This window comes from Paenibacillus sp. JT31N11, from assembly GCF_056269285.1.
On record NZ_JBWDNQ010000010.1, the window covers coordinates 173,014 to 229,060 of the forward strand.

The following is a 56,047-nucleotide window of genomic DNA, read 5'->3' on the forward strand; positions in this document are numbered from 1 at the left end:
CGCCTGCCATGCCATATCACAGTCACCGCGGCTTCGGGATATTCCGATTATTATGGTAACGGCGATCGGCGATTCCAAGAAACTGGCGGAGGCGCTTGATGCCGGAGCCATTGATTATGTCACCAAACCAATCAACAGGATTGAACTGCTCGCCCGTATCCGGGTAGCGCTCAGGCTCAAGGAGCAGAAGGATTGGCATAAAGAGCGCGATCGCAGAGTCAGGGAAGAGTTGCAGCTGGCGAGAGAGGTTCAGAGCGCTGCGCTGCCCCAGCGGGTAGAGGATGACCGCATTGCCATCAACGCCATTTTCAGGCCTTCCGAGGAGCTTTCCGGCGATTTGTATGCATGGAACCGGATTGATGACAAAAGGTATGGCATCGTTGTCATCGACGCCATGGGTCACGGCATTTCCTCATCCCTTGTATGCATGTTCATTGCTTCCGTCATGCAGGAGGCGATGACGAAGCTCGTAGAGCCGGAGCAAGTCATTCAGGAGCTGAACCGGCGGTCGCAGCAGCTACAGTTTGCCGACCAGCTGATCCAGTATTATTTTACCGCGCTGTACGCGCTGGTTGATTTGGAGAAGGGAACCATTGAATATGTGAACGCCGGCCATCCGCCGGGTATGATCGTTCGCGGCGGCGGACAGGTCGAAGCCTTCCGGCAGGGAGGTCTGGCAATCGGATTATTCGATGAAATTGAGGTTACGAAGCATGTTCTGGACATCACGGCGGGTGACCGGATGATTTTGTATACCGACGGCATGCTGGATCTGGTCGGAGAGGAAGATGACGACCAGATGGGACGTCTGAAGGAGGCTCTCCAACCCTTCGGAAGTACGGTGCCGTTGGAGAAAGTGGAAGAGATTCTCTTCCAGCGGGATAATGACTTCAACCGGTCCGATGACCGCTGCCTTGTTCTGGTTGATATCAAATAAGAGGTTTCCGCCAATCCTATAATCATCAGGAGTGAACAAACAAACCCGGTTAGCGTAACCGGGTTTGTTTGTTTTGCCTATAGGATATACACAAGGATCTTAATTCTTTGTCCGATGGGAGGATCTGGAAGGTGTTGAACTGCGCCGCAGCGTTTCTGTTCCTCCCTGGCTCCCGCTTCTCGTTTCCGTCAAGGTTCCGCCGGAGGATTTGATAATCTGCCTGGGCTTGCGGGCATACAGAAGATCGCCGGTCCAGCCCTTATGCCACAGCCACCAGTAAACCAGCAGAGTCATAATGGCAATCAGGAGGCTGGCTCCAATGAATCCCCAGGTATGATGGGCGTAGGGTATGATATCGAAATTCATCCCCCAGATCGCCCCGATTACAGTGGCAGGGGCGAACAGCGTGGTAAAGATCGTCAAGGTTTTCATAATATCATTGCCGCGGAAGGTCGAGATAGAATCATCCATCATGAGCAGCGTGTCGATTTCAACGGCGTAATGCTCAAGCAGCTGGCGAATCCGCAGCACCTTGAATTCAAAACGCTTGAATTCTTCCTTCTCCATGACCTCATCGAGGAAAGCCTCTTTGGCAGCGCCATAAATTTCTTCAATCGGGATGAATAAATGGCTCCAGTGGAGGAGATCAAAGCGCCGCTCAAAGATTGAATTCATCAGTCCTGTCCGGTTGTTGTGGCGCATCGTCTGCTCGAGCTCCCCCAAACGGGTTTCGAAGGTATCGAGTCCCCTGTGAAGGATCTCGCCAATATATGTAAGCATCACGAAGAAGGCTTCGGGGGCGGATTGGCAGCGTTCAAGCTTCTCCGACCACGGCTCCAGCTGCATCCGGATGGCCAAGCGGTAATCGCCGTGCAGGGTAACCAGCTTCTGATTCGTCATCCAGAAGTGAAGAGGCTTAATATCTTCATAATCCTCTGTAATCTGAAACATCAAAGTCCCGCAGAGAATCGGCCTGCCATCCTCGAGTTCAGAAACCATCACATGGTTATGATCGGAACGCTGCAATGTCTCATTGACCCAATTCCCCATCTCGGGATGAGCCTGCTTGAATTCCCTAAGGAGTTGTTCATCCTCCTGGGCATTTGAATTCTGATTGCTGAAAAAGGAATTTTCTATGGAAATGGAGCTGCTGCCATCTGCTTGCGGCTCGGAATTCGTTCTGTGATGGGAGGGGGACTTGCTGCCTCTTCGGCCGAGACCGGCCGCTCCGTCCGGTCGCTGTTTGTGAAGCACGTGCCATTCCCAATTGGCTGGAAACTGGAGCATCCGATGCATCATCATATACGAGCCTCCTGCTGATCCGTTCATGCATTTTATTGTTACCATCATAACGTGAACGAGCTGCATGCACAACTGCGGAAGGATAAGATAGTAACCGGACAATGCTGGAAAAAGGCTAAAAAGCCAATAAAATGCCGCCGCGCGGATTACCCGGTTGCGGCGGCATCATTGTTTTATTTTCGGAAGAAATCTATTCATCTGTCTGATCCGAGTCATTCTCATTGAGATATTGTTTGAGCTTCTCGATGGCGCGCCGTTGAATACGTGAAATGCTCATCTGTGAAACCCCAAGCTTATCCGCGATGTTCCGCTGCGGCAGCCCTTCCTGATAGACAAGCAGCAGCACCTGCTGCTCCTGAGGCTTCAGCCGGGACATCGCTGACTGAAGATCCAGCTTCTTGTCAACGGAATCGAAGTCATCCGCAGGCGACCCGATCAAATCTCCCAGCGTCGTTGTATTCTCTTCCTCCGAAATCGGAGTATCCAGTGAAACATAGTGATACAATTCCCGTCCGGCCAGAATTTCGGTCGTTTCCTCGACGGAAAGCTCCATATATTGGGCGATTTCCTCGATGCGTGGCGAGCGTTCCAGCGACACGGTGAGATTATCGACTGCCTGCTGAACCGCGATTCCTTTTTCCTTGATTCTGCGGGGGACCTGCACATACCAGGATTTATCACGCAAATAGTTCTTCATATGGCCGATGATGCTCTTCATCGCATAAGGCTCGAATTGAACGCCAAGTGACACATCAAATTGCTTGAATAAACGAAGCAAAGCGATTTGCCCTACTTGCATCAAATCTTCATACAAATCGGGCCGATTACGCGAAATCTTACCGGCCGCCATTCGAACCATCGGCTCATATTGGACAATAAGCGTCGTTGCCGTCTCATTGTCCGGGTTATCCTGGTAGCTCAGAATGAGTTCCGCATTGGATAACTGTGGCTGCTTGGCCGGTTGCAGATTCATACCATTTCACCACTTTTAACAAGTCGTTTCGTCAGAACCACTTCGGTTCCGGTTTCACTATTTACTTCTACCTGATCCATAAGGGCCTGCATCAGATAAAGCCCCAATCCTCCAGCCTGCAGCTCTTCAACCGATTTTCCGTGCATGGGCTCAGCCCGTCTGGCTGCGGAAGCGGCGTCAAAGCTGCGTCCGTCATCCTTGACAATGATGGAAAGAGCATCAGGCTTCTTTACAAAACGGACCTCTATATGAGGGCCTCCGTTTTGTGGCAGGGAAGTAGAGCCATGAGGCAAATCGCCGTAGGCATACAGCACGGCATTGTTGCAGGCTTCCGAAACGGCAACCTTCATATCTTCGATTTCCTCGTAGGAAAATCCGATCTTGACCGCAAGACCGTATAGAGTCAAACGGACCAGGTCAATGTATTCCGCAGAAGCCGGCACTTGTAAAGTTACAATCTCTTCATTCGCTTTCATGGCGTGTTCTCGTTCCTTTCCTAATAACAATCATGCTTGCCCGGTCTGTTTAAGGAGAAAAGGTGTTATTCCCGTCATATCAAACAATTTGCGGATATTTGGCGGTATGGCTTCCACCGCGAAAGGCGCATTATTCGCGTGGCGCGCCTTCAGGACGGAGACCAGTATGCCGATTCCTGTACTGTCCACATAACGAAGCTCTCTGAGATTCAGGATAAGCTCGCGATCCGACAGTTCAACGAGTGGAGACATGGCTGCCCGCATCTGGGCAGCGGATTCGAGATCAAGCTCGCCTCCGACATAAACGATACATTTGCCTTCTTTATTTTCGGTACGTAAAAACAGCTTGTCGATTTGCTTCATATAACCTCTCCTGTACCCAAAATAGAACCTGCCGTCCTTTCATCATACCACAGGCCCAAACCCCTAAATAACTTCATTCATTATTAATTCTTCTCTATTTATACCCCTGCCCATTGCGCTTGAAACAAAAAAGCGGAGGAGGAAAAATCTGCTTGCCGCCGCCGATTGAATTTGACCAAAAGAGGGTAAAACAAACCTGTAAAGACAGGTAACACAGGTTAAGGAAAGAATCAACGGGAATTGACGAATTACATCATAATAGGAGGCGTTATTAATGGCCATAAAAATCGGAATCTTCAAAATGCAGCAGCAGGCGCTGGATGCGGTAAAGGGCTTGGAGCAGGAGGGTTTTTCCAAAACCGAGCTTAAGGTGATAGCCAAGGACCGGGAGCATTCCCGCCGGCTGGAGTCGGAGACGGACGTGCATACGGATGAAATACAGGAGCTTGCCGATACGCGCGAGCATATGGAGGATGGTCTTGGTATTCCCGCCATCGGCGTGATCGGGGCTGGAGTGGGGTCGGCAGGCGGTGTCGGAATCAATTCCGGAGGAGCAGCCGCTCCGTACGGGGCGGGTATTCTGGTGGGCGGCGGCTTTCTTGATAATGATACAGATATGGAAGATGCTCTGCACGCGCTTGGCATCGAGGGAAGCGACGCGGAAAAATGCCGCGATGCGATTGCCGAAGGCGCTATCGTCGTAACGGCCGAGACGGACGGAGACAAGCCCTCCGACGGCGGACCGGATCTCGCCCGCGGAGGAATTGCGGAAGCCGTGTTCCGCAGATCAGGTGCGGAAACAATTCTGTAAGCCCAATTAAATCCGGTTATTGGACGACGGGCTATAGGAATACAAGCAAAAGGACGGGGGCCGAATTTCATCGGCGCCGTCCTTTTTACTTTCGGGCAGAGCCGATAAAGCTGAGGATCGGACGCAGGGATTGAGCAGGGACCCGATCAAGCAGATCCCCTTCCTGACGCAATCGGCTCTCAATATTCAGCAGGTTATAGTCAAGAATTGAAGCGTTGCGCCGCACTTCAGTCCAATGAAGAGGGGTAGAAACGGTTGCCCCCAATCTTGCGCGCGGGGAATAAGGCGCAATGATGGTCTTTCCCCTATAATGCTGCAGATAGTCGATATAGATAAGATCGCCGCGATTTTTTTTCATCCGTTCAACCGTAAACAATCCTGGATGCTTATCGGATAGATAGCTGCCTACAAACTCTCCAATTTTGCGCAGCTCGTCAAAGGTCAAATCGGGAATAACGGGAGTAATGATTTGGACGCCTGTGGCTCCCGAAGTTTTGGGCGTGGATTGGATGCCAAGCGATTGCAGCAGATCCCCTGTCAATGCGGCGGCCTCCATAATCCTCGGCTCTTCCTCCAGGGATGGATCCAGATCAAGCACCCACTCTGTAGGCTGCAGGGGATTGCTGATCCGGTCGAAGGAAGCATGAAACTCCAGGCAGGCCAGATTGCCAAGCCACAGCAGTACGGGCAATGAATCCAGCACAACATATTGAATGTTCTCATGCTCGCGGGTCCGGACAAAGTCAGGAGCAGGCGTAGGACTATTTTTCTGATAAAATGATTTTCCGCTTACTCCGTTAGGGAACCGGATCGTGGTCAAATGCCGGTCAGCGCAGTGCTTGATCAGCCATGGAGACAAAGCAGCCAGGCGCTGCAAATAGACCGCCTTCGTAATACCCATCTCGGGCCAAAGCAGCTTGTCGGGATTGCTGACGGACAGCTCAACACCCTCTACGACAATCGTCCCTTTCACTGTACGGCTCATGCTGAAGGCTCCTTCGGCAGAAAAGTTACCAGCTTGGGATGGCGGAGCTGGCCGGCCGATGTGATCTCAAGACCGGTAACGCGGCATCGGAATGGATTCGGCAGCCACTGTACCTGCTCATGCCTGAGATCCTCCGGCATCGCGGGAAAAGGACATGACGATGCAGCAAAATGGGCGGGAACTCCATGAAAGGCAGCAGCCAGGGTACTTCTCAGAGCGTCATTCAAACCAAGCGACACGGAACCGATGTAGGTGTTCTCCTGTGACATGACCAGGCTGGCCAGGACCCCGCTGCGCCATTTCAGACCGACAATATCGACATCAAGCAGCAGGGAGGTTTTCTTCTTAAGCCAGTCCCTGTGTTTTTTGCCTTCCCCATAAGCGCTCGACCAGCGTTTGCTTACAACGCCCTCCCAATGGTTCGTCTCCACCCAATTCCACAGCGCATCCCCATCGGAAAACACATCGGCCACGAGAAGGCCCGGATTGAGGCCATGACATAACCGCTGCAGCCGAAGGTATCTCTCTTTGCAGGGCAAATGGCGAAGATCGCCGCTTTCGTCCGCAAGCAGGTCAAACAGCACATAAATAAGCGCCCCGTCGCCGGACTTGGCGAAGGCGGGCATTGCTGTGTCATCGGCGGCGGCTGAGCGTTTGCCGCCCGTGCCGGAGGCCGAACTGCGTTCCCTCTGCAGCACCTTTTGAAAATGGGGGCGTACGCCGTCCCACCAAATCACTTCCCCGTCTAGAAGGCAGCTTCCGAGCTTTTCTCTTAGTCCTTCCAGTAAAGCGGCTATCTCCGGGTATGCGGCATTTTTATTCAGCAGATTGCGGGAAAAAAGCTCAACGCCGCGGCTGTCGCTCAGACGTGCAAGCATGCGCACGCCGTCCCATTTCAACTGGTACCGCCACTCATCTCCAACAGGGAGCCTGGGCTCTGTAATGGGGGCCATCGGCTGTTGGGGGAGAACCGGCAGCGAAGGACCGGCAGTGTTTTCACGTTTCAACAGGCTCTTCAGTTCGTCCCTATGCTGGTCTGCCATTGAATGATCCATTTCGCTGCTCCTCCCCTCCTTCATTAGCTAATGCTGATTTTTGCTAAGATACAGTCTCCTTCGATGAGGAGTCCTTGCCTTTTGCTTTGCGCGGTCTTGGTGTCTTCCCGGCTTTGTCATCTTTGGCTGCTTCATCTGATCCGGTATCGGAATCATCGGCCTTGGCCGCGCCTGATGCCGGATTGCTGTCCAGGCTGCCCGGAGCGTCAGGCGGCAGCTTCACGGCTTCAAGACTGGCCTGCAGGGCCGCCATCAGATCGATCACGTTCGTCCGCTGCTGCTCAGGAGCCACACGCACTTCCTCGCCGGCGATTTTATGCTGAATTGCGTCCATCAACCGTGCGCGGTATTCGTCCGTGTATTTCTCCGGTTCGAATGGCGTGGAGAGCTGCTCGATCAGCATCCGCGCCATCGTCAGCTCTTTTTCGTTGACGTTGACCGATTCGGGCAAACCGGGCACCTGCGAAACCGAGCGGATTTCATCGGGATAGAAAATCGTCTCCATCGCCAGACAGTCATCGATGACGCGAATAGCGGCAAGCGAGCTTTTGGACCGGATGGAGATGTTGGCGATGCCGATCCGCCCCGACTGCCTCATCGCTTCCAGCAGCAGATTATAGGCGTTTCCTCCGGCCTGGTCGGGAGACAGGTAATAGGTTTTTTGAAAATAAATCGGATCGATCTCTTCCAGCGCAACGAAATCCAGAATGTGGATCGTCTTGGTGGCATCGTCGCTTAGCTGTTCAAGCTCCTCCTTCTCAAACAACACAAAGCGGCCCTTCTCATATTCGTAGCCCTTCACAATGGCATTCCAGTCCACTTCAATTTCGCAGGTCGGACATTTGCGGATATAGGACACCGTGCTGCCGCAATCGCGGTGAATGAGCCGCATGGAGATATCCTTGTCTTCGGTGGCAGAGAACATTTTGACCGGAACATGAACCAGACCGAAGCTGATCGCGCCTTTCCAGACGGTATGCAAGATTAGACAACCTCCCTAAAATGACGAATTTTAAAGCCTTTATTTTATGGCTCCAAACCGCAAACATGTGCTTTTAAAGCGTATGACTTCAGTATTGCCCGAATGCATGAAAGACAATCGAACCGGGCATATTTTCATCATGCACTTATTCTCTAGCAGGAAAAGAGGGATTGGCATGGCCAAAATCAATAATAGCCAGGAAGAGGATCCATTGACGGACAAATTATGCGAAGGCCGGGAAGATTACTTTATGGATATCGACCGGATGGTCAATGAAGGTCTTGGCGGAGGGCAGGTTACCCTGCATAACGGCAAGATCGAGGAATCGACAACGGATACGATGGAACCGGAGACCAAGGATTAACAAACGTTTTTACGGGATATGAATCTCCGGTCCGTTTGGATATGTGTTTGGTGCCTGTGCAATTCTGGGTATAAAGAACATATCGACAACGATCAGGAGATGATAAAAATGGTGGATCGCAACGTGGATATTGAAGAGCGTCATGTGGAAAAGAAATCCGATTCCAGCCTTGTCGCCGCTACATTTATTAAATATGCAGCTTACATCATTATCTTCTTTGGAGCACTATACTTCCTTGTTCAATATGTGTTTCCCAAGCTTTAAGCTTTTTATCGGAAGGAGCAGCCCCGGCTTATGCCGGGGCTGTTTTTTAATATCAGAAACGTATAGAAATCGGAAACGGAATTATAATAATGGCAGAAAAACGACGATAATGAGCGAAAAGGTTTTGAATTCGGTCAAAATTCAGGTATAATGAAGGAACAAGGGGAAATTTGAAGAATCAAATTAAATCTTGGGGCATGGGGTTGGACATCATCATAAGGGGGTAAGGCATGGGCAAACAGCATTATAAGTCAACGAAGCTCGAAATTCTGATACGGATTATCTTCATCACGATCGGTGCCGGACTCGTATCGGTGGCACTTGAAATTTTTCTGGTTCCGAACAATATTATTGACGGGGGCATTGTGGGCATATCCATCATGGTTGCCCATTTGACAGGACTGCCGCTCGGACTGTTTCTATTCTTGCTTAACGTACCTTTTCTTATCCTTGGCTATAAGCAAATCGGCAAGACCTTCGCTTTGTCAACCTTGTACGGCGTTGCTGTCATGTCTATCGGCACGCAGCTGCTGCATCCTGTCAATCCGCTAACCTACAGCACATTTCTTGCGCCGGTGGTCGGCGGCGTTATTCTCGGGATTGGCGTGGGACTCGTCATCCGGTTCGGGGGATCGCTCGACGGTACGGAAATCGTCGCGATTGTGTTTAATAAGCGGGTTCCATTCTCTGTTGGCGAAGTGGTTATGTTCCTCAATCTGTTTATTCTCGGCAGTGCGGGTTTCGTATTCTCATGGGACAGCGCGATGTACTCATTAATTGCTTACTATATCGCCTTCAAGATGATTGATATTACGATTGAGGGCTTCGACGAGTCCAAATCGGTCTGGATTATCAGCGAAGAGGCCAAAGAAGTCGGCGAAGCGATCATGAGCCGTCTGGGCCGCGGAGTTACGTACCTGAATGGCGAAGGAGGCTTCACCGGCGGCTCCAAGCGCGTGATCTTCTGCGTTATCACCCGCCTCGAGGAAGCCAAGATGAAATCGATTGTCCAGGAGCTTGATCCTTCGGCTTTCCTGGCTGTCGGCAACATTCACGATGTCAAGGGCGGGCGCTTCAAGAAGCGGGATATCCATTAGACTCATCCCCATTATGTTTGAGATCATAATTTAACAGAAGACCTACAGTCAGCAGTGTCTGCTGTCCGGATTCAACGGGCAGGCGGATGCTGTTTTTTTGTTATAGTCAAGAAGGTTTAAAATGCGGCCTGTTCTTTGCTTCTACTTCTGGGGAAAGAACCTGTCTAAGCCGTCAAAGAGCGGCTGCAGACGTTTTCTCCTGGAATAAAAGCTCCCCGCCGTTGTTGCGGGCTGGAGAATGGACCGATATAATAAGGTCATTGACGGGCGGACAGCCCGGGTAAACGTTATGACATCGCTGTCAGCGGCTGACTGCAGCGATATATGAGGGAAAGCGACGGGAGGCGGCCTGGCTGGATGAGTTCATGAGTATCCGCCACTGGACGGATGGCCGCCAAACCATGGAGCGGCTGAAGGAGCAGGGCGTCGTCCTGGGCATTGGCGACGACGCTGCTGTGGTGGAAGCGCCGCCGGGATCAGGCGGCGCTCTGCAGTGGCTGCTGGCGGTCGACACGATGGTGGAGACCGTCCATTTCAATGGGGCGACGATGGCGGAAGCCGATGTCGGCTGGAAGGCGCTGGCCGCGAATATAAGCGATATCGCGGCCATGGGCGGCGAGCCCCGGCATGCGCTCATCTCGGTGAGCGCGCCAAGGGCCTGGGAGCCGGCGCGGGTACGCCGGCTCTATGATGGGCTGTACGCGTGCGCCGAGCATTACGGCGTCGCGGTGGTTGGCGGCGACACGACTTCGTCGCCGGGGCAGCTTGTTGTGGCGGTGACGGTGGTGGGCACCGTCGAGGCCGGCAAGGCTATCCGCCGGTCCGGGGCGCAGCCCGGCGATGCCGTGTTTGTGACCGGCCCGGTCGGCATGGCCGCGGCCGGTCTTCATTATTTGCTCGCCGCAGCCGAGGCGGGCGGCGGGCAGTTCGTGCCGCTGGCCGCGGCAGAGGCCGCCGGCACGGCGGCGCTTGTGCAGGCGCACCGCCGGCCGGCGCCCTCGGTGCGCGCGGCGCGGATGCTTGCCGCGCGCGGAACGGTATCGTCGCTGAATGATATCAGCGACGGTCTCGCCAGCGAGGCCTGGGAAATCGCCGAGGCCTCCGGGGTCAAGATCCTGCTGCGCGAAGGGCAGCTGCCAGTCAGCGGCAGCATGGCCTCGTATGCCAGCGGTGCGGGCATACGACCGCTGGAGTGGATCTTGAATGGCGGCGAGGATTATGTGCTCTTAGGCACCATTTCGGGAAGCGATGCGGCTGCGGCCAAAGCTGAGCTTATGGAAGCGGGGCTTCCGCTGTACCTCATCGGAGAGGTGGAAGCAGGGCAATCGAGTGTGGAAATGATTACAGAGGGCAAAGCTGGTATTGACCCAAACCGCCAGTATCCCAAGCAGCGGACACGGATCGATAAGCGGGGATACAATCATTTTACAGACTGACAATCACAAGAAAAAATATAGTCTATGTTTCCCAGGGAAGTATTTCAAAGAAGTCTCACAGAAAACTTAAGTCTATGTGTTTTCTGTTCCCCAAGGAAGTATAACAAGAAGTTTCACAGAAAACTTTAGGTCTATGCTTCCGAAGTGTTTTCTGTTCCAAGGAAGTATAGCAAGAAGTTTCACAGAAAACTTTAGGTCTATGCTTCCGAAGTGTTTTCTGTTCCAAGGAAGTATAACAAGAAGTTTCACAGAAAACTTTAGGTCTATGCTTCCGAAGTGTTTTCTGTTCCAAGGAAGTATAGCAAGAAGTTTCACAGAAAACTTTAGGTGGAATCAAAATGAGTGTGAGTGAAACGCAGCAAACCGATTGGATAGCCGAAAGCGAGCAGGATACCGTTGCTCTTGCAGAGCAGTTGGCTGCCTGGGCGGTGCCGGGAACGGTGCTGGCGCTTGACGGCGATCTCGGAGCGGGCAAAACGCGCTTCTCGCAGGCTTTTGCCAAATCGATCGGCATCAAGGGGATTGTGAACAGCCCTACGTTTACCATTATCAAAGAATATGAAGGCACGAAGCTGCCTCTTTATCATATGGATGTCTATCGCTTGTCCCTGGAGGAAGCGGATGAGCTGGGGCTCGATGATTATTTTTACGGAGACGGCGTCACGATTGTGGAATGGGCCAGCTTAATTACGGATTTGCTTCCGCCTGAGCGGATGCAGCTGTATATCGAGCATCTCGGTGGAGAGAAGCGCCGGATTTCTTTGAGCGGAATTGGCGCCCCTTATGCCGGGTGGTGCTCGCAACTTGAAGCGATGGGAGCAAGCGGCACATGAAGGAACAGATAGAGGAAAACGGTGCGGCGGACATGCTGGTGGTGCTTGCCCTTGACACGTCAACGGCATCGCTGGCAGCGGCGCTGACAAGAGGCGGCGAAATTCTTGCCTCGGTCCAGTCACTCGCGGAACGCAATCATTCGCTGGCAACCGTGTCGCAGCTGAAGGCTCTGCTGGATGAGACCGGCATCAAGCCGGACGAGCTGGACGGAATCGCAATCGGCCGGGGGCCAGGCTCCTATACGGGAATGCGTATTGCCGTATCGGTGGGCAAGACGCTTGCGTGGGTATGGAACAAACCCCTTGTGGGCATTTCAAGCCTGGAAGCGCTGGCCTATGGGGCATGGCATACTCGCATCGCAGACGATAATTCTCCTCCACTTAATCGCCCTGAATGGTTTATTCCGATCATGGATGCCAGGCGCGGGCAGGTGTATACATCCGCTTTTGAAGCTTCTGCGGGCGGCAGCTGGAACCGGCAGGCCGAGGATGGCGTTCGGCTTATGGAGGAGTGGGTTTCGGAGCTCGACAAGAGGCTCCGCAGCCTGCCTCAGGAAGCAGCTCCTGTGCGGATCTGGTTTGTTGGCGATCTGACCATGCATGAAGCGCAGTGCGAGCGCCTTCGCGCGCTTTGCTCCGGGAGCGGGTCTGAATGCGAAGTCCGGATGTATCCTTTTACGATGGAAGGCGCTTCGGTAGCAGCTCTGGGCGCTGTCCGCCTTGCAGCGGGGGAGCGGGATGATGTGCACGCTTTTGTGCCCAACTATACACAGCTGACAGAGGCGGAAGTGAAGCTGAAGGAGTCCAGGGAGAAAGGGGCTGGTGCTTAATGACGGAGATTGATGCAGATCGTCTTGTTTTTCGCGTTATGACGCTTTCCGACATTCCGGATATTGTTGAAATCGAGCAGGAGGCTTTCACCTGTCCATGGTCGAAAGAGGCTTTTGTGAACGAGATTACGAACAATCACTTTGCGCGGTACATGGTCATGGTCTATGAGCAGAAGATCATCGGCTACGGCGGCATGTGGACCATTATGGATGAGGCGCATGTGACGAATATTGCTGTCCGTGAGGGCTACCGCGGATTGGGTCTTGGCGAGCGGCTGCTGCGGGAGATCATGAAGACGGCAGTCTTTTTCGGGACGAACAGGATGACACTGGAGGTGCGTGTGAGCAATGAGATCGCCCAGCGGCTGTACAGCAAGCTCGGCTTCGAGCCCTCCGGCCTCCGGCCGAATTATTATTCGGACAATATGGAAGATGCGCTCATCATGTGGGCGGAGCTTAAGCAGGGAAGTGAAACATGACAACCAATGAATTGCTGCTTGCCATTGAGACGAGCTGCGATGAAACAGCGGTCGCCGTCGTGCGCGGAGGCCGCGAAATTATATCCAGCGTCATAGCAAGCCAGATTCAAACGCATGAGCAGTTTGGCGGCGTCGTTCCGGAAATCGCTTCGCGCCAGCATGTGGAATCCATCACGCTGATTATGGAACAGGCGCTCTCCGAAGCGGGTGCGACGTTCCGGGATATATCGGCCATTGCAGTCACGCAGGGGCCAGGGCTTGTCGGGGCGCTCCTGGTCGGCATCGTGGCGGCCAAAAGTCTGTCCATGGCTCTGGATTTGCCGCTCATTGCCACCCATCATATCGCGGGCCATATCTATGCCAACCAGTTGGTGCATGATATCGTGTATCCGTCGGTTGCGCTTGTAGTCTCCGGCGGGCACACGGAGCTGGTCGTGCTGGAGCGCGAGGGGGAGTTTCGCATTATCGGCCAGACGCGGGATGATGCCGTAGGAGAAGCCTATGACAAAGTCGCGCGCGCGCTCCAGTTTCCTTATCCGGGCGGCCCCCATATCGACCGCCTGGCGCTTGAAGCGGAGGAGGAAATCGATCTGCCCCGCTCCTGGCTGGAGCCGGATTCCTATGATTTCAGCTTCAGCGGGTTGAAGTCGGCGGTGCTTGCCGTGATCAACCAAACCAAAATGAAGGGCGAGGTGCTGAACCGCGGAGCATTGGCGAGAGGCTTCCAGTCCTCGGTCATTCATGTGCTGGTGGAAAAAGCGCTCCGCGCCGTTCGTGAGCAGGGTGCCAGACAGCTCTTGTTATGCGGCGGCGTTGCGGCTAATAAAGGCCTGCGGGCGGCTCTTACAGCCCGCTGCGAGGCAGAGGGAGTCCCGCTGCTCATACCGCCGCTTGCGCTATGTACGGATAATGCCGCCATGATAGGCGCTGCGGCTCATCTCAAATGGAAAAGCGGCGAATTCACTCCGCTTGACATGAAGGCAGAGCCGGGTCTTTCACTGGAAAATTGGTCAGTTCGCCATTAATTATTAATTTGGAATTGACAGACGATTCCAAGGGAATTATAATAAGCAGCAATACTTCACACTGCCGTGCAGGCAGTCATACTTCTTAAACGCGAAGAACAGGAGCAGTAAGGCAATGCCGGGTTTAGAGAGCTGCGGATTTGGTGTAACGCAGTCGAAGGCAGGCCAGAAACTCGCCTGGGAGCGGAGCATCGGAAACCTCAGGGTGGTTACGGCCGAAGGCCAAGGCTGACCTGCCGAGGGCGTACGTTGTAACGGCTAACCCCCGTAATCGGGTGTACGGCCTTCGATTTCTAGAGTCGGGGGACGTGCATAAGTGGGCGTTCCGGCAATTTCCTTTTGGGAGACGAGGGCGTCAACAAGGGTGGTACCGCGCGGACTGTTCATAACAGCCTGTCGTCTCTTGCAATAGAGACGGCAGGCTTTTTCTGTTGTTTAGCGGTATGTGCGCGGTTGAGATGTGAAGTAAGTCCATCCCAAGCAATAAGCAACGTACTTAGGAACCTGTCCCTTGAAATCCAATCAATCGATGAGAATAACATAACCGACATAACACAAACGCAATGAACAGGAGTAGTAGGAATCAGTATCCGGGAACACGTTGCCCCAAGTCATGCACTCGTCTTAACGGGTGCGGCTGGAGGCGACGGCAGAGAGCTGCTTGATTGGTGCGAGGCAGCCGATGGATATCCGAACTCGCCTGGAAGCGGACCGGCGGAAAATAATGGAGCTCACGCTTGACTATTACGGTCAGGCGCAGGAGCCAAGTATCGTACGCCGGCACAGCTGACCCCTGTCATCGGGTGCAACCTTTAGGAGAGCAATCACGTACAGTCTGCTGCTATATTCAGCTGCTGACTGCATGATGGATGTTTTCTCATTGAGGGAAGAAGCCAGCTTTGCCGACTGAAAAAACGGCGAAGCCGATTTCTTCCTTGAAGGTTGCATAAGCGGGTTCGGACCAAGGTCCGGACAACTGGAGTGGTACCGCGGCAAGCTGCACAAACAGCCTGTCGTCTCTTGATCAACAAGAGACGACAGGCTGTTTTTTTTGAAAAATAAGAAAGTATACCACTCCATTATGCTTTGCTTCCAGTCCGGAGGGAAGAAACTTGGCTAGCAGTCAGAGGACAGCGACAGCCGTTTCTTAACAGTTCATTACCAAAAATAATGCGTTAAACATTTAAGGAGGCTAATCCTATGACAAATCAACCGGTCAACCCCAATCAGCAAACGTCTGAATCCGTTATGAAACGTATCCGCATATTCGATACGACGCTGCGTGACGGGGAGCAGTCCCCTGGAGCATCCCTTGCGCCGGAGCAAAAAATCATCCTCGCCCGCCAGTTGGCGAAGCTTGGCATCGACGTGATTGAACCGGGCTTCCCGATTTCCAGCCCTGGCGACTTCGCCGCGGTCCAGCAGGTATCCCGCGAGCTGCAAAATGTCGAAATTGTCGGCTTCGCCCGTGCGGTGAAAGCCGATATCGATTCTGCAGTCCGCGCTACCCAGGATGCCGCAAGGCGCCGGCTTCATCTGTTCCTGTCCTCTTCAGACATTCATCTTGCCTACCAGCTGCGCAAATCGAAGGAAGAGGTCGTACAAATCGCCCGGGAAATGGTCGCTTACGGCAAGCAGTTTGTGAACGAGATTGAATTTTCCTGCATGGATGCCAGCCGGTCGGACCGGGATTTTGTCATTGAGATGGTGGAGGCTGTTATTTCGGAGGGCGCGACGATTATTAATTTGCCCGACACGCTTGGCTATGCGATGCCGGAGGAATACGGCGAGCTGTTCCGCAGTGTCCGCAATCAGGCGCGCGGCGGCGAAAATGTGAGCTACAGCGCGCATTGCCACAATGATTTGGGTCTCGCGGTCGCCAACAGCCTGGCAGCCATCCAGGCGGGGGCAACGCAGATCGAGGTTACGGTCAACGGAATCGGCGAGCGCGCCGGCAACTGTTCGCTGGAGGAGCTTGTGATGGCGATTGAGACGCGCAAATCTGTTATCGGCGCTGAGACGGGCATTGTACAAGGCGAGATTTTTGAAACCTCGCGGATGGTCAGCCGGGCGATGAATTTTCCGATTGCCTACAATAAGCCGATTGTCGGCCGCAACGCTTTTCAGCACGAGTCGGGGATTCATCAGGACGGCCTGCTCAAAAACCGCAATACCTATGAAATTATGGATCCGGAAGCTATGGGCATTCCGCGCAGCATGATTGTGCTGGGCAAGCATTCCGGACGCCATGCCCTGAAGCACCGTTTGGCTGAATACGGCATCACATTGAATGAAACGGAGCTGCTGGAGCTGTATAACCGCTTTGTCGAAAAAGCGGACGAAATCAAGCTGGTTCCCGATGATGTCCTGATCCGCCTGGCCAGCGAAACGACGGATATCCAGCATGATCCTTTTGTGCTGGTGGATCTGCAGGTGCTGGCAGGCACCCAGCGTTCCCGCATCGCTTCGGTTACGATTCGCGAGCGCGATTCGCAGGAGGAGCGGACGTATACCGGAACGGGAACCGGTCCGCTCGAAGCGGTTATCCACTGCATTCAGCAGGCGATCCCGGTCGCAGGCGAGTTCGAGGATCTGGAGCTGCATTCCTTATCCACAGGTGAGGACGCACGCGGAGAAGCGATTGTGAGCATGCTGCATAACAATCGCCGTTATCGCGGAACCGCGGTTCATAACGACATCATTCTTGCTGCAGCCCAGGCCTATGTGGCGGCATGCAACCAGCAGCTGCTTGGCGGTCAATCGAATCCGGAGCTGCGTACAAAAGCGGAGTAATCGGGAGGTGAGGACGGGTGGATCCGGTGATCAGCTATTACAGCTCGTTTGATGAGTGGGGAAGGCTTGACCGCGAGCCTGGTGATGAAGCCTGCCGTCAATTGAACCGCATGCTTCTGGAAGCGGCAGAGGATCCTTCTATTCTGGGTTCGTCGTCTCACCTCTTATATATAGGAAGACGAACATGATTTGGGGACGTTACGGGGATAAACAAAGCGTTAATTCAGGCTGTTTTTGGTTATACACATTGTTATCCACAGAAAATGTGCATAGATGTGAATAAACAGCGCAAAGCGGCATTTACAGGGCGTTTACAATGTGCACAAAAGCGGGATAAGTTTTTCACAACCCGATTGTGGATAATGTGGATAATGTGTGTAAAAGTTTCAGTTTTCTATCCACATGTGGGCAGATAAAGAAAAATAGCGGGTTTATTGCTTGTAGTTAACATCATTAATGGCAGAATTGCTGAACAATTCTTCAGCAGCTGTGGATAAACCTGTGGAATAAGTGGATAGATCAAAATCTAACAGAATATCCTGATGTGGCCACAAGCTGCGCTACAGCCGCAGATTACAGGTGTGCGCCATGCAAATAAACGAAAACCCCCGCTTCGCTTTGCCGGCGCTGCGGGGGCTTCATTATGTTAGCTGCCTGTTCATTAACCAAGCAGTTCCTCCCATGCATCATAGGCTGCCTGAAGCTTTTCTCTTCTGCTGTCCATGTCGGACTGAATGCTCTGAACCTTCACATAATCATTGAATATGGCGGGATCGACAAGCTGCTGCTCCAGCTCTGTGATTTCCCCCTCCAGCCTTGCGATATCCTGCTCCAGCTGCTCCTGCTTTCTTTGTCGGCTCCGCTCCTCGCGTTTTGCTTGTTTGTCGGTTTCGTAGGAGGTAGGCGCCGATATTTCATGAGCTTCAGACGCTTTTCCGACTTTTCCCTGTGAAAATGATAGCGATTCCATGAGCAGTTCACTGGTTTCCTGTTTTTTCTCAATCATTTCGTCGTAATTTCCCAGGAAATGTTGGGTGCCGCCTGGGGTCAGTTCGACAATGCGCTCCGCCATCTTGTTAAGGAAATACCGGTCATGGGAAATGAACAGCAAGGTACCGTCATAATCGAGCAGCGCAGACTCCAAAACCTCTTTGCTGTACAGGTCAAGATGGTTCGTGGGCTCGTCCAGAATAAGCATATTGGCTCGTGCCAGCATAAGCTTGGACAGCGATACGCGCGCTCTTTCGCCACCGCTGAGAGAACCGACGCGTTTCTTGACATCATCCCCGCTAAAGAGGAAATTGCCCAGCACTGTGCGTATGCGGGCTTCCTCAATGCCCGGATATGCATTCCAAAGCTCCTCCAGCACCGTGTTGGCAGGATTAAGCTCCTTATGCTCCTGATCGTAATAGCCGATTTTGATATTGGTGCCCCAGCGGATTGAGCCTCCGGCAATAGGCTGTTGATCGACAAGCGCCTTCAGCAGTGTCGATTTGCCGATACCGTTCGGACCGATCAGAGCGACATTTTCTCCCCGCTCCAAGCGGAATGTGACATGCTGGAAAAGCGGCTGGTCCCGTTCGGTGAAACGTATTGCAAGATCCGTCACATCAAGCACGTCATTGCCGCTATGGCGGTCGATTTCAAAAGAAAAATGAGCCTTCTTCAGGTCTCCGAGCGGCTTGTCGAGACGTTCCATCTTGTCGAGCGCTTTACGCCGGCTTTGCGCCCGTTTGGTTGTCGAAGCACGCACAATATTGCGCTGGACAAAATCCTCAAGACGCGAAATTTCATCCTGCTGCTTGTCGAACTGCTTCATCTGAGCTTCATACTCTGCAGCCTTGATATCAATATAGCGGCTGTAATTGCCTGTATACCGCTTTGCTGTGTGGCGCTCAATTTCCACGATGGTCTGTACCACTGCGTCCAGGAAGTAGCGGTCATGGGAAACAACGAGAATTCCGCCGTCATAACCGCGCAAGTAATCCTCAAGCCATGTCAATGTTTCAATATCCAGATAATTGGTTGGCTCGTCCAGCATGAGCAGGTCAGGGGCCTGCAATAAAATGCGGGCCAGTGCCAGCCTTGTTTTCTGCCCGCCGCTTAATGTCGAAATAACCGTATCCGGTGGAAACTGGCTGAAGCCCATGCCGTACAATATGCTGCGGATTCGGGTCTCCATCACAAACCCGCCCTGTTCCCGGAACCAATCCGACAATTTGGAGTAGCGTTCAAGCGTCTGTTCATACAACTTGGGATTCGATTGAAGCTCCGGATCCGCGATCTGCAGCTCCAAGGAACGGAGCTCCCGCTCCGCATCAGTCAAATGGGCAAAAACGGCGCGCATTTCCGCTTCGATGGTACGTTCGGACTTAAGTCCGCTGGATTGGGCGAGATAGCCGATGGTTGTCTCCTTCGCTTTGTAGACGGAGCCGGAATCGGCTGAGATCTCCCCGGCAATGATACGCAGCAGCGTCGACTTGCCTGCGCCATTGACTCCTACCAGCCCAACCCGCTCGCGTGGAAGGACCTGGAAGGTGATTTGGGAGAGGATGCTGGTTACCCCGTAACTTTTGGAAATATCCGATATTTGAAGAAGCATAAATGAATAAACCTCCAGAATCGTAAACTTGCTGTTTCTACATTGTTAGTTTACATGAAAATTGCTGCCGACGCGACATATTCGGGTCATGTTGGCTTGAGTAAAAGCAGCTCTTCTGACCATTGGCGAAAACTGGTCAACAGTGGTAAACTAAGAAACAACTATGACATCAAGAAATGGCCTTTGAGTGAAGAAGCTAAACTCTGCCACCTTAGATGTGTGCAGCCGATTCTTCTTACATAATCAGCTCTTCAGGATCATGGCGTTTCTTCAGAAAGGCAAGGCGGCTGTAATGGCGAAAGGTGAGGACGCAGCAGGGATTTTTGGACAAAAGAAAGCAGTCCGAACGGCGGCGGCCGCAAGCCGCAGCCTTCTTCCAGAGGAGCTTCGGACACAGTGGTCCAGTCAGGCCTGCAGAAGCGCAATTGACTGGTTGAGTCAATTATCGGACACTATCGCCAGCTTTATGATTTATGTTCCATTCCGTTCCGAGCTTGATACCCGTGAACTGATCGAATGGGGCTGGCAGACCGGGCTGTCCGTTATTGTACCGCGCTGTGAGCCATCTGACCGCTCTATGGAGCTTTATCTGCTCAAGAGCTGGGAGGAACTTGCTCCTGGAGCCTATGGCATTCTCGAGCCTGATGTGAGTCAGGCGGAGCGCTGCGGGCCGGATTTCATTCCGGATGCGATATTTGTTCCGGGACTGGCTTTTGACCTGCAGGGCGGCAGACTCGGGTATGGCGGAGGTTATTATGACCGCTACCGGGAACAGTTGACGGAGCAGGCGCTGCGGGTTGGCAAACCGCTTCCGCCCTGGATCGGACTTGGCTTCGAGTCGCAGCTGCAGGAGGAAGTACCGATGGAGGTGCTTGATGCCCGTATTGGGGCCATGATCACCGAGCAGGGCATGCGCATCATTAACCGCTGACAAATTCTTGTCCATGAGCAGTTGGAAAGGAGCAAACGATGGATTTGACCCATTTTAACGAACAAGGCAGGGCCCGCATGGTCGATGTATCAGATAAAGAAGTTACGGCCCGTGTCGCGGTTGCGCGAACAAGCGTGGCTATGGCGCCTGAGACTCTCTCACGCATCAAGGCTGGAACAATCGGCAAAGGCGACGTGCTGTCCGTTGCACAGGTTGCAGGTATCATGGCAGCCAAGAAAACATCGGATATCATTCCGATGTGCCATCCTCTTCCGTTAACCGGCGTCAACCTCGCGTTTGCCGATAATGGAGTGGACGAGTTATATATAGAAGGAACAGTGAAAACAACGGGCAAAACCGGCGTCGAAATGGAAGCTTTAACGGCAGTGTCGGCTGCTGCCCTTACGGTCTACGATATGTGCAAGGCCCTGCAGAAGGATATGGTCATCGGGGCGACGTATCTGGTCTCCAAAAGCGGAGGGAAGAACGGCGACTACATTCATGCAAAATGATAAAATACAGGTGTTTTCTAATCGGTAGCATCGGATCGATCGGGGGAGAAGCACATGCGGTGGAAAGTAGCGTTGTTAACGGCAAGCGACAAAGGATCGCGCGGTGAGCGGGAGGATACGAGCGCGCAGGTGATCCGGGAACTGGTTGAAGAGGAATTGGGCGGGGAAATTATCGATTACCGCATCGTTCCCGATGAGCAGGATGAAATTATGGCTGCGCTTATCGAAATGACGGATTATTATCAAGCGGATCTGGTCATCACGACCGGCGGAACAGGTCTTGCTCCGAGGGACCTGACACCAGAAGCAACCTTGAAGGTCATTGAGCGTATCGTTCCGGGACTAGCCGAGGCCATGAGGCTGGGGGCTATGCAGCGTACGAGAAGTGCCATGCTCTCCAGGGGCGTTTGCGGAATCCGCGGCCGTTCATTAATTATCAATTTGCCTGGAAGTCCTAAGGGTGTTCATGAGAATTTGATGGCGATCATGGACCAGCTTCCTCATGCCCTTAGCATTTTATCAGGGCGAACGGGGGACCATAACGAGTGAATTTTCCAATAAACGGCACACAGCTTAAGGAAGTGCCGGTCGAGCAGGCTGTTGGACTGCGCTTGGCGCATGATCTGACGCAGATCATACCAGGGCAGTTCAAGGGACGATTGTTTAAAAAAGGGCATGTTATCACGGAAGCGGATATTCCTAAGCTTCTCGATATCGGCAAAGAACATATCTATATTATAGAGCTGGGCGAAGGCGAACTTCATGAAGATGATGCCGCCCAGCGTATGGCGCTTGCCCTTCAGGGAGATGGAACGGCCTTGTCAGAGCCTCATGAAGGCAAGGTCTCCATCAAGTCAAACCTGACCTCCCCGGCTCTTGCTGTCATTGATGCGTCGCTTGTTCACGCCATTAATGAACTGGGCGAGATTGCGCTTGCTACCCTGAAAACACATTCGGTCGTAATGCCCGGCAGGCCGTTGGCGGCTACCAGGGTGATCCCGCTCGTTGTTCCGAAGGCCAAGATTGAACGTGTCGAGGCTCTCGTCGACAATTACCGCACGCTGCATGAAGGCTGCGGGCCGGTTCGCGTCAGGCCGCTTCGCAGCTTCCGGATCGGTATGCTGACAACCGGCGGCGAGGTCTTCTCAGGCCGGATTGAAGATAAATTCGGCCCGGCTGTCCGGCGCATTGTGGAGCGCTTGGGCTCCGAGATCGCGGAGCAGCGCTTTGCCCCTGATGATCGCCATACAATTGTCAAGGAAATACACTATTTGCTGGCACAGGGGTATGATATGATAGTGGTAACAGGCGGAATGTCCGTGGATCCTGATGATCGCACGCCAGCCGCCATCAAAGAAGCGGGAGCAGAAGTCGTCAGCTACGGAACCCCCATGCTACCGGGTTCCATGCTGCTTGTCGGTTACATCGACGGTGTGCCGATTATGGGTTTACCCGGCTGTGTGATGCATGATCCGTATACTTCTTTTGACGTCCTGCTGCCGCGCGTTCTTGCGGGCGACATCATAACCAAAGAAGATATCGTGCAGATGGGTTACGGCGGGTTATACAACTGCTGACATGCCGCCAGCGCGAGGTAAGAGACCAAGGACTGGGAAGAAACGTTAACTGTTGAAGCAGATCTTATAACGGGCTGCGTGAGAGTGAAGCCTGTCAGCTGTACCTGAATTGTGCAGCTCATGCATGCGGAATATGCATTACTTTGTAAAGCCCGGCGGATGCGGAGCAAGTTTTGCTTGCAAAGTCTGGCTTATGCTTACGAATTGAACATTACTTCGTAAAGCTTGGTTTATGCTTACGGAGTGAGCTTTACTTCGTAAAGCTTTTAGGAGGTTAAGAAAACATGTTTAGCGGAATTGGTGTTACAGGATTTATTCTTCTTGTGCTCGTTGCTCTGCTGCTGTTTGGACCGAACAAACTGCCGGAGCTTGGCCGCGCTTTTGGCCGCACATTGAAGGAATTCAAGGCCGGTGCCAGAGATTTGATGGATGATGACGATAAGGACCGTAAAGAAGTGAGCCGGAGCGACGTCAACCGTAAAGTCGAAGATCAAACGGACAATAAGCGACTCCCGGAGTAGGGGCTCGCTTTTTTTGTGAGAATGAATCCCTCCCATTAAGAACGAAGTGAGAAAGAGAGGTGCAGGCGCGGTGACAGAATCCGATAAGCAGCCTTCCCGCGAAGTGCAGCTGATGACGCTGTTTGAACATATCGGCGAGCTTCGACGCAGGCTGATCTATATTATTCTTGTGCTGGTGCTTGGCATGATTATCGGATTGCTGGTGGCCAATCCCGCTTATGATTATCTGATGAGCCAGGAGCCCGTCAATGGAATGACGCTGCATGCGTTTTCCCTGTGGGATGGAATTGGCATGTATATGAAATTTGCGCTGGTAATCGCGCTTGTTCTTGTGCTTCCGTTTATCTTTTATCAGGCTTGGGCTTTCGTGAAACCCGCTTTGGGAATCAAGGAACAGAAGTCTGCGCTTCTGTTTGTCCCCTTTGCGCTCATTATGTTTCTGATTGGGCTCGCGTTCTCCTATTTCGTTGTATTTCCAATGGCGTTTACATTTACAACGAGTGTGGCGAAGCATTTGAATCTGGAGGAGACTTACGGGGTTACACAATATTTTGCGTTTATGTTCAACATTTTACTCCCGATATCGCTGCTTTTTGAACTGCCCCTTGTCATTATGTTTCTGACCAAGCTGCGTATTCTGAATCCCAAGCGTCTGCGCAAAATGCGGCGTCTTGCTTACTTTATTCTCATCTTGATCGGTATTGTCATCACGCCTCCGGACTTCATTTCGGATTTACTGGTAGCAATTCCCCTGATTCTTCTTTATGAAGCGAGCGTGCTGCTCTCGAGCGTCGTTTACCGGAAACAGCTGGAACGCGACCGTCAGTGGGAAGAGGAGTTCGGAGCAACCTAAGAGGCTCTTTCGCTTATATGCGGACATGATGACTTTATTATCATCAGGCCCCAATAACCAAAAGGCAGGTTCAAGCATTCTTGAGCCTGTCTTTTTTTACTTTATAGGCGGTGTAAGTTTAATCTCTATCCATGGCTATAAGATCTATAGGGCAGAGACCAGCATCTCTGACAGAGGGCGGTGATGGCCGTTTTTTCTTTTGCTTGGCGGAATCCCTAACCGTATTCATTTCTAATTCCAACGGATAATGGAAAAACCTGCTCTTTTTTAGAGTAAACGGGGCGCTTTTCTGCTTATTCATGAGCATTTATGAAGAAGCTCTGCGTCATGAACTGTAAATTTCCCGCAAATTGTCCTTTAGGCACTTGAAATTCAGAAGCAAAATCGGTATTATTAAAAATGGTTGTTAGCACTTAACAGTTGCGAGTGCTAATATGAATTGAGCAACAAAATCAAAAGGAGGCTATTTTCATGATCAGACCTTTGGGTGAGCGCGTATTGGTTGAGCCAATCGCGAAAGAAGAAACAACAGCTAGCGGAATTGTGCTGCCAGACACGGCGAAAGAAAAGCCGCAAGAAGGCAGAGTTATTGCTGTAGGAAGCGGTACGCTTAAAGACGGCGCCCGCATCGCTCTTGAAGTAAAAGAAGGCGATCGCGTGTTGTTCTCCAAGTATGCCGGCACCGAAGTGAAATACGAAGGTAAAGAATTGTTGATTATGAAAGAAAGCGACATCCACGCAATCCTGGGATAAGCCGCGTGCTTTGACTCAAACATACATGGTTTTTACTTCATATTTTTGGGGCAAGCCTCCCTTGGCTTGTCACAGCATGGAAGGCGGCGTAGTGCCGCTTGGACGAACTGGAACGATCATTAATTAGGAGGTAATTTGACAATGGCTAAGGAAATTAAGTTTGGCGAAGACGCTCGTCGCGCAATGCTGCGCGGAGTCGACGCTCTTGCAAATGCGGTTAAAGTTACACTTGGTCCTAAGGGCCGCAACGTGGTTCTGGAGAAAAAATTCGGCAGCCCGCTGATCACCAATGATGGTGTATCCATTGCCAAGGAAATCGAATTGGAAGATGCTTTCGAAAACATGGGCGCACAGCTTGTTAAAGAAGTAGCGACCAAAACCAATGATGTTGCCGGTGACGGAACAACGACTGCTACGGTTCTTGCGCAAGCAATGATCCGCGAAGGTCTCAAAAACGTAACGGCGGGCGCTAACCCGATGGTTATCCGCAAAGGTATCGAAAAAGCGGTTCGCGCAGCTGTTGAAGAACTGAAATCCATCGCAAAACCAATCGAAGGACAACAGTCGATCGCTCAGGTTGCTTCTATCTCGTCCAGTGACGAAGAAGTCGGCCAGCTGATTGCAGAAGCTATGGATAAAGTCGGCAACGACGGCGTTATCACGGTTGAAGAATCCAAAGGCTTCGTAACGGAGCTTGAAGTGGTTGAAGGTATGCAGTTCGACCGTGGATATGTTTCCGCGTATATGATTACCGATACGGATAAAATGGAAGCTGTACTCGATAACCCATATATCCTGATTACCGATAAAAAAATTACGAACATCCAAGAAATTTTACCGGTTCTGGAGAAAGTGGTCCAATCCGGCAAACAGCTTCTGATCATTGCTGAAGATATCGAAGGCGAAGCAATGGCAACTCTGGTTCTCAACAAGCTGCGTGGAACATTCACTTGCGTAGGCGTAAAAGCTCCAGGCTTCGGCGACCGCCGCAAATCGATGCTGGGTGACATTGCCGCTCTGACAGGTGGTCAAGTGATCACGGAAGAGCTTGGTCTTGATCTGAAATCCACAACGATTGAGCAGCTCGGTTCCGCTCGCCAGATTCGTGTAACGAAAGAAAACACGATCATTGTTGACGGCAGCGGCGAAAAATCGGATATTGATGTTCGCATCAATCAAATCCGCACGCAATTGGAAGAAACAACTTCCGACTTCGACCGTGAGAAGCTGCAAGAGCGTCTTGCCAAGCTGTCCGGCGGCGTAGCTGTAATCAAAGTCGGCGCAGCAACAGAAACCGAATTGAAAGAGCGCAAACTGCGCATCGAAGATGCTCTTAACTCCACCCGCGCAGCGGTTGAAGAAGGTATCGTATCCGGTGGCGGTACTGCACTCGTGAACGTATATAAAGCAGTTGCAGCCGTTAATGCTGTGGGCGACGAAAAAACAGGCGTTAACATCGTTCTGCGCGCTCTGGAAGAGCCTGTACGCACGATTGCAGCGAACGCAGGCCAAGAAGGCTCCGTTATCGTTGAGCGTCTGAAAGGCGAGAAAGTGGGCGTTGGTTATAACGCTGCTACTGGCGAGTGGGTTGATATGTTCTCAGCCGGTATCGTTGACCCTGCGAAAGTAACGCGTTCCGCTCTGCAAAACGCAGCTTCCGTTGCAGCGATGTTCCTGACAACCGAAGCGGTTGTTGCCGACAAACCGGAAAAAGACAAACCAGGCATGCCTGACATGGGCGGCATGGGTGGTATGGGCGGCATGGGCGGCATGATGTAATCATCCGACCAAAAAACCTTATATATCAAGGAAAACGGGACCCTTCGGGGTCCCGTTTTTGTATAAAACCCACAAAAACCTCACATACCTTGCAAAATAGCTCCATTGAGAAGTTCCGAGAAGTGAACATTCACCGTTTCAGATGTGTTCCTTTGCATCCTCTCCGTAATATGTATATAGATTTTCAACGTTGTCTTGGAATCATCATGCCCAACGCGTTGCATGATTGTAGGAAGATCGACACCAGCTTCAGCCAACATGCTTACATGTGTGCGGCGGAAAATATGAGGAGTGGCCTTTTTACGAATGTCCGTTTCTTCTTAAGATTCTGTCCATTCGTGTCTGAACAAATTTCTGAACAAAGGGGTAACCCTTATCGTTGCAGAAGATGAATTTATTATCATGATACTCGGGGTCAAAATTCTTAGCCACCATTCGCATCTTGGTCTAACGCTTTATAAGGGCCTTGACCATTTTCATGATGCTCTCATCGAGTTCAATCGTCCGGATCGATAGCATTCCTCCTGATGGGAGTGTACGTTTGGTTATTTGTGAAAAAGAAAAGCCATTTCTGGCTTTACCTCATGTTCGCATTAATTCGTCTTAATTCTTCTTCAGCTTCCTGTGACACTTCCACTCATCTAATCTTCGCTCTTTTTGCACTAATCCTCAGTTTGTTTCTTCTTATTCTGCTTTAAATGCACCGCATCCGGCGCGAGATTGGCAGTTACTCCCGAAAAAAATTAATGGTCTGCAAGTTTGCTCGAAAGGCAAAAAGATATGCACCATGTCCGGACAAGTGATATCGAATACAAGCGGCCATGGGCGTGGGTGCTGCGGAACGCATGATCCTGCCGGATCCAATCCCTTACGAACATAAGCAGGGTTGTGTGATATGGGTCAAACTTGATGAGGTGATTTCATGACAAATGACAAATTGTCAATACTACCTCTTTCCCGTATGCGCCAAGCCGTCGATAATGACGAGCCGGTTGGTTGGCGTGAGCTCAAGCGCTGGCTGGGGCATCTGCTGGATTTGATATTGTGGCAGAAGATCAGGGAGACCGGCGGGCAACTGAAACTGTAGGTTCCAAGCAATGGGTTTATTTTGATGGTTCCGATTCTGAGTTTCGGGGGCAGCTGGTAATTGCCACGTTCGAGGCGCATTACGGGTATAAGCCACCGTTTGCGGGGCCGCCGTCAAGCGAAGATGACAACTATGATTATGCCATTCGACTGAACTAGGAAATGAATTGTTCCATACAACACAATGAATATCGAAGAACATAAGCCAAACCACCAACAGTGCGGATGATAATCAACATGGCAAAAGACCCGTAATCCGGGTCTTTTAAGGAGGAGTTTCACATGTCCGGAATGTATAGGCGGATACGCTCCGAAGCTTTATTTAATAACCGAATCTGCCACAACTGCAAGCGATAATGACCAGCAAGATAAAGAGTACGAGGATAAATCCGATTCCTGAGCCAGTACCGACACCACCAACAACGCCACCACAACTCATTAAGATCACCTCCTTGAGTTTGGGTACGCTTTAAATTATGCATGCCTAACTCAACATGATTGGATGTTTGTTACGGAATGGTGTTTGCCTAAGGTTCGGGTTATAAGCTGGCTATGAAGCAAACTGAAAAACCCCCGGCACGTTGGGGAACGGTACTCGGGGATTCAAGCGATATAGATATGGCTAAGTCGTTACTTCAAGGTATAGACGTTTGAAGGGTATTGTTGATGACTTTGAAAGCACTCCTCCTGAAACAGATAAACAGGTGGCTGCTTATAAAAGTGCCCGACAATGCACCCGGAATGTTGAGAGGGCAGTCAATCAAATTGTTGATTTTGATGTGAAAAGTGTCATCGAATACCGTTTTCTAAGAGGGAACTCACGAGCTGCTACCATTCTACGATTCTCCGGTTGGGATTATTGCAATGACCATTGATTGGAAAATTACAGAAGGTATTGAGTCTGTAGCGAACTCACTGCTTTATCTTTAAATGAAAATGTCCATTTTATGTAAAAGTAGTGTCCACAGCTGTCTATACCTAAGAGGTACAGTTGGATCATAAAGGAGCGAAGCGCTCCGGGTGATACCTACTGTACCTTTATCATATGTATGACTCGGACATGCTGTGGGTTATAGATCATATGACCTTAGACGCCAGTCGTCAAGAGTTTGGTGTGAGGTGGGGTTTGATGCCCCAAAGTTTTTTACAAGAGGGCGTGAGTCATCGCACCCTGTTGTAGATCACTTTATCAAGAGCCGCTCTTGCGGCTTTTTTTGTTGAAAGGGGGCATGCCGGGTGCGGTATTTTAAAGGCAATTAAGAAGATTGATCATATAAAGCTGCAGCCGGTTAAATGCATCACATCACGACTCCAAGACAGTCCGAGAGGACGTGAAAGTCGCGAAAAGGTCACATTCCTTGGCAGTAAAGCCTTTTTTAGCGGATCCGAGCCGCTCCATTATTAGGGGATGAGGCATGCCAGCCTCAGCAAGCAAGGATATAAGTGTTGGAAAGGTAAAAAAAGACCCGCAAGGCGGGTCTTTTTAGGGGAAGTTTTGCAAGTCCGGAACGTGATCGGAGGTTTACGTTCCAAAGCTTAAATTAATAACCGAATTTTCCAACTCCACAGCTGCATGCGATTATGACAAGCAAGATAAAGAGTACGAGAATAATGCCAATCCCTGTGCCAAATCCACCATAGCCAACGCCGCCAACTACACCGGACATCCAAAGCACCTCCTTGTTTTTCGGTACTCTTTAACTTATGCACATGTACCCGGGTATGAGTGGGCAGTTGTTACGGAGTGGCATTAGCCCAAGATGGAAACCGCAGGGAATTAATACTGGAGGAGCAAGGGAGATACTTGTTAATCCATACATGTATTTTCGTGAATTATAAGTAACTTGTTATGTTGGAAACAGATTTTGATACCGTGGGCATCAGGAAATCATCAGCGCAAATACAAAAGGGAGCAGCGGATTCGCTGCCCCATTAAAAAACAACTAGTTGCGCTGCAGCAGCAAATATCCGCTGATATTTGAAGTTTTTTTACGGAATACAATCTTGAATCCAATATCATTGTCTAATAAACAGTTCAGAGCATTGATAAGCAATCCATTTGGTACCAGACTTGCTCTGCACGGTACTGCGCTGCCAATAACGCGAGCAGAAATAATGCGGCGGGCTGAACCGGGAACCAGAGGGTTTCTTGTCCAACTGATCAATACTAAATCGGGCTGAGGAATAGCTCTTGCACAAGCCATACAATCACCTCTTTTCTATTAGTTGCTCTATATTAAATGCAAAGTAGATCGATAATGTGATAGGCCAAGGATTGAATATTGCGAGACTTTAAAGAAACACAAAAAGAGGCTTCTTGCACAAGTTCGATTGAACTTATGCAAAAAGCCTCAAATGTTTTTATCTGTCATGATCCAAAAGACGAGCGTCAGCCTGTTCCTCTTGATTAATCTTATTTCTTCGAAAAGGCGGAGGAATCGTATGATTTTTGCATGATGTCCAGATAGTTCGTCAGATCCAGACCGTCAAATCCTTTGATGTACGCATCCCAGTCTTTATCGAGGCTCTTGCCGCCTGTGATGAACTGCAGGGCGTTTTGATCGATGTAGGTGGTGATATTCGTTTGCAGCATGCCAGCCTGATCGGCGGAAGCCGGATCGATCCAGACGCCCCAGTAAGGGAATATTTCAGCCGGCTGCTTGCCGTCATAGTTGTTTTTGGTGGCGTCGAACAATCTGCGCTCGTAGCCGTCATCATTATAGATATCCGTTGACTGCACCTGTGAGTTGCGGAATGCGGCATCCAGATCGTATTGACCCAGCGAGCCCCACGAGTTGTTGCGCGGCTTCTCGCCGCTCTTCTGCGGGAGCGTTACCCATAGCGGCTGAACAGTGCTGTCGAGCGCTTTCTCTCCGTCCTGCGGCTTCCGCCAGTCGGTGCCTTCGATACCGGCATTCGCCTGTATTTGACCGTCGAAGGTGTAGATGGAATCAAGCATCTTAACAGCGGCGATTTGCGCTTCCTCGCTCGCTTTGTTCGTGAGCACAAATGATGCCCCCTGGTTGCCGGTATACTGGATGGTCGCATAGTTTATACCGTTTGGTCCGGTCAGAGGGGGAATCGAATCATAATCCTTGGAATTGCGGTTGCCGTCGGCGATATCCAGGAAAATTGCGGGGTGCATGGCTGCACCAGCACCGAGAATTTGACCGTCGGCATTTTCGCCGATTTTCTTGAAAGCGTCGGCGTTTTGTGTGAATGCGCCTGGATCGATCAGCCCATCATCATACAGTGACTTGATGTAGGCAAGGCCTTCTTTCCATTCGGGTTTATTGGCTGCGAGATCCACTTTTCCGTCTTTCATCGTCAGGTAGGTGTGGTCGTCATCGTAGATGAAGGCATTCATCAAATAGGGAATGACATGTACGCCAAAGGTTTCTGTTGAACCGCTAAGAGGCACTTCGTCTTTTTTTCCGTTGCCGTTCGGATCGTCGTTCTTGAAGGCTTCCAGCATTTTCTTGAAATCTTCAGGCGTCTTCGGTGTCTCGATGCCCAGCTTCTTCATCCATGAGCTGTTAACCCACATTTTGTTCGGGAAGGAACAGTGGTAGCAGGCACTAAGCCCGTTGATGCCGTAAATTTTGCCGTCCGGTGCCGTATTCATTGCTTTGTAGTCCGGATTTTCATCAAGCGTCTTCTTCAGATTCGGAGCATATTGATCGATCAGATCGTTCAGCGGCAGGATAACGCCCTGTTGACCATAGCGCAGCAGATCGTTTTGGCTGAAATGGTCGATATAGGCCACAAGCAGATACAGATCAGGATAATCGCCGCTTGCCAGCGAAATTTGTCTTTTTTCAGGAGCGCCGTCAAAAGGCACTGTCGTCCATTCGAATTTAATGTTTTGCTGTTTTTCAACAAGCTTTGTAAATTCATTGGTCTCCAGATTCTGGTTGTTAACCGTATCTTCATTTGCAAATACTTTGATCGTTACCGGATTCTCGGCTGTCGGCGCTTCGGCAGTGCCTGTAGACGGCGTATTGGCAGCAGCGCCTCCGTTTGTTCCCGTATTGGTATCCTTGGAGCAACCGGCCAGGATAATGCTAAAAGCCAACACGCATGCTGCGGCTATTGTCCACTTCTTTTTCAAAATGCAACCTCTCCCTTTTTTAAGATGAATGGATACGGAATGATCCGCAAATCTCCAGCTACATAAGCATTCCCCCTTTCAAGGGAGGTCCGGATGAGTGCCATGGCATCAGCCCTTCACGGAGCCGATCAGCATTCCCTGGACAAAATAGCGCTGAACAAACGGGTACAAAATCAGCACCGGCAAGCTGGACACGACGATGATTGAATACTTCATCAAACTGGCCAACTGCTGCTTCTCGGCAATTTCTCCCGCTCCTAAGGTGCCGGTATTCGCATTCAGAATTAGGATCGACCGGAGGAACAGCTGCAGTGGAAACAGACTGTTGGATTTCAAATAAATCAGGGCGTCGAAATAGGCGTTCCATTGTCCGACAGCGTACATTAACGTCAATACGGCGAGAATCGGTTTGGAAAGCGGCAGAACAATGCTGAATATGAAGCGCAGGTCGCTGCAGCCGTCAATCTCTGCGGCCTCCGCCAGCTCGTCGGGAATGGAGGTGGCGAAGAACGTCCGGGCGATGATAACCTGCCATACCCAGATTGCATTGGGCAGCAGCAGAGCCCAGCGTGTATCGATTAAGCCGACGGCTTTGACCACCAGATAGGTCGGAATGAGACCGCCGTTGAACAGCATGGTGAATACGATAAACATCATCAGTCCGCTGCGCCCGAAGAATGTTTTTCGCGACAGCGGGTAGGCGATCATGGTCGTCAGCACGACGCTGATCAGCGTGCCGGCAACGGTATAGAACAATGAGTTTGCATAACCCGTCACGATCTGGCTGTTCTGGAACGCCGCCTTGTAGCCGGCAAAGGTCGCTTCCACCGGCCACAGCCATACACGGCCGCCCGATACGGCAGAGGGGCTGCTGAATGATGAACTGATAATAAAAATAAGCGGATAAAGCGTTGCGACCAGAACTAGAATTAGAAACAGATAAATCAGTCCGAGAAACATCCGGTCTCCCAACGACTCGCGGACGGTATGTCTTATGCTCGCCATAGCAATGGCTCCTTTCTGTACGAAGCCTCTACCAAAGGCTGTTGTTGGAGAGTCGTTTGGCAATCGTATTGACCATTATAAGCAGAACCAGATTGATAACGGAGTTGAACAGTCCGACCGCCGTCGCGAAGCTGTAGTTCGCGTTGAGCAGTCCGATCTTGTACACATAGGTGGAAATAATTTCGGATGTCGTCGTGTTCAACGGATTTTGCAGCAAATAAATTTTCTCAAATCCGATCGCCATCATATTGCCGACATTCAGAATGAGGATAATGACGGCTGCAGGCAAAATCCCCGGTACATCCACATTCCAAATTTTCTGGATGCGCGAAGCGCCGTCAACCTTGGCCGCCTCGTAGAGAGAGGGATCGACACCCGCAAGCGCTGCCAAATAAATAACGGCGGAATAGCCCGCGGTCTGCCAAATGTCCGACCAGACATAGATCGAACGGAACATGCCCGAATTGCCTAGAAAATTGATGGATTCGGAACCGGTCGCTTCGAGAATTTTATTGACAAGCCCCGTGCTTGGAGCAAGAAACAGCATAATGATGGATACCATGACGACAGTGGAAATAAAGTAAGGCGCGTAGGTGACCAATTGTACGACGCGCTTGAATCCCGCGCTTTTCACTTCATTGAGCGCCAGCGCCAGTATGATCGGTATCGGAAAGCTGATAACCAGCAAATACAAGGACATTAGCAAGGTGTTTTTCAGCAGCGTCATGAACACTGGATTATGAAAGAACTGCTCAAAATATTTGGTCCCGACCCATGGACTGCCCCAAATGCCCTTGAGAACATTGTAATCCTTAAAGGCCAGCACCGCGTTGAACATCGGGATATACTTGAAAATAACAAAATAAAGCAATGGAGGAATGACCAGCAGGTAGAGCTGCCAGTGCTTTCTTAAGCTCCGACCCGCCATGGTTCCCAGGTTGGAGAGCATCCCCCGCGACTTCGTTTTCTCTTGATTTGCTGCTGTTATCGTGCCCAGATGAATCCCCCCTTGATTCGCAGCGGCAATAGAATATGTTCGTGCCGCAGCTCTGTTGTGAACGCTTTCTTCTCTTGCCCACCTCAAATGATACCGATTTCATCAATGGCCCGTAAAGGTACAAATCCGTCTAAATCAGCGTACAATTGCGCAGAATATTCGAGCGTACAGTTCCCCGGAAGCGTACATTTTGCACCGGAAACAAGGGCAAAAGAAGGAACGGCAGTCGCCGTCCTTAGGCGGCAAGCGCCGGTACTTCCATTAGACCTTCAGAATGGATAATTGTGATTCTGCAAGGACAAAGAAAAGCCTGTCCATAGGTTGGACAGGCTTTGGCGATCATGCTATTCCGATGTTTGCCGGTAGGCGCTTGGAGCTACCCCCTTGACGCGCTTGAACGCTCTCCGGAAGGAATGCGCGCTGTTATAGCCTACCTGCGCAGAAATTTCATCGATCGTCAGCTCGTTTTGGATCAGCAGATCGGAAGCTTTGTTCATCCTGATCCGTTCGAGATAATCGGAGAGGTTCTCTCCGGTTTGCTCCTTGAACAGATGGGAGATGAACCGCTCCGGACGCTGCACCGATTCGGCAATCCGGTACAATGTTAGATCCGGATCCGTATATTGATTTTGGATATGGACCATGATGGCGCGGATCGTTTCATCGACATCGTCGGATTTTTGCTTGGCGATCGCGCTGCATATATTCCTCATCAGCGTATCGAGCCGGCTTCTGAGCTGTTCAACCGCATCAAGTGGTTGAATTTGTGCAATTTCATTTCTGACCGACTCGTTAAACGCCTCATCCTGAAACGACTTCTGATCCATCAGCTTGAGGATCGTTCCCTTGAGCTCGACGATCAGCTGCTGCCTCATATCATAGGAAAGCTCGCGCTCCTCGAAGTTTTTGAGCAGGATCTGATCCAGAATCCGTTTGGCTTCGTCGTATTCACCAACCTTCAGCGTGTTCAGCAGTCGCTGCTGGGTATCGATGGGGTAATAGTACATCGATGTTTCTCTGGCTGTATCAAGGTACCATACCACTCTTCTTTCACCGCCATACACGGCATATTCCGATGCCTGCTGCGCCTCGTCGAACGAACGGCTTATATCTCTTAGCGTCTGGTAGGGATTGCCGATGCCGATACTCACAGTAAGCCTGTATTGGTTGAATATCTCTTCGGCCAGCTGTGTCATCCGGCTCTCAACCAAATTGTCGGCTTCATCCTGAGGCTCCGCTTTCCGAGGGTACAGAAGGGCGATTTTATCCGAGCCTAGGTCGGTCACGAGCAGCTCTTCATCCTCTTCCTGGAGCAGCTTCTTGAGCAGCAGCCGGGCGAGGCTTAATTCATGAATGATTTCCTCGTTGTCGATTTCTCCATAACCGTTCAGCTTTATAACGCAAACATGACCTTGTGCGGAACCCACACTGATGCCTGCCTGGGATGAAACCGCCTCGATCTCGTCCAGCGAATAAAATTCGCCTACCAGAAGCCGCTTGATGAAGGCGTCGCGCAGCAGGGGCAGCTGCTTGTTCAGCTCCGACTCGAGCAGCTTGTTGTTGTCGATCAGATTCGAAATATTGCCTGACAGAAAATCGTACTCATTCTTGTAGCGGCCGGACCCGGACTCGGCCTGGTCCTTAAAGACGCTAAGCAGCCGGGCGATCGGAGCCGTATTGCGGTAAGCGAGCATCAATATAATCAGCAGACCGATTATCAGAGCGCCTGCCGTGAACATCCAGGTCACATACTTGATCTGGTTGGCCTGCTGCATGACCATCTCTTCAGGAATGCCAGCGGTATACAGCCAGCCAGTTGTGGCCGATTGCACGGTAATGAGAAGCATTCCGTTCTCAAGGGTATCCAGGTCGCCCGCTTGCCCCGAAGGGATATGAGACAGCTTCTTAATCGACGCGTCATCGATGCCTTGGGAAATAAGGGTGTTGCCCTTGTTGTCGGTTATGAAGCCCCAGCCTCCATTTTGCCCGAACATGCCGCTTAGCAGCCGGCCGATCTTCTGTTCGTCTATCGTCACGACAACGGTTGCCCGCGGTTTATTCAAGCTGTTGATTGGCAGCGACTGGATGAATGTAATGACCGAGCTCTGGAACGTGATGTCCGAGTTCTGCGCGCTGCTCTTGATATAGGGGCGGAGAGGGATAATTTCATTTTCGTGGAATTTATCCAAAATCGTCGTCTTCCACTGCTCGAAAGTCATATCTTTATAGTGATTCAGCTCGTAGAAATGCTCCGGCCGATAATACAAGGAATCCGCCGTCAGGACAACATTATAGTTGTCCAGATAGATATAGAAGTTCTGCAGAAAATCATTGGCCCTTGTATAGTTGGCAATGTCCTTCGACATGCCGAGCAGCCCGAATACATTATTGGCATCGTGCTGATTCTTCTCTGTCATGATCAGATTCAGGTCCTTATTGATGGCCAGCTGCTTGGTAAAGGCCTCCACCTCGTTGAGACGGGTTTCGAGAATTTCCTTGCTCTGGTTGAGCAGCGCACGGCTGTTCTCGACAGAACTGGTCCCCGCTACCTTAACGGAAGCTCTGTAGGACATATAGCCGGCTACGTTGGGAAGCAGGAGCACGATTAAATATGAAATCAGAAATCTGCGAAACATCGGAGAAAATGTTGCCCCTCTCATTGTATGTAGCTCCCCCCGAAAACAAAAATTAAGCGCTTGCATGACTGCGGTCCGTAGTTCTCTACCCCTATTATAGACGATCATGCGCAACTTATCACGATTCGTTCGCAAGACACAAGCCATGAGAAGGCTCAACGCCCTGTTTTCGAAGAAAAAACGGCAGGGAACGCGAAGCTTCTATTACATATGCACTCATTACGGTGCTTCCATGAAGATGATGATTGGCCGATTAAGAATGTCGCAAATTGGCGAAAAACCGGTACTATGGTCAGGCTGCAAGCAATATGAGAAAGAAAAAAGAGCGCCGCTGCAGGCGCTCTAACAGGAATATAGAGGAGAGCTTAACCCCAATTGAAGCCGGTGTTCATACCAACTCCATGACCGGCAATATTCCCGCCAGCCTGGACGCCAACCCCATGGGTGCCGAGATGACCGCCTGCCTGCACGCCTAATCCTTTATCGCCGCCAATGTGGCCGCCGGCATTAATGCCCAAGCCATATCCGCCGCCAAAATTGCCGGCTGCCTGCGGATCAAGGCTGCCATCCGGTGAGAGAGGGGCCCCATATCCGCTGCCAAGATGACCGCCAGCATGAATGCCGGCGCCGAATGGTCCAAGATGGCCATCCGCGTTAAACCCGATCCCATGTCCTCCTACTTGGTTCCAATAGGGCTCGCGTCCAGTAGGATATACCCAGGGATGATACGGGTATGGATGGACGGGGGGGTGTGCGTAATAGGGCTGAAAATAAGGCTGTGGATATCGGAAATATGGATATGCATAAGGATGGATCGCCATTGTTCAACCTCCAATACTTTGATGACTTAGCCTATTCACAATGAACAGATCGTGATACCTGCCTGGTTCAAAATGGGCTGTGGCCTAAGCAGGTATCAGGAGTCGAAAAGAAATTGAAGATATCATTTGCTTATTCAGATGATATGGGTTATACTATGATCTCCCGGTAAAACCGGATGAAGCAATGACGCGGGGTGGAGCAGCCCGGTAGCTCGTCGGGCTCATAACCCGAAGGCCGCAGGTTCAAATCCTGCCCCCGCAACCAATTTTTAAATGAATGGTCATAACATAATCCCCGTTCAGCCCCTAAGCTGATCGGGGATTTCTTCGTCATTTGATTAAACAATGGGCAATCTGAAGCTCTGGCGGTTAGTCATACTCGACGCGGTCAATATGCGCCCAGTTCAGTGAGTCAATGGCAACGCCATCAACTACCGGCAGAATCCAATAAATATGGCAATCCTTTCCCTCACGGTCGACAGCATGCACAGAAAATTCATGATCGTTAGCCTGAAATCTGCCTTCTGTCAGCAGCCGTCCCGTTATATCAGGATCGGCCAGCAATTTGTACGTGTTGCCATTGAACTCTACCGTTACAGATTTTATGTCGTCCATGATCATCTTCCTTCCGACCTCAAACCAGCCTGATGGACAGCCGGTTTCTTCGTCATGCTTTATGATGTCACAAATGGATGCGGAAAACAAAGGATTTTCTGCAGTACGGCCTCTTTGGATAGCGTATCATTATTTATTCTTTATCAAAATAGTAGAAAGTATAAAATTTGGTCCATACTTTGCTTAAACTAAATATACGCTGCCGGTGGACGGCGAAGCCGTTTCTTCTTGCTAATTATTATGGTAATGTTAAGGGTAGGAAATTTATAATGGCAGATCGTCAGGCAAAAGCTGCTGTGTACCGCCCGAGGCCAGCGACAGCAAGAAATCCGGGAATGACAAAACGACGTTGATGGGCTGCAAACCTTAGTCGGGGAAGCGGCCTGTTTCTTTTTTTATTGGAACCTGCAGAGTAAATTTAGTGACAGAGAGGAATGGACAGGCATGGCTAAAGCGCCAAAAAGGCCAACAAGAGATGAGTTTCAGCTCGAAGAGCTCGGTGAGAGGCTTACAGAAGCCAAGCAGGAGGATTCGGAGCTGTTGTTGACGGTATGGGGTTGGGAGAACAAAGTTCAAGGCAGAATTGTTTTAATGGATGCCCGGACGAGGCTTGTACATATGGAGAATCTTGGTGAAATTACGAAGGTTCCTTTTTTGGACATTATGAATGTGGAGAATGCCAGCTGAATCATAATAAGGTCATACTCGTGAATGAAGCCATTCTCCCTTTTGTGGAAATGGCTTTTTTGACTTATGGAAATTAAAAGTTTCACCATTTTCGATTGCTATATAAGGTCTAAGGGAAGAAACTGACTGCGCCGCCAAAGGACAGAGACAGCCGTTCCTTTCTGCTATAAAAAAAGTGACCCGCATCATATGCGGGTCCAAGTCGTTCTATATTAATAAAGGGGGGTTGTTAGTTCTTATTATAGGCGGCTAATCTTAAAATCAGATGAAGGGGATATGACATTTAGATTAAGAAATATTTCAAGAGAGGGACAAGATGTATTAATTGGTCTCCCCAATGTATTGATTCCTTGACGCACCCATGCCAAAAACAGCGATCAGAACACTGGCAGTGACCAGCATCAACAGGGGAGATGTCCAGCTGCCGAGCATATCATGAAGCATGCCGAACAGGACCGGGCCAATTGCAGCGAGCAAATACCCGACAGACTGCGCCATCCCGGACAGGCGGGCTGCTTCTTGGGCATGTCTGGTGCGCAGGCTGAAGAACATCATGGCCAGGCTGAAAGAGATGCCTCCGGCAATGCCAAGAATGATTGCCCAAAGCGGAACCAGGCTAATATTTCGAAAGAAAAGTCCGCCAAAACCGATCAGATATAATAAGGCGCATACGATCACAAGGGGCTGCTGGTTCTTCATCCGCCCGGCCAGAATCGGAACAATGAATGTGCAGGGAAGAAGAGCGAACTGCATAAGCGATAGCATCCAGCCTGCTGTACTTGAGCTCATTCCCCGCTCCACAAGGATTTCCGGCAGCCAGGTTAAGGTGATATAGAAAATAAGCGACTGCAGCCCCATGAATAAGGTTACCTTCCAGGCGAGCGGAGACCGCCATATATTCCCTTGCGGCATGGCGGCACCGGATGCTGCAGGAGATGAAGCCCGGCGGCTGTGCAGCTGAGGCAGCCAGATTAATATGGCAATCAAGGCAAGAATCCCCCAGAAGCCAAGTACCCCTCTCCAGCCCAGCCAAATATGACTGGCCAAGGGGACGCTGATCCCGGTTGCGATCGCCCCGCATAAATTCATCGAAACCGAATATATTCCCGTCATCATCCCGATTTTATGCGGATACTCCCGTTTGATCAGACTTGGCAGCAGGACATTGCAAACCGCGATGGCAAGCCCGATCAGAATAGTACCTCCGAACAAGGCGCCAAGTCCATTGGTGGCCGATCTCAAAGCTGTGCCCAGAACAAGCGCAAACAGAGCATACAGGAGCACCCGTTCCATCCCGTAACGACGGGCCAGCGCAGGAGCAAATGGCGATAATAAGGCAAAGGCAAGCAGAGGTAACGTCGTAATGCTGCCGGCAAGGGTGCTGGAGATTCCCAAGGAATCGCGGATTGATCCGATCAGCGGACCAACGGAGGTTAGAGGCGCCCGCATATTTACGGCTATAAAAATAAAACCGAGGATCAACAGACTTCCTTGCGTGCGGCTGGCAGATTCCAATTGCGATGGATGCAGCCTTAGTTCATTGCCTGTGCTCATGGTGATTCCTCCACTGGGCTCTCCAGATCAATTCGGGACTGCTTGATATATAACTGTACCGCTTCGACTGCCTTATCGGCATCCCCGGCAATAATGGCTTCAACCAGCTGTTGATGAAATTCTTCATGCAAATTCCGGCTCCGCAGCTCAACCAGATAGGTAATGGATTGCTGCAAAGCCCCGCTGATATGGCTGTACAAGTCCATCAGTACGTCATTATGGGCTGCTGCTATGATCGCTTGGTGCAGCAGAATATCCGCAGAGATATAGGCATTCTGGTCCTGGTTCCGAACAGCTCTCTGACAGGCATCCAGATGGGAGCTGATGGTTTTAATATCCATGTCATTACGGCGGGTGGCTGCAAGGTACGCCGCTTCTCTTTCCAGCGCATGCCGAACCTCCAGCGTTTGCAGCAGATCGGATCGAAGGACCCGCCGCTGAATGAGTGAGCCCAAGGCGCTGGAGGAGCTGACATAGGTTCCGTCACCCTGCCGCGTCTTGAGCAGCCCGGCATGAATCAGCGCACGGATTGCCTCTCTTAATGTATTTCGGCTAACCTGAAGCTGCGTCATTAATTCCGGTTCAGCCGGTATGCGGGTGCCTACAGCCCAATCGCCGGATTCAATCATGGCTTCTATTTGACGGGCTACCTGCTCGACAAGGGTTAATCGGGTTGGTTGTTGGAGCATCTTTACACCTTCATTCTTAAACATAGGATGTTTGGTTGTTTATAAATTACCATATCTATCGGCGGATGTAAATCGAGAGTTTCAGGAATGCAGCGTATCGATACCGGTTGTTATGCATCAGACCGGGAAATCAGGCAAATAAAAACACGCGCAATGGCTGAGCATTCGCGCGTGTGTTAATATCGGAAAATTTTAAGTTTCATGCGTTATTGCAGAGGCAAGAAAAATTTGAGCGCCGCCGCCGAAGTCGCCAGCCAATCCCTTATGCAAAATAAAAAGAGATCGAGCTTGCCGCTGTTAGTAGAAAAAGCTTTGCATCTCTTCAGGGATGCCGTTGCGCTTCAGCAGCTTCTCAATCGTTTCTCCTTTGACAGGAGGACTGCTGGCTGTCAGCAGCCGGACGGCAAATTTATTGGCCTGCCGTTCGTATTTTCCGACATTATAGAAGGATTGCTCGTCCAGCAAGAATCGGCTAAGTCCGGGATGGAGACGGTCATGAGCCAGCTCGTGGGCACAGACGAAGCGCTGCCAGTTGTCGTCGAGCTGATCGTTAATGACAATAAAGCGCCTGCGCAGCTTCTTGTAATACAGGCCGCGGGTGCCTTCCGCAAGCTCCAGAAACCGGATATGAATTCCAAGCCCACGCGCAATCTCAAAAGGATCGTTGGTCTGAAACCGGCGGATGAGTTTGGTTATGATTTCATTCATGGCATCACCTTTTATCGTTAGCGGTTATTTCTTCTTCCTCTTGTTCATCTGCTTCGCTTCCCAGAACAACCCGGTCAGTACGTCCATGACGCGCTGCTTCCCGACATCGCTGATCGGCACGCCGTCGAACATGACGACCTCGTCTTCCTCCAGCATCTTCTTGAAATCGCGCTTGTCCCTGGAGGTTGCCCACTCGGGAAGAGGGGTGTGTGATTCAAAGCCTAGCAGAAAATCGGGATTTACGCCATAGAAATTAGCCAATTGATTGAGCATCGCAACACGGGGCTTGGCGATATTATTCTCCCAGGCATTGTAACGGGCCCTCTTGATTCCGAGCTTCGCGGCGACATCGGCCTGCGTTAAGCCCTTTTCCTCCCGAAGGCGAATCAGCATTGCTCCCATACTCATATTTATGACCTCCAACAATATTTCCAAATCGCTTGACGGATAAAATAATTATCTTTTATAATAATCTTACCGATCGAGGATCCGGTCCTGATTTGCTTCTTAATGATAAAATAATTATCTTGTTCAATAGTATAGATAATTTTATTTTCGATGTCAACCGGATTTTCTTCTTATCGAAAATGAGCGTTTCCACAGGGTTTTAGCGATTGTTCCAAATTCTTTGCGAGTCCTCAGTTGACGATACCTGAAGATTGATTTTCTTGATGAAGGAAAGTTCCTTTATCCCGAAATAGCTCATTAATGCTGTCTATAATGATAATTTAATTATCAATCAAAGGGGAAGGAGAGATCAGAATATGACAGAATTTTACTACGGGCAGACAGCTCTCGAGCAGCTGCGCTCCTACAAGCGATTGACTGCCCGGATCAAGGTGCTGGAGAAGCAGCCGGTAGGCAACGGGATCTATATCAGTTCATTTCGTCAGGATGATCAGCTTCAGGAGCTTCACCGTCAGCTGCGCGGGCTTCCTTCCTATATGTATTTGAACAAACGGGAGCAGAAGCTGGAAACGACAGCCCATGCTTACCTTACCCAATACAAGACGGGAACGCACAGTCAGCTGAGGGAGGTTAGCGGTCTCAGTCCTGCAGACGAGGAAGACGAGAAGCTGCTGCGGGAGCTGAAGGGCAAGATTGAGAAGGTCATTGAAGCAAGGTCGGGCGCCCGCGGCGGTTACGATGAAGTGATTGAGCGAATCAGCGAGCTGCAGAGGATCGAGCAGGAGAAGAAGCAGATCGAGTGGGCGATCGAGGTACTGGGTGAGTATAAACCTGAATATGGGCAGCTGCTGCGGCTGGAATTCATGGAGGATATGCACGCATCGGCGATTATGGACGAGCTGGGAGTTTCCCGTTCGACGCTTTACAGTTGGAGGCGCAAATCCATTGAGGAGTACGGCGCGATCACAGGAGCAGGAGGTTCGCCGGACCATCCGCAAGCTGGGAGATGAGTATTCAGAACCCTTGATCACCGCTTGCGAAAAACGGAATCGGGCAAAGCAAAAAGACGGACGGTCGCGGACTGTTCGTCTTTTTTCATCCCTGTGGGAGGCATATGCTGGACAAAATCTGGACATATATGAGAACATTTGTTCGTAAAACCGTGTTATTATGATAACATGAACAAATGAAGCAAACGAGGCAAGGACAAGCGGGAAGCCAATCAACAAGCGGGATTATTCGCCGAAAGGGCCCTGTCGGATGGCGTTAAACTAGGCGGAAGAAGCAAGCATCAGCCATCATGGGAAACAGGAGGATGATCGGCCGGGATGAGACACACAAGCAGCAGTCGGGCGGCAAAGGAGTGAGCGTCAAAAATCAGGGAATCGGGCGGAAGGAAGGAGAATAAGGGATGATTCTGGTTACGATCAACCGGATTTATGAAGGTCTTCTCGCGAATCTCGAAAGTTGGTTTCCGGACATAGAGATTTACGGGGAAGAGAATGAAGACGAGCAGCAGCCGTGCTTTATCGTGAAGCTGGTCAAGGTCGTGCAGACTCAAGAGCTGAACAACCGGTACCGGCGGGTGCATACCTTCGATATTGGTTATAAGGCTGGGGGCCAAACACCTGAAATGGTGAGGGATATAGCCGAGAGCTTGTATGAGCATCTGGCGCTTATCGGCATGGATGGGGCCTATTATCACGGCACGAATATGAAACATGAAATGATAGAGAATATGCTGCATTTTTCAGTCGACTATGTCTTTCCGGTCATTCAGGAGAAGCCGATTGAACCGCTTATGCAGAGCATGCAGATTAAGGAGGGGACCAAGTCATGAACGGAAATATGACCAATGATCCGCCTGCGGTATTGACCTTTTCGAAAGGCCGCCCCTCTCTCTGTCTTGGGGTGAACCCGGTACCGTGATCACGATTGAAGTCGGCGAGGACTATGGGTAAGCTCGGATATGCAAATGGACAGCCTTTGAGACCTAACAAAAAGTCTCATTAACCATCTAAGCCCCACTGACGTGAGGCTATTTTTTGTATTTAAAGAGGAGGTCACCAGGATGGATCCGGAACAATTGACATCCATTGAAAAGCTTGCGCAGCTGGCGGAAAAGTATGGCCTTTCACTTATTCTGGCTATTGTCCTGCTCATTGTGGTGCTCTATATCGTCCGGATGCTTATCCGTGGTGACTTGGTGCCACGCAGTTTGCTGGACAGGGCGGAAGAGGACCGGGACCGGCTGCAGGAGATTTTGGACAAGGAACGCGAAGGTGTGATGGCGCCGATGATCGAATGGTTCAAAAATATCAAGAAGGACACCCCTGACAACAGGGGAGGATGACAAGCATGCCTCTAAAATGGTTGGAATGGTTTCTCCCCCGATTTCGGGACAAACGGGATGATCTCAACAACGCCTCCATCAGCGTATCGTTATCCATTCATCGTTACCGTCATTTATCGCAGGAGCTGCAGGACATCGTCAAAAACAACAATTTCGCCAAATATCTTGTTTACGAGAAGGAGGGGGATTGATCATGTCTCTATTCATTGATTGGACCCTTTTCCTTCTGTATGCCTTCTCGACCATTTCAGCCTCATTCATTCTGATCTCGCAAATCCCTTATTACAAGGAGCGGATCAGATCGGGCATTGTCAGTGCGTTTCTGCTGGCGATGCTGCCGTACTGGACTTCAACAAACAACCCACCCCGGAGAGTAGGTGAACATACATGGCAGAAGGATTAGACTGCGCCATCCCCATAACCGCTTCTCCCGTCCCCCAGGAGGGCAGCATTAAAATGAACACCAAGGACGCGGATACGCTCATCCGGTTATTGGCCAGCATCTACGAGCTGACCACAGATACACAAGCCCGCGCCGAAATTCACCGCCTGGCGGATGAAGTGCGTAAAGCGGCTGGCATCGCAATCCGGTGAATACAAAAAAGACGCTTCAAGCATTTTGAACATGCCTGAAGCGTCTCTTCTTCTAATATTTTCACCCCAGGCACTATTGCCATTTCTTTTATGATTTCATCCTGCTTTGCTGTCCCCGTCATTCCAGACGAAAATCATCCGTTTTCTCTCCGTCTTCCCATATTTCCACGAATAGAGCATCGCAGTTCTCAAAATCCCCGGGCTTCAGGGACAATGCCTTTTCCTCGTCCGTACCTGCATAAACATTTTCCATTCCATCTTCATTAAACGAAAGAATGATATAAATTTTCATTTCATTAACCCTCCTGCATGGATATTTTAGCAGTATAACATAGAAGCGGGCAGGAGAGGCAAACCTCTATTTCTCCAGTGAAACGCTGCAGTTTGGGGATCATGCGGTCCACGATGCAGCATCACTGCTGCACCTTTCCGACATCCTTGATCTTTACATCTGCGACGACCTTAATATTCGCCTGGGAAAAGAAAGCATGCCAGTCGGTACGCTCCCACTGGGCATAGTTCATCTCATTTCGCGCATATTGACCGATTCCCAGGGAATCCGTGCTTAACTGCTGCATCATCTTAATGATCCGGGTTCCTTCCTTTTCCAGATACGCACTCATCATCGCTTCCATTTTTTTCTGAATCTCCGCTTCCTGAAGCTTCATAGTGCCGGTATATTCCAGCAGCGAGCCGCGCAGCTTCATATGAACGACCACATTCAGGTCGGAGCCGCTTTTAATGGGCTGTTTGTGGCTGATCGTTATTTTTCGTTTGCTGGACATAAAGCTCATGATGACAATATCGCTCTCTTCCCCATTCTCCGAAGGAACCGGAATCGCCAGCTCTCCTGAATGAACGCGGCCCATCATAGAGGCAATCAGCAGCGAGTCCCGGGGTTCAACCTTTCCCACATACCGGTCTTCCCGAAACAGCGCCAAGCCATCAAGTTTAATACTTTCCTTCGATGCCTTAAGGATCGGAGCGACAGGGTCAATCCCCTTGTCCATGAAATCTCTTGTGAAGGTATACAGATTGGACGAAGGGATTTCATTCGCACGGCTGCCGGAGCGAATCAGAGTTTCAATATATTCTCCGGTCGAAGGGTACTGGGGGAATTCGCTTTCCAGTAAATCGTTGGCATCGCCTTCAACGACGACCACACTCACTGTATTGCCGATGGACGGATCGCGGACAAGGCTGTCCACATGATGCCATAACCCGATTGATGACAATTTCTCGCCAAATAGAGCAGTCCGAAGCTGTCCGCTGACTACCTGCCGGTTATTCTCCCGGGTGAAGATGAGCCGGGCTTCCTTGCTCGACCTTGCTGTTGTCGACAGCAGGATTCGGGTGTGATGAGGCTGAGCCTGAGGTATGCTGATCGTGATCCGCAGCAAATTGCCGCTGCCATCCGGATTAGCCGTATCGTAAGCGAGGGTGCGCGCAAAACCCATTTGCTCAATAATTTTCTCGTCCCTGCAGCCTGTCAGGAAGAAGCAGAGAGTCAGGCATAAGATGGCTTTTTTCATGGCATTGATCCCTTCCTGCGGAATAAGCCTTGCCAGGCTAACAGCAGCAGTAAAGCCAGAGGGGCTGTGAATGATAACGCAATCTCGGCATAATAAGCCAGGATCAGCAGCCGTTCAGATTCCCGGGCGATGCGGGGGATGCATCCGAATCCGAAGGACAATACAGCTAATGCCAGCTCCAGAATTCCGGCTTTGGCTGCGGGGAATATTTGTTTCAAACTCATCAAGGCGGCCCAGGTAAACATGACAAGTGAGATCAGATTGGCAAACAGGAATATGGTATAGATCAGGTTTTCGACTCTGTTAATAAAGGGAAGCTCAATAAAGGATAACAGATTAATGACGGGATACATCAGGATCTTCAGCTGCTCGAAGCTGAAGAAGCCGAAGCAGGTGAAAATCAGCAGCAGAACCGTGAACAAATGAATGAAATGGCCGGCATAAACCCCTTTGATCAAGCCGCTTTTCTTGTTGGTGAACGGAAAAAGCAGCAGGGCCAGCTCAAATCCGACAAAAATGGTATATACCTCAATCCAACCGACCCAACCATGCCCTCCGGATGTTTCTTGAAAAAAATACTCCGTAAAACGAACGACCCGCCAGCTGGGAATATAATAAAAGATAAAAAAAATCAAACCGATAGTGAAAAGGAAAAAAATCGTACTCACTTTCCCGATATTATAAATGCCCTTGGTCAGCAAGTAGAACATCAGAAGGACGATTACCCCATACAGCAGCATCGGGTTCGTTGTGGGGAAAGATAGCATTTGAAAGATCAGAACATATTTTTTGCAGATAAAGCTCCCGAGCGCCGTCCAGAACAAGGCAAGCAGAATATAGACCGGATACAGCACGAAGCGGGGAAGCGTATGCCCGGCAATCTCGAACACGGAGCGTCCCCTGCCTATTCGGTAGACAAGCTGGATCAACATGATATTAACGGCGGCTGCAAATGAAAGCAGAATAACACCGAGCCACCCGTTGGTTCCGATGTTTTCCGCAACAAGCCTGGGCATGCTGAACATGGTTACATCAAGCTCGATCATGTAGATTAATAGGGCAATGTTAAATGTACTCAGCTTTTCATTCAAGGCAAGGCACTACTTTCGCATTTTATTTTTGACCTTATTGGATGTCTGCGCCTGGGAAGGACGGCTGCGCAGAGCATAGAAGGGGCCACGTATAAAGGTATCCAGCCAGTCCTTCTTGGCAATCGGAGCTAGAGGAGTCAAATAAGAGGTTCCCAAATTCGTGATGCCGCTCAGATGGATGACGATAAAGCAAATTCCTGCAGCCAGCCCGAAATTGCCCAATAGCCCGGCAAGCAAAATCAGTCCGAAGCGGATAAGCCGGATGGATGCGCTCATAATGTAGCTCGGAATAACGAAAGATGCGATCGCGGAAGAAGCGACGGCAATGATCAGGATATTGCTGGTGAAGCCTGCCTGGACGGCGGCCTGGCCGATCACAATACCGCCGACGATGCCGATCGTTTGGCCGATTTTGGTTGGCAGTCTGGCGCCTGCTTCACGAAGCAGCTCAATTGTAATCTCCATCAGAAGCGCTTCATAGAGTGGCGGGAAAGGAACGCGGCTGCGCGATTCCGTCAAATTAAGCAGCATCGTATGAGGAACCATTTCATAATGGAACGTCGTTATCGAGACATAGAGGGCCGTAAAGCCGATGGTGACGACAAAACCGATAATCCGCAGCAGCCGCAGAGCGGTTCCCAGCTGCCATCTCTGGTAATAATCATCCGGCGAAGTGAAAAATTCAAAGAATGAAGTCGGACAGCTGAATGCAGAGGGCGAGCCGTCTACCAGACATATAACCCTTCCTGCTGTTAGCTTGGAGCAGATGGCATCCGGCCGTTCAGTCGTCAGAAATTGCGGGAAGACGGAATTCGGATTATCGTCGATCATCTGTACAAGCATATTGGTATCGAATACAGCATCGATTTCAATGCCACGGATCCGTTCTATGAGTTTGTTTGTCAGCTCGTCATTGGCGATGCCTTCAATATAAGCGACAATGACTTGTGTTTTTGTAACTTCCCCCACTTGGAGCGAAATGGTTTTCAGCTGCGCGCTGTGGATCCGTCTGCGGATAACGGTCAGATTATCCGTAATATTTTCCACAAATCCATCATGCGGACCGGCAATTACCGTTTCGGTCTCGGATTGCTCAATCGATCTTCCGAATGAATTCAGCAGATCGATCAAATAGACTTCTTCCCGGAAGAAGACCGCCGCTTGTCCGGCCAGAATGCCGTTGACGCAGGTGTGATGATCCTGAGCTGCCACGAAGAGAGAATGCTCCTGCGTCAGGATCGCAGCTATTTGTTCATTGCCGGCGGCACTGGCAAGCGGAGCTACGAGGTCATGATGAAGCCTGTCCATATTCACCAGATTAGAGAAGTACACGATATGCAGCTCCGGCTTGCCCGGAAACATGCGGTGAAAGATATCCATACAGTTATGCAATTCCTGAAGCGTCCTGTCCAGTGAAGGCTTGTCATTGTTGTTGGAAGCAGCGCTCATCGTTGGCCCCCTTGGAAGGAAGTGGGTATTGCAACCTCATTTTCCCCTCAACGTCCGTCAATTATTCTTGCAGACATTCATGCTTGCCGACTAGCGAATTTATTGACCATCTGTTATATACGTAACAATTACGATATAATGCTTTTTAGACAAGTGAGGAAGGATGAACGGCTATGACTATGAACGGGCATCACCATGAGCAAAACAAGATTCCGATCCATCTGATCTCCGGCTTTCTCGGCAGTGGCAAGACAACGCTGTTGAATCGGGTGATCGATTACTATAAAGCAGCTGATATTAAAGCAGCTATTGTTATGAACGAGCTTGGAGACGTGAACCTCGACGGTCAGTTCATTGACGATGATGTGCCCATGGCGGAGATGCTCGGGGGCTGCATCTGCTGTACGATCAGAGGCGATCTGGGCCTCGAGCTGAAGCAGTTGATTGAGGAGCATCAGCCCGATGTGGTGCTGATCGAATCGACGGGGGCAGCCAATCCAATGGAAATCATCGACGCGGTGACGGAAGCGGCTTTGTTCATTCGGGTCGATTTGCAGACAATTGCGACTGTCGTCGACGGGCCGGAACTGCTGGTACGCAGCCGGCGGGGCGGCAGAACCTACAAGCTGATGCAGGATCAGATCCGCTGCGCGACCGATTTGATCGTGAACAAGGCCGACAAGCTGAATCCCGAAGAGCTGATTGAGGTTCAGCAGCTCATCCGCGAGCTTAACGGCTATGCGCCGCTGACCATGACGGTACGCTGCATGACCGAGCTGAACATGTTTGATCTGTCGCCCAAGGACCACACGGACGCGGAGTACAGTCAACTGCACGGGAAGCATGTCTGCGGGGCAAACTGCAGGCTTGAAGGGCATGATCATGAAGGTGAGCAGCATTCCCATTCGCATGATGACGAGTCCCAAGAGGCTCACGCATCACACGCGCATGTGATGTCCTTCACCCATTATTTTGCGGGACCGGTCGACAGCCACTCCTTTGAAGAGCTTATCTCAAGGCTTCCGCAGGAGGTTTACCGGGCCAAGGGTATTGTTACCTTCTCGGACACGAACAGCCGCTTCTTATTTCAATATGCGTACCGGGAGCTGGAATTTACGCGGATTACGCCGCAGGGCAAAGTGAATGATGTGGCTGTATTTATCGGGGAGCATTTCTCCAGGAGCTTGCTTGAGCAGGAGCTCGAACAGCTGCAGTGAGGAAGAAGCTTGGGTCCATGCCCTGATCTTTGGAAAAAGTTGACTATAGCTCTGTAAAGTTGGACAAACTATCCAGGTGATTGACAACCCAACTTCACAAGGAGCTGACAGAAACGATGATAGCGTGGAACAGCAAATGGATCGCAACAGCAGCGGCCGGCATGATTCTGGCGGCGGCTCTGCCGTCATTCGCCCAGGCTGCGGACTTGACACCGCCGCTCAGCACTTCCTCCTCGCAGGAGCAAAACGGGAAAAACGAGCAGTGGAGCAACGGTCATGATCACCGGAAATACAGCGAGAGTGACCGCGAGAAGCACCGGATGAGAAGGCTGACCGAAGCCGCCCGGTATTTTGGTATTGAGACCGCAGGCAAGGATGCCGATCAGCTGCGCGAGGAGCTCAAAGCTGCCCGTAAGGCGGACGAAGCCAAGTGGAAACGGTTTGAGACGGAACAGAAGGCGAAGCATCTGGCGAAGCTGCAGGCATTTGCCAAGAAGCTGGGCATTGCCACGGAAGGCAAGGATGCCAGGCAGCTCCGCCAGGAAATCCGCGAGCGCTGCAAGGATAAACATGAGAAGCAGGAGCACGGCACTAGTTCAGAGGCTCCTGAACCTAACAAGCTTAAGACAGCCGAGTAAGTAAACAGTATGAAGCGCCTGGAGCAATCCGGGCGCTTTTATTTACCTTATCGCAAGTATAAGTTTCACGCCTGTAAGTATATATAAGGTCAAGTGGAAGAAGCGAACTGCGCCGCCAAAAGGACGGCGGCAGCCGGTTCTTCCTGGTGGCTGGATGGATTTCTGGAGCAATTCTTGCCTCATCCTGCTTCGTTTATACCTTCATGCCTGTCACGTAATCTCGGCTATTCAGAAGGAATACCAAACCCGCTAAGAGAATGAATATAACAGAAGTTTCCAGAATGGAAATTCATATATTGATAACAGGGGCAGGTTTGGGATGAACAGAAAATGGCTTAATTCTCCTTTCACGTACGCGCTTGGCATGTTTGCTTTGATGATTCCAAGCCAGGCCTTCAATTCCTTTTACAGCTATTATTATGTTGAGAAGCTGGGTCTTGGAGTGGGACTTGCTACGCTGGCCCGTACCATCTATTTAATATGGGACGCGGTGAATCAGCCGATAGCCGGCTATCTGTCGGATCGCACCAGAACGCGTTTCGGCCGGCGCAAGCCCTGGATTTATTCTGCCATTCCTTTTTTTATGGCCTCATTTGTCATGGTTTTCGCCGTGCCGCAGGGATTGGGGAATATGAACCTCTTCCTTTGGTTCCTCGTTTCGCTTATTCTCTATGAAGGGGTTGCTACGATTCTCTGGGTGAATTACGGCGCTCTCTTCCCGGAGCTGTTCCGGGGCAGCCGATTACGGGCCAAGGCTTCGGCAATCCAGCAGGGCCTTCAGATTGTGGCAATCCTTATCGGCTCGGCGCTTACGCCACTCGTATTCGATGCCTTCGGCTTTGGCTATATGGCGCTTGTCTATGCCGTGGTTTTCGGGATATTCATGCTCTTGTGCGTGATGAGCGTGCAGGAAGGGAGTACGGAAGTTTCCGAGCCCAGGCTTGGTTTAATCGAATCCTTCCGCGAGACGTTGAAGAACAAGGAGTTCTGGATATTCAACATTGCCAATTCGTTCGCCCAGACGGTGAACGGGCTGCTCAGCTCGATGATCCCTTTTTACGCCAAATATACGCTCCGCATTCCCGAATCCCAGGTTTCCCTGCTGTTGGCATCGATATTTGTATCGGTTATTCCCCTTGTGGTCGTCTGGTACTGGATCGTTAACAAGCTTGGTTCCCATAACGGCTGGCGGGTTTCTCTCGCTGTTTATGCCTTGTCCGTCATACCGCTGTGGTTCGGTCAGGGACTTGCCAGCGGGATTGTATTCGGGATTATTGTCGGCTTCGGACTGGCAGGGTTTCTGGTTACTCCGCCTGTGCTGAACAGCCGCATCATCGATCTGGATACGGCCAGGACCGGCCAGCGCAGGGAAGGCGTGTATACGGCTGTCAGCGGATTCATCACCCGCTCCAGCGGTCTGATCTCGGCCTTGGCATTCTGGACCATCGGCATGCTCTTTGGCTATGTAAGCGGCGACGAACCCGGACCGAATCCTGATTTGACCTTTCGCGTCCTGGTTTGTGTTGTCCCCTTTTGTTTACTGAGCGTTTCCTTGATTCTCTCGTTTTTTCTGAAGCCATTTCCGAAAAGTCAGGATTGAATAAAGTATTGGAGGTGCAGCAGATGGAGAAATATTTAATTTTGAATGCGGATGATTTTGGGCAGAGCGAGGCCGCCAATCAAGCTATTATGCATTTGCTGGAGGAGCGGAAGGTATCATCGGCAACGATTATGCCGCCTGCCTCGGCCTTTGAGCAGGCGGCAGCGTGGTGCCGTAAGCAGAAGGCAGCGAATATCGGGCTGCATCTGACGCTAACAAGCGAGATTGCCGCTTTGCCCTGGAAAAGCCTGACCGGCGATCCGTCGCTGGAGGGCCCGGACGGGCGCATGCACGCCACCATCGAAGCCTTCGAACGGCAGTCCGATCCGAAGGCGGTTGTACGGGAAATGCAGGCGCAGTTCGAGGCGGTGAAGCAGGCAGGTCTGACGGTATCCCATGCGGATAATCACATGGGAAGTCTCTATGGCCTGGCGACAGGCAGAAGCTATCTGCCGCAGGTGCTGTGGCAGTGCTCCCGGCGCGGCCTGCCATTCCGTCTGTTCCGCTGGATCGATCCCCGGGACAAGTTTCTGGCGTCTATTCCGGGGGCGGAGCAGGCGCTGCGCAAGGTGGTCCATCTTGCGGATACGCTCGGCGTGCCGATACCGGATTATCTGCTGAGCCATACGTATGGCGTGGAAGAAGGGGAAACCTATGAGAGCTTCAAGCAAATGATGATGGCAAAGCTCTACGATCTTCCCGAGGGAATTTGCGAGACGTATATTCATCCGGCAGCCGAGGACGAGCATATGAGCGCCCTTGTTCCATCCTGGGAGAAGCGGGTATGGGAATACAAGCTGATGCAGGGGGATGATTTCGCTTATGCGCTGAGGGATGCCAAGGTTGCCCTGGCGACTTACGATGATGTGCGCAAGTACAGAAAAAAGCCAAGGCTCAAATCCGCGGCTGTGCTGTTGAGATCGCTTATGACCAGACAAAAATAATGGGCAGGAAACATTATAGGTCATAAATGAAGATATCCTGCGAAAAAGGTTGATAGGAAGAGGATAGGATCTATGTAAGCGTTTATATCGCTATATAGGGTAATGAGCTTAAATATTTTCCAGTTTCCGTTGCTGTACAACAAATAAGTGAAGGAGTAATATTCAATAAGTGAAGCAGCAAGTCGTGGAAAAGAGTTTCAATTTCATAGAAATCCTTAATCGCTGAGTTCTGAAACAGAAACGGGGGAACCATGGAGGCAGATGCAGTTGATCTGGTCTCAGGGGTGAATCACCTGGCGCAAGCCAAGGTGTAGGGCGACTCTCGCGCCCGAATCCGGCAGCTAACCTCGTAAGCGTACGGAAGAGGAATTATCGCGTTTTAACCATGTTCAATTATGGATAAAGCCGCGGAAAGCTCCTAACTTTCTGCGGCTTTTTTATGCTTGAAATTAGGGATAGGATCATTTGCTTCACAACAAAAGCAGCTAAAAGGGGAAGTCACAGTGGTAGGCAGATTCAAACGGTTATTAATCGGACGTCCAATGAAAAGTGCGGAAATTGAAGGGGAAAAGCTGACCAAACTTAAAGCGCTTGCGGTATTGTCCTCGGATGCGCTCTCTTCAGTCGCTTACGGGACGGAGCAAATTCTGATCGTTCTGATGGCTGCGGGCTTCGCGGCGGTATGGTATTCCATCCCCATCTCGCTTGCCGTGCTGGGTCTTCTCCTGATTCTGATTTTGTCATACAGGCAAACGATCTTCGCGTATCCCGCCGGAGGCGGGGCTTATGTAGTAGCCAAGGACAATCTGGGCGTCCGCACCGGACTGCTGGCCGGAGGCTCGCTGCTTGTCGATTACATTCTTACTGTCGCCGTCAGCACATCCGCCGGGACTGATGCCATTACATCGGCTTTTCCGTCCCTGCATGATCATCGCGTACTGATTGCGCTCATCATGATTTTGTTTTTGACCATTATCAGCCTGCGCGGAATTACGGAATCCGCGTCCGTGCTTGCCATGCCCGTTTATTTGTTTGTCTTCGCGATTTTCGCACTCATTATTTCGGGAATCATCAAGTATGCGCTCGGAGGCGTTGACGCGCATCCTCCGGAAATCGGCGCCGCAGTATCGAATATCAGTCTTTTCCTGCTTCTGAAGGCCTTCAGCTCCGGCTGTTCCGCGCTCACCGGCGTGGAGGCGGTGTCCAACGCCATACCGAACTTCAAGCAGCCAGCCAATCGCAATGCCGCCGCCACACTGATCATGATGGGCGCCATTCTGGGCGCTATGTTTGTGGGAATCAGCCTTCTCGCCTACTGGTACGGCATTACGCCGAATCCGAAGGAAACCGTAGTCTCCCAGATCGCCGATTCCACCTTCGGCAGAGGCGTGATTTATTATATCATCCAGGGAGTCACTGCCCTGATTCTGTTTCTGGCGGCCAATACAGCCTACTCGGCCTTTCCCCTTCTGGCGTTCATGCTGGCCAAAGATAAATATATGCCGAATGTGTTTATGGTGCGCGGCGACCGACTCGGCTTTTCCAATGGCATTATCATTCTGGGCATCTTGTCCGCTCTGCTCGTGGTGCTTTTCCATGGCGATACGGAGAGCCTCATTCCCCTGTATGCGGTAGGTGTCTTTATTCCCTTTACGTTATCCCAGCTGGGGATGATGGTGAGGTGGATTAAGCTGAAGCCAGCCAACTGGATCATAAAATTAGTCATCAATACAATTGGCATGCTCACCACTCTGGTCATTACGCTGATTTTTATCTTCACCAAGTTCGGCCATGTCTGGATGGTCTTTCTCTTCCTGCCTGTTGTGATCTGGATCTTTCTGAGCATCAACAAGCATTACCGCAATACGGCGGATCAATTGCGGATCAACATGGAAGCGGACAAACCGGTTATTAAAGGAAGCACCATCGTGGTTCCGGTAGCGGGCATAACGCGCGTTGTCATGCAGTCGCTGAGCTACGCCAAGTCGCTGACGGAGAATGTGGTCGCCGTTTATGTGGGATTTGATGATGAAGATATTGAACGGATGGAGAAAAAATGGGAGGAATGGAATCCCGGCGTCCGTCTCATCGTGCTTCGGTCCAGCTATCGCAGCGTGATCAGGCCGCTCATGAAATTCATTGATACGGTCGAGTGGAAAAGCGCGGAAACCGATCATATTACCATTCTCATTCCCCAGTTCATAACCAAGCATTGGTGGCAGTATATTCTTCACAACCAGACAGGCTTGATGCTGCATGCTTATTTGTTCGCCCAGAAGGATGTAGTTATCACGACTGTCCCCTATCATCTGAATCGGTAAGCTAACCCGCCATGCGCATTGTTTTGGAATATCGATGCAGCTGATAGAATAGCAGCTCAAGCATCAGGCGGTCTTCATCTCTTGCTTAGCAGTAGATTGGCGCTGGATATAGCGCTCCAGCTCGCCCTGAAATTCCAGCTGCAGAGCTGCTGAATTTTCCAGATCGCCGGGAGTGACCAGCGAGGCCGGCTTGTCGGCAATCGGAAGTCCGCTATGCTCGAACACCTTGGCGACAAACTGGGTGCAGAAGTAAGCATTCTCGCGCTGGAACTCCATATTCAGCATAACGCCGAACAGGCCGATCAGATTGTATTTGTAGTTTTCCTTGTTGGCTTCAATGGCTTGGATGTAGGCCTGCATCCGCTCATAAGCGGAGCGGCTGATCGTACAGCTGTAGACGGCACAGACTGCTTTGCCGAACAGCTTGCCCTTCATATCCTCTTTGACGAATCCGCCGG

The 56,047-nt window shown here is 50.9% G+C and carries 59 protein-coding genes, 1 tRNA gene and 1 riboswitch (2 of these 61 running past the window's edge); of the genes, 34 read left to right on the forward strand and 26 right to left on the reverse strand.

Features of this window, described 5'->3' with window-relative positions:
* Positions 1–937: the 3' portion of a PP2C family protein-serine/threonine phosphatase gene (locus AC0YNV_RS28175; protein ID WP_475771015.1), read on the forward strand. 227 nt of this gene lie to the left of the window's left edge; 937 of the gene's 1,164 nt are visible here — the last part of the coding sequence; its start codon lies beyond the left edge, outside the window; its stop codon occupies positions 935–937.
* Between the two features lie 99 nt (positions 938–1,036).
* Here the strand turns inward: AC0YNV_RS28175 and AC0YNV_RS28180 are convergent, their stop codons facing one another.
* The 4 genes from AC0YNV_RS28180 to AC0YNV_RS28195 all read right to left on the reverse strand — a co-directional run bounded on the left by AC0YNV_RS28180 (position 1,037) and on the right by AC0YNV_RS28195 (position 4,051).
* Positions 1,037–2,239 carry a magnesium transporter CorA family protein gene (locus tag AC0YNV_RS28180; protein WP_475771016.1) on the reverse strand — a complete coding sequence of 401 codons (1,203 nt, stop codon included), beginning with the start codon at positions 2,237–2,239 and terminating at the stop codon, positions 1,037–1,039.
* 190 nt (positions 2,240–2,429) lie between these two features.
* Positions 2,430–3,212: a sigma-70 family RNA polymerase sigma factor gene (locus tag AC0YNV_RS28185; RefSeq protein ID WP_475771017.1), complete on the reverse strand. Its 783-nt coding sequence runs from the start codon at positions 3,210–3,212 to the stop codon at positions 2,430–2,432.
* Complete coding sequence (gene rsbW, locus AC0YNV_RS28190) at positions 3,209–3,688, reverse strand: anti-sigma B factor RsbW (protein WP_210045185.1); 480 nt, start codon at positions 3,686–3,688, stop codon at positions 3,209–3,211. Before rsbW ends, AC0YNV_RS28185 begins: the two co-directional genes overlap by 4 nt.
* Before the next feature lie 30 nt (positions 3,689–3,718).
* Positions 3,719–4,051, reverse strand: coding sequence for an STAS domain-containing protein (locus AC0YNV_RS28195; protein WP_210045184.1), 333 nt, complete (start codon positions 4,049–4,051; stop codon positions 3,719–3,721).
* A gap of 274 nt (positions 4,052–4,325) precedes the next feature.
* Here AC0YNV_RS28195 and AC0YNV_RS28200 point away from each other — a divergent pair, with 274 nt between their 5' ends.
* Positions 4,326–4,862, forward strand: coding sequence for a hypothetical protein (locus AC0YNV_RS28200; protein ID WP_475771018.1), 537 nt, complete (start codon positions 4,326–4,328; stop codon positions 4,860–4,862).
* Positions 4,863–4,947: 85 nt separating this feature from the next.
* Here AC0YNV_RS28200 and ligD read toward each other — a convergent pair whose 3' ends face one another.
* Genes ligD through ku form a run of 3 tightly spaced genes read right to left on the reverse strand, consistent with a single transcriptional unit; the run spans position 4,948 to position 7,884 of the window.
* Entirely contained in the window at positions 4,948–5,847 is a 900-nt protein-coding gene (gene ligD / locus AC0YNV_RS28205; protein WP_475771019.1) for a non-homologous end-joining DNA ligase, read from the reverse strand.
* The gene (locus tag AC0YNV_RS28210) at positions 5,844–6,902 is read right to left on the reverse strand and encodes an ATP-dependent DNA ligase (protein WP_475771020.1); all 1,059 of its coding nucleotides are present in this window, start codon (positions 6,900–6,902) and stop codon (positions 5,844–5,846) included. Before AC0YNV_RS28210 ends, ligD begins: the two co-directional genes overlap by 4 nt.
* 43 nt (positions 6,903–6,945) lie before the next feature.
* Positions 6,946–7,884, reverse strand: coding sequence for a non-homologous end joining protein Ku (ku, locus tag AC0YNV_RS28215; protein WP_475771021.1), 939 nt, complete (start codon positions 7,882–7,884; stop codon positions 6,946–6,948).
* 175 nt (positions 7,885–8,059) lie between these two features.
* Between ku and AC0YNV_RS28220 the strand changes: the two genes are divergently transcribed.
* The 10 genes from AC0YNV_RS28220 (at position 8,060) to AC0YNV_RS28265 (ending at position 17,193) form a co-directional block, all read left to right on the forward strand.
* Positions 8,060–8,248 carry a hypothetical protein gene (locus AC0YNV_RS28220; RefSeq protein WP_475771022.1) on the forward strand — a complete coding sequence of 63 codons (189 nt, stop codon included), beginning with the start codon at positions 8,060–8,062 and terminating at the stop codon, positions 8,246–8,248.
* Positions 8,249–8,356: 108 nt separating this feature from the next.
* A complete protein-coding gene (locus AC0YNV_RS28225) occupies positions 8,357–8,512 on the forward strand; it encodes a hypothetical protein (protein ID WP_210045178.1) in 156 nt (51 codons plus the stop codon).
* A gap of 230 nt (positions 8,513–8,742) precedes the next feature.
* On the forward strand, positions 8,743–9,609 hold the full coding sequence (locus AC0YNV_RS28230) for a YitT family protein (RefSeq protein WP_210045177.1): 867 nt from the start codon (positions 8,743–8,745) through the stop codon (positions 9,607–9,609).
* A 401-nt stretch (positions 9,610–10,010) separates the two neighbouring features.
* A complete protein-coding gene (gene thiL / locus AC0YNV_RS28235) occupies positions 10,011–11,045 on the forward strand; it encodes a thiamine-phosphate kinase (protein WP_475771023.1) in 1,035 nt (344 codons plus the stop codon).
* Positions 11,046–11,383: 338 nt separating this feature from the next.
* Positions 11,384–11,878: a tRNA (adenosine(37)-N6)-threonylcarbamoyltransferase complex ATPase subunit type 1 TsaE gene (gene tsaE / locus AC0YNV_RS28240; RefSeq protein WP_475771024.1), complete on the forward strand. Its 495-nt coding sequence runs from the start codon at positions 11,384–11,386 to the stop codon at positions 11,876–11,878.
* On the forward strand, positions 11,875–12,708 hold the full coding sequence (gene tsaB, locus AC0YNV_RS28245) for a tRNA (adenosine(37)-N6)-threonylcarbamoyltransferase complex dimerization subunit type 1 TsaB (RefSeq protein WP_475771025.1): 834 nt from the start codon (positions 11,875–11,877) through the stop codon (positions 12,706–12,708). The genes tsaE and tsaB overlap by 4 nt, the downstream gene beginning before the upstream one ends.
* Positions 12,708–13,187 carry a ribosomal protein S18-alanine N-acetyltransferase gene (gene rimI, locus AC0YNV_RS28250; protein ID WP_475771026.1) on the forward strand — a complete coding sequence of 160 codons (480 nt, stop codon included), beginning with the start codon at positions 12,708–12,710 and terminating at the stop codon, positions 13,185–13,187. The genes tsaB and rimI overlap by 1 nt, the downstream gene beginning before the upstream one ends.
* Positions 13,184–14,212 (forward strand): tRNA (adenosine(37)-N6)-threonylcarbamoyltransferase complex transferase subunit TsaD, encoded by a 1,029-nt coding sequence (gene tsaD / locus AC0YNV_RS28255; RefSeq protein WP_475771027.1) that lies wholly within the window; start codon positions 13,184–13,186, stop codon positions 14,210–14,212. Before rimI ends, tsaD begins: the two co-directional genes overlap by 4 nt.
* A gap of 1,248 nt (positions 14,213–15,460) precedes the next feature.
* Positions 15,461–17,005 (forward strand): 2-isopropylmalate synthase, encoded by a 1,545-nt coding sequence (locus AC0YNV_RS28260; protein ID WP_475771103.1) that lies wholly within the window; start codon positions 15,461–15,463, stop codon positions 17,003–17,005.
* A gap of 17 nt (positions 17,006–17,022) precedes the next feature.
* Entirely contained in the window at positions 17,023–17,193 is a 171-nt protein-coding gene (locus AC0YNV_RS28265; RefSeq protein ID WP_475771028.1) for a hypothetical protein, read from the forward strand.
* 473 nt (positions 17,194–17,666) lie between these two features.
* On the opposite strand, the gene abc-f is transcribed toward AC0YNV_RS28265, so the two are convergent.
* Positions 17,667–19,607 (reverse strand): ribosomal protection-like ABC-F family protein, encoded by a 1,941-nt coding sequence (gene abc-f, locus AC0YNV_RS28270; RefSeq protein WP_475771029.1) that lies wholly within the window; start codon positions 19,605–19,607, stop codon positions 17,667–17,669.
* 292 nt (positions 19,608–19,899) lie between these two features.
* Between abc-f and AC0YNV_RS28275 the strand changes: the two genes are divergently transcribed.
* The 8 genes from AC0YNV_RS28275 (at position 19,900) to groL (ending at position 26,533) form a co-directional block, all read left to right on the forward strand.
* Entirely contained in the window at positions 19,900–20,538 is a 639-nt protein-coding gene (locus tag AC0YNV_RS28275; RefSeq protein WP_475771030.1) for a 5-formyltetrahydrofolate cyclo-ligase, read from the forward strand.
* Positions 20,539–20,576: 38 nt separating this feature from the next.
* Positions 20,577–21,050, forward strand: a complete 474-nt coding sequence (gene moaC / locus AC0YNV_RS28280; protein WP_475771031.1) for a cyclic pyranopterin monophosphate synthase MoaC — start codon at positions 20,577–20,579, stop codon at positions 21,048–21,050.
* Between the two features lie 54 nt (positions 21,051–21,104).
* Entirely contained in the window at positions 21,105–21,599 is a 495-nt protein-coding gene (locus AC0YNV_RS28285) for a MogA/MoaB family molybdenum cofactor biosynthesis protein (RefSeq protein ID WP_210045167.1), read from the forward strand.
* On the forward strand, positions 21,596–22,627 hold the full coding sequence (locus AC0YNV_RS28290; protein WP_475771032.1) for a molybdopterin-binding protein: 1,032 nt from the start codon (positions 21,596–21,598) through the stop codon (positions 22,625–22,627). Before AC0YNV_RS28285 ends, AC0YNV_RS28290 begins: the two co-directional genes overlap by 4 nt.
* A gap of 284 nt (positions 22,628–22,911) precedes the next feature.
* Positions 22,912–23,148 (forward strand): twin-arginine translocase TatA/TatE family subunit, encoded by a 237-nt coding sequence (gene tatA, locus AC0YNV_RS28295; RefSeq protein ID WP_475771033.1) that lies wholly within the window; start codon positions 22,912–22,914, stop codon positions 23,146–23,148.
* A gap of 112 nt (positions 23,149–23,260) precedes the next feature.
* On the forward strand, positions 23,261–24,001 hold the full coding sequence (gene tatC / locus AC0YNV_RS28300) for a twin-arginine translocase subunit TatC (RefSeq protein WP_475771104.1): 741 nt from the start codon (positions 23,261–23,263) through the stop codon (positions 23,999–24,001).
* Between the two features lie 471 nt (positions 24,002–24,472).
* Positions 24,473–24,754: a co-chaperone GroES gene (groES, locus tag AC0YNV_RS28305; RefSeq protein WP_210045165.1), complete on the forward strand. Its 282-nt coding sequence runs from the start codon at positions 24,473–24,475 to the stop codon at positions 24,752–24,754.
* A 141-nt stretch (positions 24,755–24,895) separates the two neighbouring features.
* Positions 24,896–26,533 (forward strand): chaperonin GroEL, encoded by a 1,638-nt coding sequence (gene groL / locus AC0YNV_RS28310; protein ID WP_475771034.1) that lies wholly within the window; start codon positions 24,896–24,898, stop codon positions 26,531–26,533.
* A gap of 80 nt (positions 26,534–26,613) precedes the next feature.
* Here groL and AC0YNV_RS28315 read toward each other — a convergent pair whose 3' ends face one another.
* A complete protein-coding gene (locus tag AC0YNV_RS28315; RefSeq protein WP_475771105.1) occupies positions 26,614–26,841 on the reverse strand; it encodes a tyrosine-type recombinase/integrase in 228 nt (75 codons plus the stop codon).
* A gap of 614 nt (positions 26,842–27,455) precedes the next feature.
* Here AC0YNV_RS28315 and AC0YNV_RS28320 point away from each other — a divergent pair.
* Entirely contained in the window at positions 27,456–27,620 is a 165-nt protein-coding gene (locus AC0YNV_RS28320; protein ID WP_475771035.1) for a hypothetical protein, read from the forward strand.
* A gap of 1,540 nt (positions 27,621–29,160) precedes the next feature.
* Here the strand turns inward: AC0YNV_RS28320 and AC0YNV_RS28325 are convergent.
* From AC0YNV_RS28325 to AC0YNV_RS28355, 7 genes are all read right to left on the reverse strand, one after another.
* A complete protein-coding gene (locus AC0YNV_RS28325; RefSeq protein WP_210046044.1) occupies positions 29,161–29,286 on the reverse strand; it encodes a sporulation protein YjcZ in 126 nt (41 codons plus the stop codon).
* A 276-nt stretch (positions 29,287–29,562) separates the two neighbouring features.
* Entirely contained in the window at positions 29,563–29,823 is a 261-nt protein-coding gene (locus AC0YNV_RS28330) for a hypothetical protein (protein ID WP_475771036.1), read from the reverse strand.
* A 209-nt stretch (positions 29,824–30,032) separates the two neighbouring features.
* On the reverse strand, positions 30,033–31,730 hold the full coding sequence (locus tag AC0YNV_RS28335) for an extracellular solute-binding protein (protein ID WP_475771037.1): 1,698 nt from the start codon (positions 31,728–31,730) through the stop codon (positions 30,033–30,035).
* Between the two features lie 108 nt (positions 31,731–31,838).
* On the reverse strand, positions 31,839–32,735 hold the full coding sequence (locus AC0YNV_RS28340) for a carbohydrate ABC transporter permease (protein ID WP_475771038.1): 897 nt from the start codon (positions 32,733–32,735) through the stop codon (positions 31,839–31,841).
* A 28-nt stretch (positions 32,736–32,763) separates the two neighbouring features.
* Entirely contained in the window at positions 32,764–33,684 is a 921-nt protein-coding gene (locus AC0YNV_RS28345) for an ABC transporter permease (protein WP_475771106.1), read from the reverse strand.
* A 392-nt stretch (positions 33,685–34,076) separates the two neighbouring features.
* Entirely contained in the window at positions 34,077–36,392 is a 2,316-nt protein-coding gene (locus AC0YNV_RS28350; protein ID WP_475771039.1) for a helix-turn-helix domain-containing protein, read from the reverse strand.
* Positions 36,393–36,733: 341 nt separating this feature from the next.
* Positions 36,734–37,189, reverse strand: a complete 456-nt coding sequence (locus AC0YNV_RS28355) for a hypothetical protein (RefSeq protein ID WP_210046048.1) — start codon at positions 37,187–37,189, stop codon at positions 36,734–36,736.
* A gap of 188 nt (positions 37,190–37,377) precedes the next feature.
* Here AC0YNV_RS28355 and AC0YNV_RS28360 point away from each other — a divergent pair.
* Positions 37,378–37,454: transfer RNA gene (locus AC0YNV_RS28360), tRNA-Met, on the forward strand.
* Between the two features lie 104 nt (positions 37,455–37,558).
* Here the strand turns inward: AC0YNV_RS28360 and AC0YNV_RS28365 are convergent.
* Positions 37,559–37,804: a hypothetical protein gene (locus tag AC0YNV_RS28365; RefSeq protein WP_210046049.1), complete on the reverse strand. Its 246-nt coding sequence runs from the start codon at positions 37,802–37,804 to the stop codon at positions 37,559–37,561.
* A gap of 444 nt (positions 37,805–38,248) precedes the next feature.
* Here AC0YNV_RS28365 and AC0YNV_RS28370 point away from each other — a divergent pair, with 444 nt between their 5' ends.
* Entirely contained in the window at positions 38,249–38,491 is a 243-nt protein-coding gene (locus tag AC0YNV_RS28370) for a YolD-like family protein (RefSeq protein ID WP_210046050.1), read from the forward strand.
* A gap of 321 nt (positions 38,492–38,812) precedes the next feature.
* Here AC0YNV_RS28370 and AC0YNV_RS28375 read toward each other — a convergent pair whose 3' ends face one another.
* The 4 genes from AC0YNV_RS28375 to AC0YNV_RS28390 all read right to left on the reverse strand — a co-directional run bounded on the left by AC0YNV_RS28375 (position 38,813) and on the right by AC0YNV_RS28390 (position 41,850).
* The gene (locus tag AC0YNV_RS28375; RefSeq protein WP_475771040.1) at positions 38,813–40,045 is read right to left on the reverse strand and encodes a CynX/NimT family MFS transporter; all 1,233 of its coding nucleotides are present in this window, start codon (positions 40,043–40,045) and stop codon (positions 38,813–38,815) included.
* The gene (locus tag AC0YNV_RS28380) at positions 40,042–40,734 is read right to left on the reverse strand and encodes a FadR/GntR family transcriptional regulator (RefSeq protein ID WP_475771041.1); all 693 of its coding nucleotides are present in this window, start codon (positions 40,732–40,734) and stop codon (positions 40,042–40,044) included. Before AC0YNV_RS28380 ends, AC0YNV_RS28375 begins: the two co-directional genes overlap by 4 nt.
* A gap of 297 nt (positions 40,735–41,031) precedes the next feature.
* Positions 41,032–41,442, reverse strand: a complete 411-nt coding sequence (locus tag AC0YNV_RS28385; protein WP_210046053.1) for an ImmA/IrrE family metallo-endopeptidase — start codon at positions 41,440–41,442, stop codon at positions 41,032–41,034.
* A 24-nt stretch (positions 41,443–41,466) separates the two neighbouring features.
* Positions 41,467–41,850: a helix-turn-helix domain-containing protein gene (locus tag AC0YNV_RS28390; RefSeq protein WP_210046054.1), complete on the reverse strand. Its 384-nt coding sequence runs from the start codon at positions 41,848–41,850 to the stop codon at positions 41,467–41,469.
* A 356-nt stretch (positions 41,851–42,206) separates the two neighbouring features.
* Here AC0YNV_RS28390 and AC0YNV_RS28395 point away from each other — a divergent pair, with 356 nt between their 5' ends.
* The 6 genes from AC0YNV_RS28395 (at position 42,207) to AC0YNV_RS28420 (ending at position 44,797) form a co-directional block, all read left to right on the forward strand.
* A complete protein-coding gene (locus AC0YNV_RS28395; protein WP_475771042.1) occupies positions 42,207–42,860 on the forward strand; it encodes a DUF1492 domain-containing protein in 654 nt (217 codons plus the stop codon).
* 401 nt (positions 42,861–43,261) lie between these two features.
* Positions 43,262–43,690: a phage tail terminator family protein gene (locus AC0YNV_RS28400; protein WP_475771043.1), complete on the forward strand. Its 429-nt coding sequence runs from the start codon at positions 43,262–43,264 to the stop codon at positions 43,688–43,690.
* A gap of 231 nt (positions 43,691–43,921) precedes the next feature.
* Positions 43,922–44,203 carry a hypothetical protein gene (locus tag AC0YNV_RS28405; protein WP_210046070.1) on the forward strand — a complete coding sequence of 94 codons (282 nt, stop codon included), beginning with the start codon at positions 43,922–43,924 and terminating at the stop codon, positions 44,201–44,203.
* Between the two features lie 5 nt (positions 44,204–44,208).
* Positions 44,209–44,394, forward strand: coding sequence for a hypothetical protein (locus tag AC0YNV_RS28410; protein WP_475771044.1), 186 nt, complete (start codon positions 44,209–44,211; stop codon positions 44,392–44,394).
* A gap of 2 nt (positions 44,395–44,396) precedes the next feature.
* Positions 44,397–44,606 carry a hypothetical protein gene (locus tag AC0YNV_RS28415; protein WP_475771045.1) on the forward strand — a complete coding sequence of 70 codons (210 nt, stop codon included), beginning with the start codon at positions 44,397–44,399 and terminating at the stop codon, positions 44,604–44,606.
* A complete protein-coding gene (locus AC0YNV_RS28420; RefSeq protein WP_475771046.1) occupies positions 44,591–44,797 on the forward strand; it encodes a hypothetical protein in 207 nt (68 codons plus the stop codon). Before AC0YNV_RS28415 ends, AC0YNV_RS28420 begins: the two co-directional genes overlap by 16 nt.
* A 118-nt stretch (positions 44,798–44,915) precedes the next feature.
* Here AC0YNV_RS28420 and AC0YNV_RS28425 read toward each other — a convergent pair whose 3' ends face one another.
* The 4 genes from AC0YNV_RS28425 to AC0YNV_RS28440 all read right to left on the reverse strand — a co-directional run bounded on the left by AC0YNV_RS28425 (position 44,916) and on the right by AC0YNV_RS28440 (position 48,869).
* Positions 44,916–45,089 (reverse strand): hypothetical protein, encoded by a 174-nt coding sequence (locus AC0YNV_RS28425; RefSeq protein ID WP_475771047.1) that lies wholly within the window; start codon positions 45,087–45,089, stop codon positions 44,916–44,918.
* Between the two features lie 121 nt (positions 45,090–45,210).
* Positions 45,211–46,329, reverse strand: a complete 1,119-nt coding sequence (locus AC0YNV_RS28430) for a Ger(x)C family spore germination protein (protein WP_475771048.1) — start codon at positions 46,327–46,329, stop codon at positions 45,211–45,213.
* Positions 46,326–47,420, reverse strand: coding sequence for a GerAB/ArcD/ProY family transporter (locus AC0YNV_RS28435; protein ID WP_475771049.1), 1,095 nt, complete (start codon positions 47,418–47,420; stop codon positions 46,326–46,328). Before AC0YNV_RS28435 ends, AC0YNV_RS28430 begins: the two co-directional genes overlap by 4 nt.
* 9 nt (positions 47,421–47,429) lie before the next feature.
* The gene (locus tag AC0YNV_RS28440) at positions 47,430–48,869 is read right to left on the reverse strand and encodes a spore germination protein (RefSeq protein ID WP_379114279.1); all 1,440 of its coding nucleotides are present in this window, start codon (positions 48,867–48,869) and stop codon (positions 47,430–47,432) included.
* 173 nt (positions 48,870–49,042) lie between these two features.
* Between AC0YNV_RS28440 and AC0YNV_RS28445 the strand changes: the two genes are divergently transcribed.
* The 5 genes from AC0YNV_RS28445 to AC0YNV_RS28465 all read left to right on the forward strand — a co-directional run bounded on the left by AC0YNV_RS28445 (position 49,043) and on the right by AC0YNV_RS28465 (position 55,589).
* Entirely contained in the window at positions 49,043–50,086 is a 1,044-nt protein-coding gene (locus tag AC0YNV_RS28445; RefSeq protein WP_475771050.1) for a CobW family GTP-binding protein, read from the forward strand.
* A gap of 116 nt (positions 50,087–50,202) precedes the next feature.
* Positions 50,203–50,724 carry a hypothetical protein gene (locus tag AC0YNV_RS28450; RefSeq protein ID WP_210046079.1) on the forward strand — a complete coding sequence of 174 codons (522 nt, stop codon included), beginning with the start codon at positions 50,203–50,205 and terminating at the stop codon, positions 50,722–50,724.
* A 319-nt stretch (positions 50,725–51,043) separates the two neighbouring features.
* Positions 51,044–52,324 (forward strand): MFS transporter, encoded by a 1,281-nt coding sequence (locus AC0YNV_RS28455; RefSeq protein ID WP_475771051.1) that lies wholly within the window; start codon positions 51,044–51,046, stop codon positions 52,322–52,324.
* 23 nt (positions 52,325–52,347) lie between these two features.
* The gene (locus AC0YNV_RS28460) at positions 52,348–53,268 is read left to right on the forward strand and encodes a polysaccharide deacetylase family protein (protein WP_475771052.1); all 921 of its coding nucleotides are present in this window, start codon (positions 52,348–52,350) and stop codon (positions 53,266–53,268) included.
* A gap of 210 nt (positions 53,269–53,478) precedes the next feature.
* Positions 53,479–53,639, forward strand: a riboswitch (cyclic di-AMP (ydaO/yuaA leader).
* A gap of 132 nt (positions 53,640–53,771) precedes the next feature.
* Entirely contained in the window at positions 53,772–55,589 is a 1,818-nt protein-coding gene (locus AC0YNV_RS28465) for an APC family permease (RefSeq protein ID WP_475771053.1), read from the forward strand.
* 63 nt (positions 55,590–55,652) lie between these two features.
* On the opposite strand, the gene AC0YNV_RS28470 is transcribed toward AC0YNV_RS28465, so the two are convergent.
* Positions 55,653–56,047: the 3' portion of a hypothetical protein gene (locus AC0YNV_RS28470; RefSeq protein WP_210046082.1), read on the reverse strand. Its footprint extends 169 nt past the window's final position; 395 of the gene's 564 nt are visible here — the last part of the coding sequence; its start codon lies beyond the right edge, outside the window; its stop codon occupies positions 55,653–55,655.

Excerpts from the sequence above, each read along its gene's own strand:
- AC0YNV_RS28180 (WP_475771016.1), bottom strand. The coding sequence starts at position 2,239 with ATGATGATGCATCGGATGCTCCAGTTTCCAGCCAATTGGGAATGGCAC.
- AC0YNV_RS28185 (WP_475771017.1), bottom strand. The coding sequence starts at position 3,212 with ATGAATCTGCAACCGGCCAAGCAGCCACAGTTATCCAATGCGGAACTC.
- rsbW (WP_210045185.1), bottom strand. The coding sequence starts at position 3,688 with ATGAAAGCGAATGAAGAGATTGTAACTTTACAAGTGCCGGCTTCTGCG.
- AC0YNV_RS28195 (WP_210045184.1), bottom strand. The coding sequence starts at position 4,051 with ATGAAGCAAATCGACAAGCTGTTTTTACGTACCGAAAATAAAGAAGGC.
- AC0YNV_RS28200 (WP_475771018.1), top strand. The coding sequence starts at position 4,326 with ATGGCCATAAAAATCGGAATCTTCAAAATGCAGCAGCAGGCGCTGGAT.
- ligD (WP_475771019.1), bottom strand. The coding sequence starts at position 5,847 with ATGAGCCGTACAGTGAAAGGGACGATTGTCGTAGAGGGTGTTGAGCTG.
- AC0YNV_RS28210 (WP_475771020.1), bottom strand. The coding sequence starts at position 6,902 with ATGGATCATTCAATGGCAGACCAGCATAGGGACGAACTGAAGAGCCTG.
- AC0YNV_RS28220 (WP_475771022.1), top strand. The coding sequence starts at position 8,060 with ATGGCCAAAATCAATAATAGCCAGGAAGAGGATCCATTGACGGACAAA.
- AC0YNV_RS28225 (WP_210045178.1), top strand. The coding sequence starts at position 8,357 with ATGGTGGATCGCAACGTGGATATTGAAGAGCGTCATGTGGAAAAGAAA.
- AC0YNV_RS28230 (WP_210045177.1), top strand. The coding sequence starts at position 8,743 with ATGGGCAAACAGCATTATAAGTCAACGAAGCTCGAAATTCTGATACGG.
- thiL (WP_475771023.1), top strand. The coding sequence starts at position 10,011 with ATGGAGCGGCTGAAGGAGCAGGGCGTCGTCCTGGGCATTGGCGACGAC.
- tsaE (WP_475771024.1), top strand. The coding sequence starts at position 11,384 with ATGAGTGTGAGTGAAACGCAGCAAACCGATTGGATAGCCGAAAGCGAG.
- tsaB (WP_475771025.1), top strand. The coding sequence starts at position 11,875 with ATGAAGGAACAGATAGAGGAAAACGGTGCGGCGGACATGCTGGTGGTG.
- rimI (WP_475771026.1), top strand. The coding sequence starts at position 12,708 with ATGACGGAGATTGATGCAGATCGTCTTGTTTTTCGCGTTATGACGCTT.
- tsaD (WP_475771027.1), top strand. The coding sequence starts at position 13,184 with ATGACAACCAATGAATTGCTGCTTGCCATTGAGACGAGCTGCGATGAA.
- AC0YNV_RS28260 (WP_475771103.1), top strand. The coding sequence starts at position 15,461 with ATGAAACGTATCCGCATATTCGATACGACGCTGCGTGACGGGGAGCAG.
- abc-f (WP_475771029.1), bottom strand. The coding sequence starts at position 19,607 with ATGCTTCTTCAAATATCGGATATTTCCAAAAGTTACGGGGTAACCAGC.
- AC0YNV_RS28275 (WP_475771030.1), top strand. The coding sequence starts at position 19,900 with ATGGCGAAAGGTGAGGACGCAGCAGGGATTTTTGGACAAAAGAAAGCA.
- moaC (WP_475771031.1), top strand. The coding sequence starts at position 20,577 with ATGGATTTGACCCATTTTAACGAACAAGGCAGGGCCCGCATGGTCGAT.
- AC0YNV_RS28285 (WP_210045167.1), top strand. The coding sequence starts at position 21,105 with ATGCGGTGGAAAGTAGCGTTGTTAACGGCAAGCGACAAAGGATCGCGC.
- tatA (WP_475771033.1), top strand. The coding sequence starts at position 22,912 with ATGTTTAGCGGAATTGGTGTTACAGGATTTATTCTTCTTGTGCTCGTT.
- tatC (WP_475771104.1), top strand. The coding sequence starts at position 23,261 with ATGACGCTGTTTGAACATATCGGCGAGCTTCGACGCAGGCTGATCTAT.
- groES (WP_210045165.1), top strand. The coding sequence starts at position 24,473 with ATGATCAGACCTTTGGGTGAGCGCGTATTGGTTGAGCCAATCGCGAAA.
- groL (WP_475771034.1), top strand. The coding sequence starts at position 24,896 with ATGGCTAAGGAAATTAAGTTTGGCGAAGACGCTCGTCGCGCAATGCTG.
- AC0YNV_RS28320 (WP_475771035.1), top strand. The coding sequence starts at position 27,456 with ATGACAAATGACAAATTGTCAATACTACCTCTTTCCCGTATGCGCCAA.
- AC0YNV_RS28325 (WP_210046044.1), bottom strand. The coding sequence starts at position 29,286 with ATGTCCGGTGTAGTTGGCGGCGTTGGCTATGGTGGATTTGGCACAGGG.
- AC0YNV_RS28330 (WP_475771036.1), bottom strand. The coding sequence starts at position 29,823 with ATGGCTTGTGCAAGAGCTATTCCTCAGCCCGATTTAGTATTGATCAGT.
- AC0YNV_RS28340 (WP_475771038.1), bottom strand. The coding sequence starts at position 32,735 with ATGGCGAGCATAAGACATACCGTCCGCGAGTCGTTGGGAGACCGGATG.
- AC0YNV_RS28345 (WP_475771106.1), bottom strand. The coding sequence starts at position 33,684 with ATGCTCTCCAACCTGGGAACCATGGCGGGTCGGAGCTTAAGAAAGCAC.
- AC0YNV_RS28350 (WP_475771039.1), bottom strand. The coding sequence starts at position 36,392 with ATGAGAGGGGCAACATTTTCTCCGATGTTTCGCAGATTTCTGATTTCA.
- AC0YNV_RS28355 (WP_210046048.1), bottom strand. The coding sequence starts at position 37,189 with ATGGCGATCCATCCTTATGCATATCCATATTTCCGATATCCACAGCCT.
- AC0YNV_RS28365 (WP_210046049.1), bottom strand. The coding sequence starts at position 37,804 with ATGGACGACATAAAATCTGTAACGGTAGAGTTCAATGGCAACACGTAC.
- AC0YNV_RS28370 (WP_210046050.1), top strand. The coding sequence starts at position 38,249 with ATGGCTAAAGCGCCAAAAAGGCCAACAAGAGATGAGTTTCAGCTCGAA.
- AC0YNV_RS28375 (WP_475771040.1), bottom strand. The coding sequence starts at position 40,045 with ATGAGCACAGGCAATGAACTAAGGCTGCATCCATCGCAATTGGAATCT.
- AC0YNV_RS28380 (WP_475771041.1), bottom strand. The coding sequence starts at position 40,734 with ATGCTCCAACAACCAACCCGATTAACCCTTGTCGAGCAGGTAGCCCGT.
- AC0YNV_RS28385 (WP_210046053.1), bottom strand. The coding sequence starts at position 41,442 with ATGAATGAAATCATAACCAAACTCATCCGCCGGTTTCAGACCAACGAT.
- AC0YNV_RS28390 (WP_210046054.1), bottom strand. The coding sequence starts at position 41,850 with ATGAGTATGGGAGCAATGCTGATTCGCCTTCGGGAGGAAAAGGGCTTA.
- AC0YNV_RS28395 (WP_475771042.1), top strand. The coding sequence starts at position 42,207 with ATGACAGAATTTTACTACGGGCAGACAGCTCTCGAGCAGCTGCGCTCC.
- AC0YNV_RS28400 (WP_475771043.1), top strand. The coding sequence starts at position 43,262 with ATGATTCTGGTTACGATCAACCGGATTTATGAAGGTCTTCTCGCGAAT.
- AC0YNV_RS28405 (WP_210046070.1), top strand. The coding sequence starts at position 43,922 with ATGGATCCGGAACAATTGACATCCATTGAAAAGCTTGCGCAGCTGGCG.
- AC0YNV_RS28410 (WP_475771044.1), top strand. The coding sequence starts at position 44,209 with ATGCCTCTAAAATGGTTGGAATGGTTTCTCCCCCGATTTCGGGACAAA.
- AC0YNV_RS28415 (WP_475771045.1), top strand. The coding sequence starts at position 44,397 with ATGTCTCTATTCATTGATTGGACCCTTTTCCTTCTGTATGCCTTCTCG.
- AC0YNV_RS28420 (WP_475771046.1), top strand. The coding sequence starts at position 44,591 with ATGGCAGAAGGATTAGACTGCGCCATCCCCATAACCGCTTCTCCCGTC.
- AC0YNV_RS28425 (WP_475771047.1), bottom strand. The coding sequence starts at position 45,089 with ATGAAAATTTATATCATTCTTTCGTTTAATGAAGATGGAATGGAAAAT.
- AC0YNV_RS28430 (WP_475771048.1), bottom strand. The coding sequence starts at position 46,329 with ATGAAAAAAGCCATCTTATGCCTGACTCTCTGCTTCTTCCTGACAGGC.
- AC0YNV_RS28440 (WP_379114279.1), bottom strand. The coding sequence starts at position 48,869 with ATGAGCGCTGCTTCCAACAACAATGACAAGCCTTCACTGGACAGGACG.
- AC0YNV_RS28445 (WP_475771050.1), top strand. The coding sequence starts at position 49,043 with ATGACTATGAACGGGCATCACCATGAGCAAAACAAGATTCCGATCCAT.
- AC0YNV_RS28450 (WP_210046079.1), top strand. The coding sequence starts at position 50,203 with ATGATAGCGTGGAACAGCAAATGGATCGCAACAGCAGCGGCCGGCATG.
- AC0YNV_RS28455 (WP_475771051.1), top strand. The coding sequence starts at position 51,044 with ATGAACAGAAAATGGCTTAATTCTCCTTTCACGTACGCGCTTGGCATG.
- AC0YNV_RS28460 (WP_475771052.1), top strand. The coding sequence starts at position 52,348 with ATGGAGAAATATTTAATTTTGAATGCGGATGATTTTGGGCAGAGCGAG.